This window comes from Microbacterium sp. NPDC064942, assembly GCF_049545525.1.
Lineage (GTDB): Bacteria > Actinomycetota > Actinomycetes > Actinomycetales > Microbacteriaceae > Microbacterium > Microbacterium gawkjiense.
Window position 1 is genome coordinate 113,185 of the sequence record NZ_JBMWDR010000006.1, and the last position, 57,671, is coordinate 170,855.

The 57,671-nt window shown below is 70.7% G+C and carries 49 protein-coding genes (2 of these 49 only partly in view); 13 read left to right on the plus strand and 36 right to left on the minus strand.

Features of this window, described 5'->3' with window-relative positions; translation table 11 throughout:
* The 4 genes in view from ACPEH2_RS11290 to ACPEH2_RS11305 are tightly spaced (at most 55 nt apart) and all read left to right on the plus strand, a layout consistent with a single transcriptional unit that may run on beyond the window.
* Positions 1-748, plus strand: partial view of a glycosyltransferase family 2 protein gene (locus ACPEH2_RS11290; protein WP_423718722.1) — the 3' portion only. 1,979 nt of this gene lie to the left of the window's left edge; the window shows 748 of its 2,727 coding nt (coding positions 1,980-2,727); the start codon falls outside the window, past its left edge; it ends in the stop codon at positions 746-748.
* A gap of 55 nt (positions 749-803) precedes the next feature.
* Positions 804-1,676, plus strand: a complete 873-nt coding sequence (locus ACPEH2_RS11295) for a hypothetical protein (RefSeq protein WP_423718723.1) — start codon at positions 804-806, stop codon at positions 1,674-1,676.
* Complete coding sequence (locus ACPEH2_RS11300; RefSeq protein WP_423718724.1) at positions 1,673-2,773, plus strand: hypothetical protein; 1,101 nt, start codon at positions 1,673-1,675, stop codon at positions 2,771-2,773. The genes ACPEH2_RS11295 and ACPEH2_RS11300 overlap by 4 nt, the downstream gene beginning before the upstream one ends.
* The gene (locus ACPEH2_RS11305) at positions 2,770-3,843 is read left to right on the plus strand and encodes a glycosyltransferase (RefSeq protein ID WP_423718725.1); all 1,074 of its coding nucleotides are present in this window, start codon (positions 2,770-2,772) and stop codon (positions 3,841-3,843) included. The genes ACPEH2_RS11300 and ACPEH2_RS11305 overlap by 4 nt, the downstream gene beginning before the upstream one ends.
* Before the next feature lie 6 nt (positions 3,844-3,849).
* On the opposite strand, the gene ACPEH2_RS11310 is transcribed toward ACPEH2_RS11305, so the two are convergent.
* The 11 genes from ACPEH2_RS11310 to ACPEH2_RS11360 all read right to left on the minus strand — a co-directional run bounded on the left by ACPEH2_RS11310 (position 3,850) and on the right by ACPEH2_RS11360 (position 14,846).
* Entirely contained in the window at positions 3,850-4,818 is a 969-nt protein-coding gene (locus ACPEH2_RS11310; protein WP_423718726.1) for a glycosyltransferase, read from the minus strand.
* Positions 4,815-5,906 (minus strand): glycosyltransferase, encoded by a 1,092-nt coding sequence (locus ACPEH2_RS11315; protein WP_423718727.1) that lies wholly within the window; start codon positions 5,904-5,906, stop codon positions 4,815-4,817. The genes ACPEH2_RS11310 and ACPEH2_RS11315 overlap by 4 nt, the downstream gene beginning before the upstream one ends.
* 125 nt (positions 5,907-6,031) lie before the next feature.
* Complete coding sequence (locus ACPEH2_RS11320; protein WP_359919730.1) at positions 6,032-6,247, minus strand: Rv0909 family putative TA system antitoxin; 216 nt, start codon at positions 6,245-6,247, stop codon at positions 6,032-6,034.
* A 137-nt stretch (positions 6,248-6,384) separates the two neighbouring features.
* Positions 6,385-7,578: an elongation factor Tu gene (gene tuf, locus ACPEH2_RS11325; protein ID WP_251581760.1), complete on the minus strand. Its 1,194-nt coding sequence runs from the start codon at positions 7,576-7,578 to the stop codon at positions 6,385-6,387.
* Positions 7,579-7,725: 147 nt separating this feature from the next.
* A complete protein-coding gene (fusA, locus tag ACPEH2_RS11330) occupies positions 7,726-9,840 on the minus strand; it encodes an elongation factor G (RefSeq protein ID WP_064003335.1) in 2,115 nt (704 codons plus the stop codon).
* A gap of 77 nt (positions 9,841-9,917) precedes the next feature.
* Entirely contained in the window at positions 9,918-10,388 is a 471-nt protein-coding gene (gene rpsG / locus ACPEH2_RS11335; RefSeq protein WP_018187368.1) for a 30S ribosomal protein S7, read from the minus strand.
* A gap of 5 nt (positions 10,389-10,393) precedes the next feature.
* Positions 10,394-10,762, minus strand: coding sequence for a 30S ribosomal protein S12 (gene rpsL / locus ACPEH2_RS11340; RefSeq protein WP_018171438.1), 369 nt, complete (start codon positions 10,760-10,762; stop codon positions 10,394-10,396).
* 305 nt (positions 10,763-11,067) lie between these two features.
* Positions 11,068-12,468 (minus strand): DUF5684 domain-containing protein, encoded by a 1,401-nt coding sequence (locus ACPEH2_RS11345; RefSeq protein WP_423718728.1) that lies wholly within the window; start codon positions 12,466-12,468, stop codon positions 11,068-11,070.
* 53 nt (positions 12,469-12,521) lie between these two features.
* A complete protein-coding gene (locus tag ACPEH2_RS11350; RefSeq protein ID WP_064003465.1) occupies positions 12,522-13,181 on the minus strand; it encodes a hypothetical protein in 660 nt (219 codons plus the stop codon).
* Between the two features lie 65 nt (positions 13,182-13,246).
* A complete protein-coding gene (locus ACPEH2_RS11355; protein WP_423718729.1) occupies positions 13,247-13,714 on the minus strand; it encodes a hypothetical protein in 468 nt (155 codons plus the stop codon).
* Positions 13,715-13,730: 16 nt separating this feature from the next.
* Positions 13,731-14,846: an ABC transporter gene (locus ACPEH2_RS11360; RefSeq protein ID WP_423718730.1), complete on the minus strand. Its 1,116-nt coding sequence runs from the start codon at positions 14,844-14,846 to the stop codon at positions 13,731-13,733.
* A 131-nt stretch (positions 14,847-14,977) separates the two neighbouring features.
* Here ACPEH2_RS11360 and ACPEH2_RS11365 point away from each other — a divergent pair, with 131 nt between their 5' ends.
* Positions 14,978-15,586: a hypothetical protein gene (locus tag ACPEH2_RS11365; protein WP_423718731.1), complete on the plus strand. Its 609-nt coding sequence runs from the start codon at positions 14,978-14,980 to the stop codon at positions 15,584-15,586.
* 4 nt (positions 15,587-15,590) lie between these two features.
* Here the strand turns inward: ACPEH2_RS11365 and ACPEH2_RS11370 are convergent, their stop codons facing one another.
* The 6 genes from ACPEH2_RS11370 to pxpA all read right to left on the minus strand — a co-directional run bounded on the left by ACPEH2_RS11370 (position 15,591) and on the right by pxpA (position 26,969).
* Positions 15,591-16,184, minus strand: coding sequence for a hypothetical protein (locus ACPEH2_RS11370; protein ID WP_311861464.1), 594 nt, complete (start codon positions 16,182-16,184; stop codon positions 15,591-15,593).
* Positions 16,185-16,353: 169 nt separating this feature from the next.
* Positions 16,354-20,229, minus strand: a complete 3,876-nt coding sequence (gene rpoC / locus ACPEH2_RS11375) for a DNA-directed RNA polymerase subunit beta' (protein ID WP_423718732.1) — start codon at positions 20,227-20,229, stop codon at positions 16,354-16,356.
* A gap of 41 nt (positions 20,230-20,270) precedes the next feature.
* Entirely contained in the window at positions 20,271-23,768 is a 3,498-nt protein-coding gene (locus tag ACPEH2_RS11380; protein WP_064003342.1) for a DNA-directed RNA polymerase subunit beta, read from the minus strand.
* Positions 23,769-24,036: 268 nt separating this feature from the next.
* Positions 24,037-24,642 carry a hypothetical protein gene (locus ACPEH2_RS11385; protein ID WP_217528422.1) on the minus strand — a complete coding sequence of 202 codons (606 nt, stop codon included), beginning with the start codon at positions 24,640-24,642 and terminating at the stop codon, positions 24,037-24,039.
* 27 nt (positions 24,643-24,669) lie between these two features.
* Positions 24,670-26,220, minus strand: a complete 1,551-nt coding sequence (locus ACPEH2_RS11390; RefSeq protein WP_423718733.1) for a 5-oxoprolinase/urea amidolyase family protein — start codon at positions 26,218-26,220, stop codon at positions 24,670-24,672.
* Positions 26,214-26,969 carry a 5-oxoprolinase subunit PxpA gene (gene pxpA / locus ACPEH2_RS11395; protein ID WP_423718734.1) on the minus strand — a complete coding sequence of 252 codons (756 nt, stop codon included), beginning with the start codon at positions 26,967-26,969 and terminating at the stop codon, positions 26,214-26,216. The genes ACPEH2_RS11390 and pxpA overlap by 7 nt, the downstream gene beginning before the upstream one ends.
* A 130-nt stretch (positions 26,970-27,099) precedes the next feature.
* Between pxpA and ACPEH2_RS11400 the strand changes: the two genes are divergently transcribed.
* Complete coding sequence (locus tag ACPEH2_RS11400; RefSeq protein ID WP_359919713.1) at positions 27,100-27,936, plus strand: alpha/beta fold hydrolase; 837 nt, start codon at positions 27,100-27,102, stop codon at positions 27,934-27,936.
* 113 nt (positions 27,937-28,049) lie between these two features.
* Entirely contained in the window at positions 28,050-28,571 is a 522-nt protein-coding gene (locus tag ACPEH2_RS11405) for a hypothetical protein (protein ID WP_423718735.1), read from the plus strand.
* 23 nt (positions 28,572-28,594) lie between these two features.
* Here ACPEH2_RS11405 and ACPEH2_RS11410 read toward each other — a convergent pair whose 3' ends face one another.
* From ACPEH2_RS11410 to ACPEH2_RS11420, 3 genes are read right to left on the minus strand one after another with little or no spacing between them, the layout of a single operon-like run.
* Positions 28,595-29,542 carry a DNA-methyltransferase gene (locus ACPEH2_RS11410; protein ID WP_423718736.1) on the minus strand — a complete coding sequence of 316 codons (948 nt, stop codon included), beginning with the start codon at positions 29,540-29,542 and terminating at the stop codon, positions 28,595-28,597.
* Positions 29,539-30,588, minus strand: a complete 1,050-nt coding sequence (locus ACPEH2_RS11415; protein WP_423718737.1) for a lipoate--protein ligase family protein — start codon at positions 30,586-30,588, stop codon at positions 29,539-29,541. Before ACPEH2_RS11415 ends, ACPEH2_RS11410 begins: the two co-directional genes overlap by 4 nt.
* Positions 30,589-30,592: 4 nt before the next feature.
* The gene (locus tag ACPEH2_RS11420) at positions 30,593-31,498 is read right to left on the minus strand and encodes an alpha/beta fold hydrolase (RefSeq protein WP_423718738.1); all 906 of its coding nucleotides are present in this window, start codon (positions 31,496-31,498) and stop codon (positions 30,593-30,595) included.
* 74 nt (positions 31,499-31,572) lie between these two features.
* Here ACPEH2_RS11420 and ACPEH2_RS11425 point away from each other — a divergent pair, with 74 nt between their 5' ends.
* The 3 genes from ACPEH2_RS11425 (at position 31,573) to ACPEH2_RS11435 (ending at position 34,040) form a co-directional block, all read left to right on the plus strand.
* The gene (locus tag ACPEH2_RS11425) at positions 31,573-32,019 is read left to right on the plus strand and encodes a MarR family transcriptional regulator (RefSeq protein ID WP_311861453.1); all 447 of its coding nucleotides are present in this window, start codon (positions 31,573-31,575) and stop codon (positions 32,017-32,019) included.
* Between the two features lie 8 nt (positions 32,020-32,027).
* Complete coding sequence (locus ACPEH2_RS11430; protein WP_423718739.1) at positions 32,028-33,389, plus strand: MFS transporter; 1,362 nt, start codon at positions 32,028-32,030, stop codon at positions 33,387-33,389.
* A 513-nt stretch (positions 33,390-33,902) separates the two neighbouring features.
* On the plus strand, positions 33,903-34,040 hold the full coding sequence (locus ACPEH2_RS11435) for a hypothetical protein (protein WP_197471649.1): 138 nt from the start codon (positions 33,903-33,905) through the stop codon (positions 34,038-34,040).
* Positions 34,041-34,048: 8 nt separating this feature from the next.
* On the opposite strand, the gene ACPEH2_RS11440 is transcribed toward ACPEH2_RS11435, so the two are convergent.
* From ACPEH2_RS11440 to ddaH, 5 genes are read right to left on the minus strand one after another with little or no spacing between them, the layout of a single operon-like run.
* On the minus strand, positions 34,049-34,894 hold the full coding sequence (locus tag ACPEH2_RS11440) for a transglutaminase family protein (protein WP_064003371.1): 846 nt from the start codon (positions 34,892-34,894) through the stop codon (positions 34,049-34,051).
* A complete protein-coding gene (locus tag ACPEH2_RS11445; RefSeq protein WP_423718740.1) occupies positions 34,891-35,823 on the minus strand; it encodes an alpha-E domain-containing protein in 933 nt (310 codons plus the stop codon). The genes ACPEH2_RS11440 and ACPEH2_RS11445 overlap by 4 nt, the downstream gene beginning before the upstream one ends.
* Positions 35,817-37,502 carry a circularly permuted type 2 ATP-grasp protein gene (locus tag ACPEH2_RS11450; RefSeq protein WP_253035939.1) on the minus strand — a complete coding sequence of 562 codons (1,686 nt, stop codon included), beginning with the start codon at positions 37,500-37,502 and terminating at the stop codon, positions 35,817-35,819. The genes ACPEH2_RS11445 and ACPEH2_RS11450 overlap by 7 nt, the downstream gene beginning before the upstream one ends.
* A gap of 49 nt (positions 37,503-37,551) precedes the next feature.
* Positions 37,552-38,775: an ornithine--oxo-acid transaminase gene (gene rocD, locus ACPEH2_RS11455; protein ID WP_423718741.1), complete on the minus strand. Its 1,224-nt coding sequence runs from the start codon at positions 38,773-38,775 to the stop codon at positions 37,552-37,554.
* Entirely contained in the window at positions 38,772-39,638 is an 867-nt protein-coding gene (gene ddaH, locus ACPEH2_RS11460) for a dimethylargininase (RefSeq protein WP_423718742.1), read from the minus strand. The genes rocD and ddaH overlap by 4 nt, the downstream gene beginning before the upstream one ends.
* A 165-nt stretch (positions 39,639-39,803) precedes the next feature.
* Between ddaH and ACPEH2_RS11465 the strand changes: the two genes are divergently transcribed.
* The gene (locus tag ACPEH2_RS11465; protein ID WP_423718743.1) at positions 39,804-40,553 is read left to right on the plus strand and encodes a hypothetical protein; all 750 of its coding nucleotides are present in this window, start codon (positions 39,804-39,806) and stop codon (positions 40,551-40,553) included.
* Positions 40,554-40,751: 198 nt separating this feature from the next.
* Here ACPEH2_RS11465 and ACPEH2_RS11470 read toward each other — a convergent pair whose 3' ends face one another.
* Positions 40,752-44,462 carry a proline dehydrogenase family protein gene (locus ACPEH2_RS11470; protein WP_423718744.1) on the minus strand — a complete coding sequence of 1,237 codons (3,711 nt, stop codon included), beginning with the start codon at positions 44,460-44,462 and terminating at the stop codon, positions 40,752-40,754.
* 44 nt (positions 44,463-44,506) lie between these two features.
* Positions 44,507-45,067 (minus strand): acyl-CoA thioesterase, encoded by a 561-nt coding sequence (locus ACPEH2_RS11475; protein ID WP_217528454.1) that lies wholly within the window; start codon positions 45,065-45,067, stop codon positions 44,507-44,509.
* A gap of 132 nt (positions 45,068-45,199) precedes the next feature.
* On the opposite strand from ACPEH2_RS11475, the gene ACPEH2_RS11480 reads away from it, so the two are divergent.
* A complete protein-coding gene (locus ACPEH2_RS11480; RefSeq protein WP_253036223.1) occupies positions 45,200-45,709 on the plus strand; it encodes a GNAT family N-acetyltransferase in 510 nt (169 codons plus the stop codon).
* Between the two features lie 216 nt (positions 45,710-45,925).
* On the opposite strand, the gene ACPEH2_RS11485 is transcribed toward ACPEH2_RS11480, so the two are convergent.
* From ACPEH2_RS11485 to ACPEH2_RS11495, 3 genes are read right to left on the minus strand one after another with little or no spacing between them, the layout of a single operon-like run.
* On the minus strand, positions 45,926-47,647 hold the full coding sequence (locus ACPEH2_RS11485) for a cytochrome b/b6 domain-containing protein (RefSeq protein ID WP_423718745.1): 1,722 nt from the start codon (positions 47,645-47,647) through the stop codon (positions 45,926-45,928).
* Positions 47,648-47,653: 6 nt separating this feature from the next.
* Complete coding sequence (locus tag ACPEH2_RS11490) at positions 47,654-48,643, minus strand: electron transfer flavoprotein subunit alpha/FixB family protein (protein WP_423718746.1); 990 nt, start codon at positions 48,641-48,643, stop codon at positions 47,654-47,656.
* A 17-nt stretch (positions 48,644-48,660) separates the two neighbouring features.
* A complete protein-coding gene (locus ACPEH2_RS11495; protein WP_363379580.1) occupies positions 48,661-49,437 on the minus strand; it encodes an electron transfer flavoprotein subunit beta/FixA family protein in 777 nt (258 codons plus the stop codon).
* A 416-nt stretch (positions 49,438-49,853) separates the two neighbouring features.
* Between ACPEH2_RS11495 and ACPEH2_RS11500 the strand changes: the two genes are divergently transcribed.
* Complete coding sequence (locus ACPEH2_RS11500) at positions 49,854-51,269, plus strand: DUF222 domain-containing protein (protein WP_423718747.1); 1,416 nt, start codon at positions 49,854-49,856, stop codon at positions 51,267-51,269.
* Between the two features lie 190 nt (positions 51,270-51,459).
* On the opposite strand, the gene ACPEH2_RS11505 is transcribed toward ACPEH2_RS11500, so the two are convergent.
* The 6 genes from ACPEH2_RS11505 to ACPEH2_RS11530 form a co-directional block, all read right to left on the minus strand.
* Complete coding sequence (locus ACPEH2_RS11505; RefSeq protein WP_423718748.1) at positions 51,460-51,864, minus strand: RidA family protein; 405 nt, start codon at positions 51,862-51,864, stop codon at positions 51,460-51,462.
* The gene (locus ACPEH2_RS11510; protein WP_423718749.1) at positions 51,861-52,637 is read right to left on the minus strand and encodes an enoyl-CoA hydratase-related protein; all 777 of its coding nucleotides are present in this window, start codon (positions 52,635-52,637) and stop codon (positions 51,861-51,863) included. Before ACPEH2_RS11510 ends, ACPEH2_RS11505 begins: the two co-directional genes overlap by 4 nt.
* Positions 52,638-52,942: 305 nt before the next feature.
* Entirely contained in the window at positions 52,943-54,130 is a 1,188-nt protein-coding gene (locus tag ACPEH2_RS11515) for a thiolase family protein (protein WP_423718750.1), read from the minus strand.
* A complete protein-coding gene (locus ACPEH2_RS11520) occupies positions 54,127-55,317 on the minus strand; it encodes a bifunctional 2-methylcitrate synthase/citrate synthase (RefSeq protein WP_217532483.1) in 1,191 nt (396 codons plus the stop codon). Before ACPEH2_RS11520 ends, ACPEH2_RS11515 begins: the two co-directional genes overlap by 4 nt.
* Positions 55,318-55,339: 22 nt before the next feature.
* Positions 55,340-56,239 carry a methylisocitrate lyase gene (prpB, locus tag ACPEH2_RS11525; protein WP_423718751.1) on the minus strand — a complete coding sequence of 300 codons (900 nt, stop codon included), beginning with the start codon at positions 56,237-56,239 and terminating at the stop codon, positions 55,340-55,342.
* Positions 56,240-56,399: 160 nt separating this feature from the next.
* On the minus strand, positions 56,400-57,671 hold the 3' portion of the coding sequence (locus tag ACPEH2_RS11530; RefSeq protein WP_423718752.1) for an MmgE/PrpD family protein. Its footprint extends 255 nt past the window's final position; 1,272 of the gene's 1,527 nt are visible here — the last part of the coding sequence; its start codon lies off the right edge, out of view; the stop codon is at positions 56,400-56,402.

Below are 57,671 nucleotides of genomic sequence, written 5' to 3' on the forward strand. Positions count from 1 at the left end.
CCCACGACCTCTTCCGCCGAAAGTCGAGTCGATTCAGCTGGAAGGCTCACAGATCAAGGTCGCAGTGAGCCAATCCGGCTCGGCCAAGCCGCTCTCACTTGAACTGCGAGGAGTCGACGGAACCGTCGTCGCGTTCACAAGCGATTCTGAGACGGCGCCCCAGGCGGATGGCACCTCCGACCTCGCCATCTATCGCGCACCGATCGGGAAGTTGGGAGAGTCTCCGTTCATCATCGCAGCCCGGCTGGGCTCCTATTTCTACCCGCTGGATGTCGATGCGACACGGGTACTAACGACACCGGGCGACCGGATCCTGGTTCGACAGCCCAAGGAACGCCTCAAGCTCATGAGCGCCAAGCCCCCGGTCCGGGACGGGGAGGATTCCGCATCGTTCCCGTGGCTTCGAGGTGCGGTGAGTGCCCTCCGGCTCAGCAACGATCGATTCACTATCGACATCGACACCGACTCGTCCTCGAAGATCACAGAGGTCGTGATCGTGAGAGAGGTCAACGGCGCGCTTCGGCGACGCGAGTTTGCGCTCGATCAACGCACCGAAGACAGCATCAGCGCGAGCCGATCATTCAGGGACATAGTCGGCGGACGGTGGCAGCTGTTCGGCGTCTTCCAAACTCCCGTCGGCCGAATCCAGTACGAGCTCCCCGTTGGTGACGGCGTGGCGACGGCGGATCAGAACGAGTGGCGAATCGCGGTTCGCGCGGGCAGGCTCTCTGTCGTTCCGAAGATGTGAGCCGCCCACCGGGCGAGACGGCTACCCGAAGACGCGACACGAAGGCGAGGACTGAATGACGACCGCTGAACCACCTGCCACAGGCGAATTCGCCGATGTGCGAATCGACCGCATGGACCGTCTCGCCGAGAATGTGACGAGCCTCCTGCCGGGTGAGAAGCTGCGACTGCGCGATGATCTCGGCCCGGGAGGTGTCCTCGACGGAGCACTCCTCCGTCAGGACTCCGACACGCTCATCGTCACCTTCCATGGCTTGTTGGACCGACAGCGGTTCCAGATTCCGCGATTCGAAAGAGCCAGGTCGACGGAACCGTTCGGCACCTCCTGTCTGTACTGGGCGGACCCGAGCCTATGGTTGGATCCGAAGCTCAAGTTGGCGTGGTTCACGGGCATTCGCGAAATCGATCTCTTCCAAAGACTCGCAGACTTGTCGACGGTGATCGCAGCGCAGGTTGGGGCGAGCCGGGTCATCTTCACCGGCTCCTCGGGTGGCGGCTTCGCCGCGTTGCAGGTATCCGCGCTCGTACCTGGGTCCACCGCCTTGGTCTTCAATCCTCAGACGGCAATCTATCGATACCTCACGTCGACGCAGCGACGCTACCTCGCGAACTGCCTACCGGAAGTGCTTAACGACTCATCGCCGGAATCGTTCGACTTTTCGGATGATTGGAGTGCCGCTTTCGATGACAGGTATTCGGCGGTGCGCCGCTACGCGGAGCCAACCGGTACGCGTGTCTTCTACCACTCCAACACCCTGGACTGGCATGACCAGGAACACCGCCAGCCGTTCGAGTCGGTTGCCAACGCGAGCGAAACGGCACGGGTAACGCTTTTCACCTATGAGCAGGGCGGCGGGCATCAGCCACCTTCGCCCGGGCGCTTCCGCGACGCGATGCAGCATGTGCTGAACGAGACAGCGGCCCGGTGACGCGTCCGAGAGCGTCACGAAAGGCGGTTCCCCCCACCCGCACCCTCGTCTCCGCCACCGGCCCGGCCGGCAATATCGGCGACGCGCTCATCCGGCGCGAGGCGGTCCGCTGGGCCGTGGGCACATCCGACGAGCTCGTCGTCTACGTCGGTGAGGCGCCGGACGTGTGGCTGCGCCAGCTCGGCCTGCCCACGGGCACCCGTGTCCTCCGCTCCAAGCGGAGTATCGCACGGTGGCTGTGGCTGATCGCGACGGCGCCGCGCCGCCCGGTCCTCGTCTTCGAATCGGGCGAGATCCCGCTCGACCGCGGCAACGTCCTGCGTGAGCTCGTCTTCCTCGCCGAGACGCTCCTCATCCGCCTCAAGGGCGGCGTCGTGATCCGGCCGCCCCGCGGCATCCGTGCCCCCACCCAACCGGCCACCGCCATCCATGCGTTCGCCGCCCGCCTGTCGCAGTTCGCCCTCTGGCGGGATGCCGCCAGTTCAGCCCTCGCCGGCGGCAGCCGCGTCGTCCCCGACATCGGGTTCGGCGCCGGCATCCGTCCCGGCGTCCCGTGGGAGAACCGCCGCGACCTCGTCGTCAGCCTGCGCGGGACGCGACCGATGCCGAACGGGGACTGGATCGAGGCGGTGCGCGGGTTCGCGGCATCCGAGGGTCTCCGCATCCGCACCGTCGTCCAGGTGCGCGAAGACGAGGAACGCTCCCGCGACCTCGCCGACGCCCTCGGCGGAACGTTCGAGCCGTGGGGCGACACCGACCCCGTCACGCATGAAGCCCGTCTGCGCGAGCGCTACGACGACGCGCGCCTGGTGATCAGCGATCGCATGCACGTCCTCGTCCTGGCCGCACTCTCGGGCGCGGCTCCGCTGGAGCTCGTCCCCTCGCCGACGCACAAGATCACGGCCGCCTTCGCGACGATCGGGCTCGCCGACACCACCGCGGACGCCGCGACGATGACGGCGACCGAGATGCTGGAGCGGATGCGGCGGCAGACCGACCGCATCGACGAGATCACCAGGCGCATCGCGGCCGCCTCCGCCGACCTCACCCGCATCGAAGACGAGATCCGCACCGCGATCCGGACGGCACGGGCGTGACCGGCGCCCGCGTCCTGTTCCTCTCGCACACGCACGTCTTCGGCGACTTCCGCGTCGGCAGCCACCACTACGCCCGCGAACTCGCCCGCCTCGGCGCCGAGGTCGTCCACCTCTCCACCCCGATCTCGCTCGCCCACCGCCTCACCGGACGCATCCCCCGCGCCGTCTCGTCGGCCGTCCCGCGCCACGCGCACCGCGACGACGACGGCGTCACGCACCTCGTCCCCCGCACGGCCCTCCCCCGCCCATGGGGAACCTTCCGCGTCGCGCGGGCTTTGACCCGCGCCGGGATCGAGCCACGGTTCGACGCGGTCCTCATCGACCAGCCGCTGCTCTGGGACGACAGCGTGCGCGGACTCAGCGACACCCTCGTCTACCGCCCCACCGACCTCTACCCCGACGGACTCAAGCACACCCTGCAGGACCGCATCCTCGCGTCCGCGGACGCCGTCGTCGCGACCTCTGGCGCCGTCCTGCGCGGCCTCGGCCACCTCACCCTCCCCTCGCTCGTCATCGAGAACGGCGTGGACCTCGCGGCGTTCGCCGATCCGCCGACGGATGCCGACACCCGTCCGGCGACCTGCGTGTACGTCGGCGCGCTCGACGCCCGCTTCGATTGGCGGCAGCTGCACGCCTGGGCGAGCGCCCACCCCGAGGTGCGCTTCGTCATCGCCGGACCCCGCCCGACCCCACCGGCGCCCCTGCCTGCGAACGTCGAGCTCGCCGGCCCCGTCCCCTACGCGGACCTCCCCGCGCTCCTGCGCGGCGCCCGGGTGGGCCTCCTCCCCCTCTCCGACGACCCGTCGAACGCCGGCCGTAGCCCCATGAAGCTGCACGAGTACCTCGCCGCCGGTCTCGCCGTGGTCTCCCGCGAGACCCCCGGCATCCGCAACGACACCGACGCCGGCGTCCACACCTACACCTCGCCCGCGACGGCCGACGCGGCGCTCGCGGCCGCGCTGCGGCATCCCTCCCCCAACCTCGCGGGTCGCCGCACGGCGGAGAACCACACCTGGGCGGCGAAGGCCGGCGAGCTCGCGACGTTCCTGAGCGGCCTCGTCGCGGACTGATCGCCCTCAGCGGAGCGCGTCGCTCAGGGTCTCGGACACGACCCGCGCCGTCCGATCCCAGTCGTACGCGTCGACCGGTGCCGCCACGGTCCGCGGAGAGCGGGCCGCCTCGGTCATCGCCGCCGCCCACTCGTGCGCGTCGTGCACATCGGACACAGCCCACCCCCGCCCCGCCACGATCTCGGCGACAGCACGGCATCCGCTCCAGTGGATCACCGGCGTCCCGGTGGCCACCGACTCGAGCGCGGGCAGCCCGAAACCCTCGAGCAGCGAGGGCATGACGGTCGCCACCGCGCCGCGGTACAGCTCGGCCAGGCGCGCGTCATCGACGTCCGTCGACACCTCCACCCGCTCGGCCACACCCCGCTCCGCCGCGAGCCGACGCACCTCGGCCTCCTCGTCCGCGGGAACGACCGACCGGACCCGGATGCCGGGGGCCACCGCCGCCGCACGCAGCACGACGTCGAGGTTCTTGTGCGCCCGCGTGTTCCCGACGAACAGGACGTACGGATCGGATGCCGCTTCCCGCGGCCCGTCGGGCGTGAACGCCGCCGAGCACCCGTTGCCGGCGTTCACGACGCGCACGCTGTCGTCCCGGAGCCAGGCCCGGATCGCCTCGGCCGACGTCTCGGAGACCGTGAGGACGACCCGCGCACGGCGGATCACCCGACGCACCGGACCGTTGTAGTAGGCGAGGAACTTCGCCCGACCCGGCCAGGCCGTCTGCAACTGGATGAGGTCGTGCACGGTGAGCACCTGACGCGGGGCGCGCAGGAGCGCGCCGTACCCGGGCGAATAGACGACGTCCGCCGGGGCAGGTCCGGGGACGCGCCGGAAGGCGTCGAGCGGCGCGTAGGGCGTCCCGTCGAGGCCCAGGTCCCGCCACGGCACGTCGAGACGCCCGAGCACCTCGCGCGCGTACCGGCCGATCCCGTGCGCGCCCCGGTAGCGGTCGTCGACGAAGAGCGCGGTCATCCGACCTCCCGGGCGACCCACGCGGCGATCTCGGCCTCGAACACCGGCCGATCGAACTCGTATGCCCGGTGGACGCAGGCGTCGCGGTCGACCGCCGCGGCCCGCTCGACGGCTGCGGCGAGCTCCGTCGCCGACCACTCGTGCACCAGCGCCCCGGTGACGCCGTCGACGACGCTCTCCGCCACTCCCCCGACCGCGTTGCCGACGACGGGGGTCCCGGTCGCCATCGCCTCGACCGGCATGATGCCGAAGTCCTCGACGGCGGGGAACACGAGCGCGACGGCGGCGCGGTACAGCGCCGCCAGCAGGGTCGACGACGGATCCCGGACGATCGTCACCGGGTGCCCGCGGTCCTCCGCGTACGCACGCAGTCGGGCCTCGTCGGCTCCGCCGCCCGCGAGGACCACCGGAAGCCCTGACGCCACCCCGGCGTCGATGACGAGCTCGAGCCGCTTGTACGGCACGAACCGGGACACACCCAGCAGGTAGTCCGCCGGCAGCATCGCCAGCACGCCCTCGGTCTCATCCGTGGCACGCGCCTCGGCGAACCTCGCCACGTCGATTGGCGGGTGGATCACGGTCGCCTCGCGGTCCCACGCCCAGCCGACGCGCTCCGCGATGAACGCGCTGTTCGCGGCGATCGCGACGGGCTCGGCCGCCCGCCGCCGGTCGAGCGGCTTGAGCATCGCCGACGCCGCGCGCGCGAGCGGCCCCTGCCCGCGCCCGTCGAGCTCGGGCACCCAGATGTACCGCGCCGGCGTATGCGCGTACACGAGCTTCGGCGCCTCGGCGGCGCGCCCGCCGAAACGGGCATGGTGGGAGAAGAGGTGGCTGCTGCAGAGCACCCAGTCCGCATCCCGCTGCGGCAGCATCCGCCACGCGAACGGCATGAGCGGCAGAGCGGCCGCCTTGCGTCCGCGCAACGGCGTACGAGCCAGCAGCGTCTCCTCGACGCCCTCGAAACGCCCGCCGCTCTCGTCCCACAGGCACCAGCGCTCCGCGTCGGGGAACACCTCGCCCAGCACGGCGAAGACGTTCTCGGACCCGCCCCGCGGCGACAGCCACTCGTGGACCAGGATGCCGCTCACGATGCGACCCGCTTCACCTGCGTCATCCGATCCTCACCGTCCGACGTTCATTCTGTCAGACGCGCCACCCCCGGCCGGGCACAGCAGAGGGGCCGGATGCCGCGGCATCCGACCCCTCGCAGGGATCACTCGTTCCCGATACGCCGATCCACGTTGTCGCGGACCTCGTCGACCTTCGCGTCGACCGAGTCGGGAGCGACCTTCTTCACGAAATCGGCCGCGGCGTCGAGGACCTTGTCGCTGACGTCCTCGGCCTTGTCCGACTTCAGGTTCCGGTCGATCTCCTCCTTGTGCTGCTCGAGGAACTGCTTGCCCTTGTTGACCACATCGTCGATACCCATGGGATCCCTTCCGTCTCGGACCGCGGATGCCGCGGCGCGGTCAGTCTAAGACCGTCCCCACCCGATCACACACCCTTGCAGGAACGACGAAGGGGCCGGGCCCGAAGGCCCGACCCCTGTCGGTGAGTCCGAAGGACTTACTTGAGGATCTTGGTGACGGTACCGGCACCGACGGTGCGGCCACCCTCACGGATCGCGAAGCCGAGGCCGTCCTCCATGGCGATGGGCTGGATGAGCTCCACCGTCATGTCCGTGGTGTCACCGGGCATGACCATCTCGGTGCCCTCGGGCAGCGTGATGACGCCGGTCACGTCCGTGGTACGGAAGTAGAACTGCGGGCGGTAGTTCGTGTAGAAGGGGTTGTGACGGCCACCCTCCTCCTTCGAGAGGATGTAGGCAGTGCCCTCGAAGTTGGTGTGCGGCGTAACCGAACCCGGCTTCACGACGACCTGGCCACGCTCGACGTCGTCACGCTTGAGACCACGGAGGAGCAGACCACAGTTCTCGCCGGCCCAGGCCTCGTCGAGCTGCTTGTGGAACATCTCGATACCCGTGACCGTGGTCTTCTGCGTCGGGCGGATGCCGACGATCTCGACCTCGGAGTTGATGGCGAGGGTGCCACGCTCGGCGCGACCGGTGACGACCGTGCCACGACCGGTGATCGTGAAGACGTCCTCGATCGGCATGAGGAAGGGCTTGTCCTTGTCGCGGACCGGGTCGGGGATCGACTCGTCAGCGGCGTCCATCAGGTCGAGGATCGACTGGACCCACTGCTCGTCGCCCTCGAGAGCCTTGAGGCCCGAGACGCGGACGACCGGAGCGTCGTCGCCGGGGAAGCCCTGGCTGGACAGCAGCTCGCGGACCTCGAGCTCGACGAGCTCCAGGATCTCCTCGTCGTCGACCATGTCCGACTTGTTCAGCGCGACCATCAGGTAGGGAACGCCGACCTGCTTGGCGAGCAGAACGTGCTCACGCGTCTGAGCCATCGGGCCGTCGGTGGCGGCGACCACGAGGATCGCGCCGTCCATCTGAGCGGCACCGGTGATCATGTTCTTGATGTAGTCAGCGTGACCCGGGGCGTCGACGTGTGCGTAGTGACGCTTCGGGGTCTCGTACTCGACGTGCGAGATGTTGATCGTGATACCACGCTGGCGCTCTTCGGGAGCGGAGTCGATCGACGCGAAGTCACGCTGCACGTTGGTGGCCGACGGGAACTTGTCGGCGAGCACCTTCGAGATGGCAGCGGTGAGCGTGGTCTTGCCGTGGTCGACGTGACCGATCGTTCCGATGTTGACGTGCGGCTTGGTCCGCTCGAACTTGGCCTTGGCCACTGGGTCCTCCTCAGGACTGTCGTGTAGTCATCCGGGCGCTGGATTGCGACCGGGTTTCTACGGGGATGTTGTCAGTGTAGTTGACGTGACGATATTCAGTTTGGGCGGATGCCGGGGGCCGGGCCCCCGGCATCCGAAGAACGAGTGTTACTCGCCCTTGGTCTTCTGGACGATCTCGTCGGCCACCGCGCGCGGGACCTCGGAGTAGCTGTCGAACTCCATCGCGTAGACCGCGCGGCCCGAAGTCTTCGAGCGCAGGTCACCGATGTAGCCGAACATCTCCGACAGGGGGACGAGGGCGCGGACGATCTTGATGCCCGCTCCGTCCTCCATCGACTGGATCTGGCCACGACGCGAGTTCAGGTCGCCGATGACGTCGCCCATGTACTCCTCGGGAGTACGGACCTCGACGGCCATCAGCGGCTCGAGCAGCACGGGGCTGGCCTTGCGGACAGCCTCCTTGAAGCCCATCGAACCCGCGATCTTGAACGCCATCTCGGACGAGTCGACGTCGTGCGACGCGCCGTCCATGAGGATCGCCTTCACGCCCACCATGGGGAAGCCGGCGAGCACACCGACCTGCATGGCGTCCTGGAAGCCCTGGTTGGTCGGCTCGATGTACTCGCGCGGGATGCGGCCACCGGTGACCTTGTTCTCGAACTCGTACGTCTTGTCGGCCGTGACCTCGAGGGGCTCGAGCGCGAACTGGATCTTCGCGAACTGACCCGACCCACCGGTCTGCTTCTTGTGCGTGTAGTCGTAACGCTCGACGGTCTTCTTGATCGTCTCGCGGTACGCGACCTGCGGCTTGCCGACGTTCGCCTCGACGCGGAACTCGCGCTTCATGCGGTCGACGAGGATGTCGAGGTGCAGCTCGCCCATGCCCTTGATGACCGTCTGACCGGTCTCGGGGTTGAGCTCGGTGCGGAAGGTCGGGTCCTCTTCGGCGAGCTTCTGGATGGCGACACCCAGCTTCTCCTGGTCGGCCTTGGTCTTCGGCTCGATCGCGACCTCGATGACGGGCTCGGGGAACGTCATCGACTCGAGGACGACGGGCTCGCTCGGGTCGGCGAGGGTGTCACCGGTGGTGGTGTCCTTCAGGCCGATGACCGCGTAGATGTTGCCCGCGGTGACCGCGTCGACCGGGTTCTCCTTGTTGGCGTGCATCTGGAAGATCTTCCCGATGCGCTCCTTCTTGCCCTTGGTCGAGTTGATGACCTGCGCACCCGAGTCGAGCTGACCCGAGTAGACGCGGATGTAGGTCAGGCGACCGAAGAACGGGTGCACGGCGACCTTGAAGGCCAGCGCGGCGAACGGGTCGTTGGCATCGGGGTGACGCTCGATGACCTTCTCCTCGTCCTTCGGGTCGTGCGCCTCGATGGCGGGCACGTCGAGGGGCGACGGCAGGTAGTCGACGACCGCGTCGAGCATCGGCTGGACACCGCGGTTCTTGAACGCGGAGCCGCAGAGCACGGGGTAGAGCTCGCCGGCGACGGTCATCTTGCGGATGGCGCCCTTGATCTCGGCGATCGTGAGCTCCTCACCGCCGAAGAACTTCTCGAGGAGCTCCTCGTCGCTCTCGGCGACGGTCTCCAGCAGCTGCTGGCGGTACTCCTCGGCGCGGTCCTTGAGGTCGGCGGGGATCTCCTGCACCTCGTACTTGGCGCCCATGGTCACGTCACCCTTGGCGTCGCCGGGCCACACCAGTGCGCGCATCTCGACGAGGTCGATGACGCCGACGAAGTCGTTCTCGGCACCGATGGGCAGCTGCAGCACGAGCGGCTTGGCGCCGAGGCGCTTCACGATCGTGTCGACGGTGAAGTAGAAGTCCGCGCCCAGCTTGTCCATCTTGTTGACGAAGCAGATACGGGGGACGTCGTACTTGTCGGCCTGACGCCACACGGTCTCGGACTGGGGCTCGACGCCCTCCTTGCCGTCGAAGACGGCGACGGCACCGTCGAGGACGCGGAGCGAGCGCTCCACCTCGACCGTGAAGTCCACGTGACCCGGGGTGTCGATGATGTTGATCTGGTTCTTGTTCCAGAAGCAGGTGACGGCGGCCGACGTGATCGTGATGCCGCGCTCCTTCTCCTGCTCCATCCAGTCGGTGGTCGAGGCGCCGTCGTGGGTTTCGCCCAGCTTGTGGTTGACACCCGTGTAGAAGAGGATGCGCTCGGTCGTCGTCGTCTTGCCGGCATCGATGTGCGCCATGATGCCGATGTTGCGGACCTTGTTGAGGTCGGTGAGCACTTCTTGTGCCACGGGGTGTCCTTACGTGTAGTGACGGATGTCGCGGGGCGACCGGCCGGGGGTGACCCGGCCGGTCGCCGAGGTGCTGATTACCAGCGGTAGTGCGCGAAGGCGCGGTTCGACTCGGCCATCTTGTGGGTGTCCTCGCGGCGCTTCACCGCGGCACCGAGGCCGTTCGAGGCATCCAGGATCTCGTTCTGGAGGCGCTCGGTCATGGTCTTCTCACGGCGACCCTTCGCGTACGAGACGAGCCAGCGCAGCGCGAGCGTGTTCGCGCGGTGCGGCTTGACCTCGACGGGAACCTGGTAGGTCGAGCCACCGACGCGGCGGCTCTTGACCTCGAGGGTGGGGCGGACGTTGTCGAGCGCCTTCTTGAGCGTCGCGACGGCGTCCTGGCCGTTCTTCGCCTCGACGCCCTTGAGGGCGTTGTAGACGATGGCCTCGGCGATGGACTTCTTGCCGTCGACGAGGATCTTGTTCACCAGCTGGGTGACGATCGGAGCACCGTAGACCGGGTCGTTGACGACGACGCGGCGGGGTGCGGGTCCCTTACGAGGCATCTAGCTCAACCCTTCTTGGCGCCGTAGCGGCTGCGAGCCTGCTTACGGTTCTTGACAGCCTGGGTGTCCAGGGCGCCGCGGACGATCTTGTAACGCACACCGGGGAGGTCCTTCACACGACCACCGCGGACGAGCACGAGCGAGTGCTCCTGCAGGTTGTGGCCCTCACCGGGGATGTAGGCGGTGACCTCGGTCCCGTTGCGGAGCTTCACACGGGCGACCTTGCGCATCGCCGAGTTCGGCTTCTTGGGCGTGGTCGTGTACACGCGGGTGCAGACACCCGCCTGCTGCGGGTTCGCCTTCAGGGCGGGCGCCTTGGTCTTCGAGACCTTGGGCGAGCGACCCTTGCGAACCAACTGCTGAATGGTTGGCACGTTCTCTCCTTGTCGATCTGCGCGCGGCTCGCGCCGGGCACAGGTGCTGCACGGTGACAGCGTTCGTGGTTTCACCACAGATCCATCTGCACGCCGCGACCGCGACGAACGGGAGTGATGGATATGCCGTGGGGGTGGCCTGTTCGCAGGCCCTGTCCCTGGTGCGCTCGCCTCGCCTGTCCCGTGCCGAGGCACGTCGCATGGCGCGCGTGTGCGCACACCCGATCAATGATACGCGGGATGACGAAGTCGGGTCAAACGAGGGCGGACTTCACCGCGAGTGCTCAGGTGCGGATCGCCGTCGGTCAGGAACCGGCATCCGTCCGCTGCAGCCGGAGCGCCGCATCGCCGAGGAGGAACCGCTCGGCGACCTCCGCCGCCCCGCCCGGCTCGACCTCGACGTCCGTGCCGAGGGGACTGGGCAGCAGGATGCCGTTGGTCGACCCCAGATCGACGATGCGCCACACCTCGCCGCGCCGCTCGAGGCGGGCATGGGTCTTCGACACGGTCCGCGTCGGGTCGGCGATCGCAAGGAGCTGGGCACGCGGATGCGCGGGATCGGCGACGGGGTTGCGCCCCAGGATGACGACGTCGCCCGACAGGTCGGCGGTCGAGCCGTCGGGGAGCACGAGCTCCCACCGCGGGTGCCCGCGACGCACGACGACGGTGCGCTCGAGGTCCTCGCCCCACGGCGCGGGGTCCGATTCCTGTTGCTCGCGCTCCTGCGCCGAGACCGAGGAACTCGCCGACACGGGAGCGCCCGCGGCCGGCGAGCCGGGGATGGCGGAGACCTCGCCGGTCAGCTCGGGGAAGACGTCGCGTTCGGCGCGGTCGGCGCCGAACGCCGGCGGGCGCAGACGCGTGACGGGCGCCTCGTCGCGCCCCGGCACCGACGAGATGATGCCCGGCGCGGCGGCGACGGGAGGGCTCGCGTCGCGGGGCGCGTGAGGTGCGGCCTGCGGCGGGAGCGGCGCCTGCGGCGCGGTCGTGGACGTGTCGGCGATTTCCGGCAGCGCGCTGCCGGAACGCATCGTCGGCGTCGGAGCGGTCGGGTCGGGCTGCTCCCCCGTCGCCCCGGGCTCGGCGGCGAGCGTCGACGTATCGGCGGGAGCCGCCGCGGAGGTCTGCGGCGCCCAGGGCTGGGGCGCGACCGGTGACGCCGGGGCGGCCGCAGGACCCGGCCGCGCATCGTCACCTGGCGCAGGGGCGGGCGCCGGGAAGGGCGGCGGCGGCAACGGCGCGCCGAAGTCCGTCCCGAGGGATCCGAACGGCGCGTAGGGAGGCGACGCGGGCCGCGCCGCCGGATCGGGATGCAGATGGGCGGGGCGCGCGCCGCGCCACTCGGCAGGACCGAACCCCACGATCGTCGCCCAGACCGGGAACAGGAGCGCCCCGACGACGGTCATCCCGCCGCCGTAACCGAACCCGGGGTTCAGCCGGTGCACGGTCAGGATCAGGAGGATCCAGACGGCGATCGGGCCGACACCCGGCACGAGGACGAGGAGGGCGAGCCACATCGAGAATCCGCCCCAGCGCAGCAGCACGCCGATGTTGAGGAGGGGCACCCATGCGCGCCAGGGCTCCTCGCCCATCTTCCGGAAGGCGGCCGAGAGCGCCAGGGCGACCCACACGTACACTGCCGCACCGAGGACGAAGGCGAGCAGTCCCAGGACGACACCCGCACCGCTGTCGACACCCGTGATCATCCCCCCACCCTAAGTGAGCAGGATCGGCCCCCGCGGAAGGGAGCGGAGCCGCGTCAGACCCCGGGAAGACCGTCGCCCGAATCGAACGGGGCGTCGAGCGACCGGGTCAACTCGTCGAGCAGTGCCGCGATCTGGGGCTCGACGTACTGGGCCACGGCCGTCTGGATCCGGAGGCGATGCCGCAGCAGGATCGTGCATACCTCGCGCCCCACCATGCTCGCGTACTCGTCGGCGAGGCGGACCTCCTGACGGAGCGCCGCCTTCGCGTCCTCGGTGAGCGGAGGGAGCGCGGGCACCGCGGCATCCGCTTCATCCGCCAGACCCGCGATCGTGAACAGGAAGGGGGCGCCGGGGACGGGATCCGGGTCCATCGGCAGGCCGTCGAATTCCGGCTCGAGCCCCTCGGCGGGCCGGTAGGTGCGGGACCGGTTGCGGTCGGCCTGCTGGTCGAGCTCGGCCTGCAGCATCGGGAGGTTGCGTGCGGTGTAGTGCGCGACGGCGTTGTCGACGATCGTCTTGATCCGGGTCGACAGACCGTGCTGCACCCCGTGCGGCACGTCGGACCCGAGACCCGCCGCCGAGAGGACAGGAGAGCCGAGGCACCGCCGGCAGGGCGCGACCCGGCCGCGGTGCGTGGCCGGCTCCCAGCGCGGCAACCAGCGCAGCCAGGCCTCGACGGCCTGGTCCACTTGCGTCTCGAGCGAGCGCTCCACGGCTCCATTGTCGCGGAGATCCGCGCCGATCGGGGCATTTGCGCCGTGCCGGATGACGTCGCCCGTCACTCCTCGTCGTCGTCGCGCTCCCACGGCCACTGCGGTCTGCTCGCCCGCGTGCGCCCGAGCGCGATCCCGGCCCACGCCGCGACGGCCGCGGTCACCGCCAGGACGAGGAGGTACCACGACACCGCGACGTCGCCGACGGCACCGACCGCCACCGCGGGATCCGCCCCCGTCAGGGTGCCGCCGGCCGCGATCCCGACGAGATAGGCGGCGACCGCCGCGGCCGCCACCCAGAGCGCCCCGACGTAGCGGCCGCGGCGAATCGCTCCGTACCCGGTGGCCGCGAAGACGAGGGCCGCGAGCAGCATCGCCGTGATCCCGGCGCCCTGGCCGAGCGCCGGCTCGGCGAGGACGTCGGTGTCGGTCAGCAGGCTCGTGAAGCCGAAGCCGAAGATCGCGAGCGCCGCGAATCCGATCGTCGCGAAGAACGCGGCGATCGGCGGCGCGACACCGGCGGACGGCGACACCTGCCGCGGCCGCCTGTCAGTACTGCTGGAGCTGCGGGCCGGCCTCGAGGGTGCGCTCGTACTCGCGCTGGGCCTCGTCGTTGAGCTCGGTCACCCGACGACCGCGACGCGCGACCCAGGCACCGAACCACACCGTGATCTCACGACCGAGGACGAACGCGATGACGGCGAGCGGGGCGAGGAGCTGCTCCCCCATGAGCTGGGCAGCCTGAGACGGCGCGATCGACCAGAACGGTGCCTGGAACAGCTGGCCGAGCAGGTGACCGCCGTAGGCTGCGGCGCCCACGAGCAGCCCGAAGACCACCCACAGACCCCAACGACCGCGGTTGATGAAGGCGCCCAGGATCCAGAAGCCCAGGAAGAAGACCGCCACCGGCACCCAGAACGCCCAGGTGGTGAGGATCTCGAGGGTGCGGCTGCCGAGGTCCGCGACCGCGATCGGCTCGTCGAGCGCTGCGAGGCCGAGCGTGGCGGCCAGGTAGAGGAGCGCGAACACCAGCGCGGCGACCAGACCGATGGCGCCGGCGCCACCGCGATTGCCGCGTGCGCGCGGTGCCTCGGGGGCCTGCACGAAGATCGGCTGCTGCGAGTAGACAGCTGTGGGCGCGCCTGTGGCGGCGGGCTCGCTCGAGGTCACCGTCGTCGGGGTCTGGTCGGCGTGCGAGTAGGCCGCCGTGGCGACGGCCGGGGCCGCCGCGCCAGCAGCGGGAGCCGCGGTCGTCGCGGGCTCCGGGGCGTCGTCGTGGCGCGCGGGCGCGTCGACGACGTCGGTGTGGGCGGTGGATGCCTCGGAGTCGGTCTCCGCTTCGGAGTCGCTCTCCGTCGCCGCCGGACGGTACAGCGGCTCGCTCTCGACGGCAGAGGCCGTCACGGGTGCGTCGGGCTCGCTGTACTTGCCGTAGTCGATCGACAGGTCCGAACCGCGGTCGGTCGCGGTGAAATCCGCGTCACCGCGCGGGCGGTCCTCGGTGGTGCGCGAGGCGGCCTCGGCCTCGGCGAGACTGTCGTTGGCGCTGCCGACGACGTGGTCGACGTCGCGGGGCTCGCCGGTGGACGTGGACTCCTCGACGGGCTCGCCGTAGGCAGGCTCGCGCGTCGGTTCGTTCCGCTCGCCGAACTGGGGGTCGCTCATGGCGGTGTCACTCCTCACGCGGAGGCGTGCGCCACCGCTGCAGCGAGCGTATCGTCGGCGCCCCCACCCGCCGCGGAGGCGCCCCGACGTGTCTCGACGCCGCGTCCGGGTCGAGACGTATCGTGGACCCCATGTCGAGCCGACGCCCCCGCATCCGCCGTGCGCTCGTCGGCGCCCTCGCCGCCCTCACCCTCGCGGGCGCCGTGACGGCCTGTGCCCCCGAGCCCGACGCGGTGCTGCCCGCGCCGACGGATGCGGCATCCGGAACCCCCAGCCCGACCGTCACCCCCGTCGCCATCGCGGAGTTCCCGTTCGGCCCGTCGACCTCGACCACGCCGCTGCCGAAGGACTGCGAGAGCATCCTGACCCCCGGCATCCTGGACACCCTGCAGGGCATCCCGCTCAACGCACCGGGTATGGGCGGCGGCATCCGACCCGACAGCAGCCGCGTGTGCGTGTGGGCCGACCCCGGCGCGAGCCGCACGAGCCTCGTCACCGTCGTGGGCTACTCCCCCGAACGCGAGGCGCGCGATGCGCTCTACCTGCTCGGCGTCGACGAGGGCTACACCTGCTACGAGCCGGACGAGGGACTGCGGTGCGAGAAGAGCGGCACCGACGAGCTCGGGCTCCCGGTCGGGCGCACCGTCTACTGGCGCGACGGCGTGGCGATCGACACGCAGTACTCCAACCTCGCACCCCAGGGGTACACGGCGGCGATCGTCCGGTCGATCTGGGGCTGAGCGCTCAGCCTGCGCGCGACCAGACCGCGGCGGCGACGCCGTCCGCGTACTGGGTCGGATGCCACGCCTGCTGCGACGTCGACACCCACTGCCCGCCGCCGGCCTCGATCGTCTCGAGCAGGTCGCCCTCGGTGCGCGAGCAGCGCACGCGGTCACCCTCGGGGGCGCACTCGAACCCGAGCGGCGGCAACGCAGCCGTTGCGATGGCCCCGGCATCCGGCGGCACCGTCGCGACCGTCGTGGAGATCTCGCCCCGCCCGGAGGTCCAGGTGCACGTGACGAGCACCTGCGGCTCGAGAGCGGCGACGAGGTCGGCGGCCGTCGACACCGGCGCATCCGTCGAAGCGACCATCTCGGCACCCTCCGTCCACCGGAGACCGGCCCACGCCGCTTCGTTGTAGAGATCGCGGCAGCCGACGGGGGCCGAGGTCGCCGCAGCGGATGCCGTGGGTTGCGGCACCCCCGCGGCCTCGGAGATCCATCGCGAGGCGGCGGGGAACATCGGCACGGCGAGCACCAGCAGCGTCACGACGATCGCCGCGCTCACGACGCCGACGAACCACGCGAAGCCGGCGTTGCGCCCTCCCACCCCTGCCATGCGTCCCAGGGTAGCCGTCCCCCGCGCCGACGACGCCGAAGGCCCCCGGGAGATCCCGGGGGCCTTCGGTCAGACGATCACGCCTCGATCAGTTGTTCTCGCGACTTCGTCGCTCGACAACTTCAATCGGCTCGGCCGAGCGAGCAAGCTCGCTCGTCTCTCACCTCAATCAGTTGTAGCTGCCGGGGGTGAAGTCGTCGGTCGAGAAGCTGTCGAAGTCGACGTAGCTCAGGTCGGCGTCGCTGTACGCGCCGTCCGAGGCGAAGATGCGGTTCGGGTACCGCTCGCTCTTGGCCTCCTCCGTCGCCTCGACCACGACGTTGCGGTACTTCGCAAGGCCGGTGCCGGCGGGGATGAGCTTTCCGATGATGACGTTCTCCTTGAGGCCGACGAGCGGGTCGCTCTTGCCCTCCATGGCCGCCTGCGTGAGGACGCGGGTGGTCTCCTGGAACGACGCGGCCGACAGCCACGACTCCGTCGCGAGCGACGCCTTCGTGATACCCATCAGCTCGGGGCGACCCGAGGCGGGACGCTTGCCCGCCGCGACAGCCTCGCGGTTCATCTGCTGGTAGCGCTTGAAGTCCACCAGCTCACCGGGCAGCAGGTCCGTCTCGCCGTGGTCGACGACCGTGACCTTGCGCAGCATCTGGCGCACGATGACCTCGATGTGCTTGTCGTGGATCGGCACACCCTGCGAGCGGTACACGCCCTGCACGCCGCCGACGAGGTACTTCTGCACCTCGCGGGCACCCTGCACGCGCATGACCTCCTTGGGGTCGAGCGTTCCGACCTGCAGCGGCTGACCGACCACGACGCGCTGGCCGTCCTCGACGAGGAGGGTGGCGCGCTTGAGGACCGGGTAGACGTGCGGCTCGTCGCCGTTGTCCGGGGTCAGGATGACCTTCTTGGCCTTCTCGGTCTCATCGATCTTGATGACACCGTCGGCCTCGGCGATCGGGGACGCACCCTTGGGGGTACGCGCCTCGAACAGCTCCTGGACACGGGGCAGACCCTGGGTGATGTCGTCCGCCGATGCCGAACCACCGGTGTGGAACGTACGCATCGTCAGCTGGGTACCGGGCTCACCGATCGACTGGGCGGCGATGATGCCGACGGCCTCGCCGATGTCGACGAGCTTGCCGCTGGCCAGCGAACGGCCGTAGCACTTGGCGCACACACCGACGGCGGAGTCACAGGTGAGGACCGAGCGCACCTTGATGCTCTCGATGCCACCGGCGACCAGCTTGTCGATGAGGACGTCACCCACGTCGTCGCCGGCCTCGGCCAGGACGGCGCCCTGCGCGTCGACGACGTCAGCGGCGAGGGTACGGGCGAACACCGAGTTCTCGACGTTGGCGTCACGCACGAGCGTGCCGTCGGTGCCGGGAGCGGCGATCGTGAACTCGAGACCCTTGGTCGTGCCGCAGTCCTCCTCGCGGATGATGACATCCTGCGAGACGTCGACGAGACGACGCGTGAGGTACCCCGAGTCGGCGGTACGGAGGGCCGTGTCGGCCAGACCCTTACGGGCACCGTGCGTCGCGATGAAGTACTCCGCCACCGACAGACCCTCGCGGTACGAGGAGATGATCGGACGGGGGATGATCTCACCCTTGGGGTTGTTCACCAGGCCTCGCATACCCGCGATGTTGCGGATCTGCAGCCAGTTACCACGGGCACCCGAGCTCACCATGCGGTTGATGGTGTTGTCGGACGGGAAGTTGTCCCGCATCGCCTTCTGGACCTCGTCGGTCGCCTCGGTCCAGATCTTGATGAGCTCCTGACGACGCTCGGCGTCGGTGGTGAGACCCTTCTCGAACTGGCCCTGGACCTTCGCGGCCTGCTTCTCGTAGGCGGCGACGATCTCCTTCTTGTTCGGCGGCGTGAGGACGTCGCTGAGGGCGACGGTCACACCCGAACGGGTGGCCCAGTAGAAGCCGGCGTCCTTGATCCGGTCGAGGGATGCCGCGACCTCGGTCTTCGGGTACTCCTCGGCCAGCTTGTTGACGATCTGCGACAGCTTGCCCTTGTCGGCCTGCTCGCGGACGAACGGGTAGCCCTTGGGGAGCGTGTCGTTGAAGATCGCCTGACCCAGCGAGGCATCCACCAGACCGTGGCGCTCGTAGCCCTCGGGCGCTTCGCCCTCGAGGAACGTCAGACCCGGGACGCGGATGCGGACCTTGGCCTGCAGGTCGAGGGTGCCCTCGTCCTTGGCCAGGATCGCCTCGCCGACGGAGCCGAACACACGGCCCTCACCCGCAGCACCCTCCTTGATGGTCGTCAGGTGGTGCAGACCGATGATCATGTCCTGCGAGGGCAGGGTCACCGGGCGGCCGTCCGACGGCTTGAGGATGTTGTTCGAGGCGAGCATCAGCACGCGGGCCTCGGCCTGAGCCTCGACCGACAGCGGCAGGTGCACGGCCATCTGGTCACCGTCGAAGTCCGCGTTGAAGGCGGCGCAGACGAGCGGGTGGAGCTGGATGGCCTTGCCCTCGACGAGCTGCGGCTCGAACGCCTGGATGCCGAGACGGTGCAGCGTGGGCGCACGGTTCAGCAGCACGGGACGCTCGCGGATGATCTCCTCGAGCACGTCCCAGACCTCGGGACGGGTGCGCTCGACGGCACGCTTGGCGGCCTTGATGTTCTGCGAGTGACCGAGGTCGATGAGGCGCTTGATCACGAACGGCTTGAAGAGCTCGAGCGCCATCTGCTTGGGCAGACCGCACTGGTGCAGCTTCAGCTGCGGGCCGACGATGATGACCGAACGGCCCGAGTAGTCGACGCGCTTGCCGAGCAGGTTCTGGCGGAAGCGACCCTGCTTACCCTTCAGCATGTCGCTGAGGGACTTGAGGGCGCGGTTGCCGGTACCCGTGACGGGACGACCGCGGCGGCCGTTGTCGAACAGGGCGTCGACGGCCTCCTGCAGCATCCGCTTCTCGTTGTTGACGATGATCTCGGGAGCACCGAGGTCGATCAGGCGACGGAGACGGTTGTTGCGGTTGATCACGCGACGGTACAGGTCGTTCAGGTCGCTGGTGGCGAAACGGCCACCGTCGAGCTGGACCATGGGACGCAGCTCCGGCGGGATCACCGGGACGACGTCGAGCACCATCGAGGCCGGGCTCATGCCGGTCGACAGGAACGAGTTGACGACCTTGAGGCGCTTGATCGCACGGATCTTGCGCTGGCCCTTGCCCTCGGAGATCTGCAGGTGCAGCGACTCGGCCTCGGCGGCCAGGTCGAACGCCTCGAGGCGACGCTTGATCGACTCGGCGCCCATGTAGGCCTCGAAGTACTGACCGAAGCGGTCCTGGAGCTCCTGGAAGATGTCGTCTTCCTGCTTGAGCTGACCGACCTCGAGGCCCCGGAACTCGTCCCACATCCGCTCGAGCTTGGCGACCTGCTCGTCGCCGCGCTTGCGGATGGTGGCCATCTCCTTCTCGGCGGCGTCCTTGGCCTTCTTCTTCTGGTCGGCCTTGGCGCCCTCCGCCTCGAGGACGGCGAGCTCGTCTTCCAGCTTCTGCAGACGGTCGGCGACGCGGGCGTCCCGACGGTCGGCGATGTTCTTGATCTCGAGGCGGAGGTTCGCCTCGTGGGTCGGCAGGTCGCGGTGGCGTGCGTCCTCGTCGACCGAGATCACCATGTAGGCGGCGAAGTAGATGACCTTCTCGAGGTCCTTCGGCGCCATGTCCAGCAGGTAGCCCAGGCGCGAGGGGACGCCCTTGAAGTACCAGATGTGGGTGACGGGGGCGGCGAGCTCGATGTGGCCCATGCGCTCACGACGGACGGAGGACTTGGTGACCTCCACGCCGCAGCGCTCGCAGACGATGCCCTTGAAGCGGACGCGCTTGTACTTGCCGCAGGCGCACTCCCAGTCGCGGGACGGTCCGAAGATCTGCTCTCCGAAGAGGCCGTCCTTCTCGGGCTTCAGCGTGCGGTAGTTGATGGTCTCGGGCTTCTTGACCTCGCCGAAGGACCAACGACGGATGTCGTCGGCGGTGGCGAGACCGATACGAAGCTGATCGAAGGTGTGTGACTCGAGCACTGATTCTCCTGTGTCGGAATTCTGTTCGTTGCCGGTGCGGGTCAGATCTCGTCGATCGACGTCGACTCGAACCGGGTGGAGATGTTGATGCCGAGCTCCTCCGCTGCGCGGAAGGCCTCGTCGTCACTGTCGCGCAGGTTGACCTCGGTGCCGTCGGCCGAGAGGACCTCGACGTTCAGGCAGAGGGACTGCATCTCCTTCATGAGGACCTTGAACGACTCCGGGATGCCGGGCTCCTGGATGTTCTCGCCCTTGACGATGGCTTCGTAGACCTTGACGCGTCCCACGATGTCGTCGGACTTGATCGTCAGCAGCTCCTGCAGTGCGTATGCGGCACCGTAAGCCTCGAGCGCCCAGACCTCCATCTCACCGAAGCGCTGGCCACCGAACTGGGCCTTACCGCCGAGCGGCTGCTGGGTGATCATCGAGTAGGGGCCCGTCGAGCGTGCGTGGATCTTGTCGTCGACGAGGTGGTGCAGCTTCAGGATGTACATGTAGCCGACCGAGATCGGAGCCGGGAACGGCTCGCCGGAGCGACCGTCGAACAGCTTCGCCTTGCCCGAGCTGTCGATGAGACGCTCGCCGTCACGCGTGGGGTTCGTCGAGTCGAGCAGACCCGCGATCTCCTCCTCGAACGCACCGTCGAACACCGGGGTCGCGACCTTCGTGCCGGGCGCGGCCTCGCGGGCCTGCTCGGGCAGCTTCGCGGCCCACTCGGGCGAACCGTCGACCTTCCAGCCCTGCTTGGCGACCCAGCCGAGGTGGGTCTCGAGGACCTGACCGAAGTTCATTCGACCGGGGATGCCGAGGGGGTTCAGGACGACGTCGACCGGGGTGCCGTCCGCGAGGAAGGGCATGTCCTCGACGGGCAGGATCTTCGCGATGACACCCTTGTTGCCGTGGCGGCCGGCGAGCTTGTCACCGGCGGTGATCTTGCGCTTCTGGGCGATGTAGACCACGACGCGGCGGTTGACGCCCGAGCCGAGCTCGTCGTCGCCGTCCTCGGCGTTGAACTCCTTGACGGCGATGATCGTGCCCTGCTCACCGTGGGGCACCTTCAGCGAGGTGTCACGGACTTCGCGGCTCTTCTCGTTGAAGATCGCGCGGAGCAGGCGCTCCTCGGCCGACAGCTCGGTCTCACCCTTGGGCGTGACCTTGCCGACGAGGATGTCGCCGGGACGCACCTCGGCGCCGATGCGGATGATGCCGCGCTCGTCGAGGTCCTTCAGCAGGTCGGGGCTGACGTTGGGGAGGTCACGGGTGATCTCCTCCTTGCCGAGCTTGGTGTCGCGCGCGTCGACCTCGTACTCCTCGATGTGGATCGAGGAGAGCGTGTCGTTCTTCACGAGCTCCTGGCTGAGGATGATGGCGTCCTCGAAGTTGTGACCCTCCCACGTCATGAAGGCGACGAGGAGGTTCTTGCCGAGGGCGAGCTCGCCGTTCTCCGTGGCGGGGCCGTCGGCGATGACCTCGCCGACCTCGACGCGGTCGCCGGCCGAGACCACGACGCGCTGGTTGTACGAGGTGCCCTGGTTGGAGCGGTCGAACTTGCGCAGGAAGTAGTCCTGCGTGCCGCCCTCGTCGAGCTGGACGGTGACGACATCGGCCGAGACCTCGGAGACGACACCGGCCTTCTCGGCGGTGAGGACGTCACCGGCGTCGATGGCCGCGTAGCCCTCCATACCCGTACCGACGATCGGCGACTCGCTGCGCAGCAGCGGGACGGCCTGACGCTGCATGTTCGCACCCATGAGGGCGCGGTTCGCGTCGTCGTGCTCGAGGAAGGGGATGAGCGAGGTCGCGACCGACACCATCTGGCGCGGCGAGACATCCATGTAGCCGATCTCGTCGACCGGGAACAGGTCGACCTCGCCACCCTGACCGCGACGGGCGAGGATGCGGTCGTTGACGAACGTGCCGTCGGCGTTGAGCTCGACACCGGCCTGCGCGACGACGTAGTCCGCTTCTTCGGCGGCCGTCAGGTAGTCGATCTGGTCGGTGACCTTGTTGCCCACGACACGGCGGTACGGCGTCTCGATGAAGCCGAACGCGTTGATGCGCGCGAACGAGGCGAGCGAGCCGATGAGGCCGATGTTCGGGCCTTCCGGGGTCTCGATCGGGCACATGCGGCCGTAGTGCGAGGGGTGGACGTCACGGACCTCGACGCCGGCACGCTCACGCGAGAGACCACCAGGGCCGAGCGCCGAGAGGCGACGCTTGTGGGTCAGACCCGCGAGCGGGTTGTTCTGGTCCATGAACTGCGACAGCTGAGAGGTTCCGAAGAACTCCTTGATCGCGGCCACGACGGGACGGACGTTGATCAGGGTCTGCGGCGTGATCGCCTCGATGTCCTGCGTGGTCATGCGCTCGCGGACGACGCGCTCCATGCGGGACAGACCGGTGCGGACCTGGTTCTGGATGAGCTCGCCGACGGCGCGGATGCGACGGTTGCCGAAGTTGTCGATGTCGTCGACGTCGAGGCGGATCTCGGCGGGCTTGCCGGCGCGGACGCCGTCGTAGCTGACGTCACCGCGGTGCAGGCGGACGAGGTACTTGATCGTCGCGACGATGTCCTCGACGGTCAGGACCGAGTCGCTGAGCGGCTTGTCGATGCCGAGCTTCTGGTTGATCTTGTACCGACCGACCTTGGCGAGGTCGTAGCGCTTCGGGTTGAAGTAGAAGTTGTCCAGCAGCGCGCGGGCGGCCTCGGCGGCGACCTGCTCGCCCGGACGGAGCTTGCGGTAGATGTCGCGGAGCGCGTCCTCCTTGGTGAGGATCGTGTCCTTCTCGAGGGTCTCCTCGATCGAGCTGAAGCCCGCGAACTCCTGCATGATGTCCTCGCTCGACAGGCCCAGGGCCTTGAGGAAGACGGTGACGGACTGCTTGCGCTTGCGGTCGATGCGCACGCCCACCTGGTCGCGCTTGTCGATCTCGAACTCGAGCCAGGCGCCGCGGCTCGGGATGACGCGCGCCGAGACGATGTCCTTGTCGGAGGTCTTGTCGGGCGTCTTGTCGAAGTAGACACCCGGCGAACGCACGAGCTGCGAGACGACGACGCGCTCGGTGCCGTTGATGATGAAGGTGCCCTTGGCGGTCTGGAGCGGGAAGTCGCCCATGAAGACCGTCTGCGTCTTGATCTCACCGGTGAGGTGGTTCATGAACTCGGCCTCGACGTAGAGCGGGGCGGCGTAGGTCTTGCCGCGCTCCTTGCACTCCTCGATGGAGTACTTCTCGGGCTCGAGGTAGGGGTTGGTGAACGAGAGCTGCATCGTCTCGCCGAGGTCCTCGATCGGCGAGATCTCCTCGAAGATCTCCTCGAGGCCGCTGATCTCGGGCACATCGGTGCGGCCGGCGGCCTGCGCCTCGGCGACGCGTGCCTTCCACGCCTCGTTGCCGACGAGCCAGTCGAACGACTCGGTCTGCAGCGCCAGAAGGTCGGGGACCGTCAGCGTGTCGGAGATCTTGGCGAACGAGAGGCGGGATGCCCCGCGGCCGTTCTTGGTGGTGGTGGTGGAAGTTGCGTTGCGCGCAGCAGCCAAGGGAATTACCTCCGTGAGCCCGGGGAGGGCTGGTTTTCCTTGTCGTCAGGTGGAGTACTCCCGCATCCGACACCTGCGGCGCGCGCCGACGGGAACCGTCGGGGGCGCAGGCACAAGCCGACCACCATATGAGGGCAAGTAGAGGGGAGCGCAACTACTCACTATAGGACGGACGACGCGCCGTGTCCAGTCGGATCGTTGACGACTTTCGGATGCTGCGGTATAACTCGCGCCCGGTCGGCGCCGCTCAAACCCCCGGCTCCGCCGCTCAGACCCACTGCCAGGTCGCGAGAACGGACATCGCGAGCGCGTCGCGATCCTCCTGCGGCACGTCGACGCTCGAGGAGAAGGTGACGATGTAGGTCTGCCCGGCGTCGACGAGGTAGTACTGGTCGATCACGTACGGGACCTCCCCGGTCGACACGGTCGCCGTGAGGTGCGCGGACTCGGAGCCCGCCGCGGTCACCCGGTCGAGGGTCTGCACGTCGGTGGCGCCGGCGCCCTCGAGTTCGTCGATGCCGCTCTGCTCGACCTGGTCGGAGGTGACCTCGCCGCCGGGCGAGACGAGGATGTTGACGTTGTCGGGGTAGTCGTCGTCGTCCTGGAGGTCGGCGGCGAACGTCGTGGGGTCGAATGCGTCGGGGGCGCCGTCGGGGAAGCCCCAGCCGTCGGGGAGGCGGAACGTGTACTCGTCGGTCGCGACCTCCGTTCCGGTGGCGGGGGCGAACTCGACGGCTTCCGTCTGCTGCGGCGAGACCTCCTGCGTTTCGGCGGGCGGCGCGGACTCGGTGGTGCATCCGGTCAATCCCACCGCGGCCGCCGACCCCAGGGCGGCGGCGAGCGCGAGGGCGACGGAGGCGCGACGGAACGACATGCGGCCGACCCTACGCGCCGGCGGCGATCACCGCCGAGGGCTTGCGCTGCGGAGCCGAAGGTGAGAACCGGGTCGGGCCTGGGCGAGCGCCGCGCGTCCCGCGGCGGTCACCACGCCGATCACGGGGTACCCGCCGGTCACCGGTCCGTCCGGCCCGAGGACGACCGGCAGACCGTCCGGCGGCACCTGGCCGGCGCCGGGCAGCATCCCCTCGCTCGCGAGCTCCCGGGAGGCGGCATCCGCCGTCCGCGCCAGCGGCGGACCGTCGAGACGGATGCCGACACGGTCGGCGCGGGCGCCGACGACCCACGTCGTCTCGAGGAACGCCTGCCGCGCCGCCGGGGTGAACCAGTCGGCGCGGGGACCGGCGACGACGGGGACGTCGATGACGGTCGGCGGCGGCGTCCACGGCCACAGGTCGACGGGTGGGACGGGATGCCGGGCGGCATCCGCCGTCGCGATGCCGTCGCCCGCGCGCAGCGGTGCGGGTCCGAGGCCCGCGAGCGTGTCGGTCGCGACCGATCCGAAGACGGGATGCCCCGCGACGCCGCCGCGGATCGCGAGCAGCGCGCGGACCCCGGCGCGGAAGCTGCCGATCGACAGGTCGGTGCCGGCGGGCCAGAGCACCGGGCGGTACGGGTCGACCTCGCGCCCGGCGACGTGGACGCTCCCCCACGCCCCGGTGACGGCGATCCAGAGATCACGGGTCGCGGTCGCGCGGAAGCCGCCCAGGGTCACCTCGATCGCGGCGGCGCCCGGTGCGTTGCCGACGAGCCGGTTCGCGGCGGCGAGCGCCGGGCGGTCGGCGGCGCCGGAGCGTGCGACGCCGTCGGCGAGCGCGTCGGGGCGACCGGCATCCTGCACCGTCGCGAACGGGCCGGGGTCCTGCACGACGGCGGCCGGGCGGCCGACCGGAAGGACGGCGGTGGCGGAGCCCGCGGTGACCGCAGCGGCGGCGACGCGTCGGAACCGCACGCGGGTGCCGGGGCGCAGGAGCACGGGGGTGTCGGCGAGCGGGTCGAACAGGGGCGCGGCGGTCGCCCCGATGAGCTGCCAACCGCCGGGGGTCTCGCGCGGGTAGGCGCCCGTGAACTCCCCCGCGAGGGCGACGGACCCCTGCGGCACCCGTGCGCGGGGGGTCGCGCGGCGGGGGACCTCGATGCGCCAGTCCGCGCTGACGAGGTACCCGAACCCGGGGGCGAACCCCGTGAAGGCGACCGTCCAGCGCGCCGCGAGGTGGCGCGCGACGAGCTCCCCGGCGCCGATGCCGAGCAGCGTCGCCGTCTCGTCGAGGTCGGGGCCGTCGTAGACGACGGGGATCTCGATCTCCTCCGCAGGCGCCGGTTCACCGGGCGCGGCGGGTGCGCCGGCGGCATCCACTCCCTCGATCCACCGGCGCGCGGCCGCGAGCGGGAGGACGGCCGGGTCGACGTGGATGAGCACCGTCCGCGCGGCGGGGACGAGATCGCGCACCCCGCGGGGCCGGCTCGCCACCAGGGCGGTGTGGAGCCCGAGCACCTCGGCGAGCGCGTCGACCTCGACGAGCAGCGCGCTGTCGCCGAACGGGCGGATCACCACGGCGCGCGCACCTCGACCCCCGCGGCGTCGAGCGCCGCGCGCACGGCCCGCGCCATCGCGACCGAACCCGTGGTGTCGCCGTGGAGGCAGAGGGATGCCGCGTCGACGGCGAGGACCGAGCCGTCCACGGCCTCGACCCCGCCGCCCGTCGCGAGGCGCACGGCGCGTGCGGCGACGACCTCGGCGTCGTGCAGCAGCGCGCCCGGGTCGGTGCGCGGCACGAGGGTGCCGTTCGGCAGATACCCGCGGTCGAGGAACGCCTCGAGGAGGAACGGGATGCCGCGCCTCGCGGCCGCGCCGGCGATCGCCCCCGGCATCCCGAGCAGCGGCAGCGCGCGGCCGAGGTCCGCGGCCACGTCGGCGACGGCGTCGGCGACCGCCTCCGCCGTCTGCGGATCGGCGGAGACCGCGTGGTAGAGCGCCCCGTGCGGCTTGACGTAGCGGAGGTCCGCACCGGCGGACACGAGGGCTGCGACCTGCGTCCGCACCTGGTCGCGGAGGACCTCGGTCGGGACGGCGAGCCGCACGCGCCCGAACCCGGCACGGTCGACGAAGGACGGGTGCGCCCCCACGGCGACGCCCCGCGCCGCCGCCCGGCGGACGGCATCCCGCATCGAATCGGCGTCGCCCGCGTGACCGCCGCACGCGACGGAAGCGCTGGAGACGACGGCGAACATCGCCTCGTCGTCGGCCGTCGGCACGCCGTCGACGGTCTCGCCGAGGTCCGCGTTGAGGTCGATCGCCGCCATGAGGCAACGCTAGCGGCGGGGGACGGTGAACGGCGGGCGAAGGATCCCGTCAAGCTCTGGCCGCGACCGGACCGGGGCCGTAGCGTCGGGATGTCGCCGGACGACCGTTCCGGCGGGAAGGAGGGCCGCTGTGGCGTACATCACCGTGGGGACCGAGAACTCGGTCGACGTCGACATCTTCTACACGGATCAGGGGTCGGGACAGCCCGTCGTGCTGATCCACGGCTTCCCCCTCAACGGGGAGTCGTGGGGCAAGCAGCAGGCCGCGCTGCTCGAGGCCGGCTACCGCGTCATCGCCTACGACCGGCGCGGGTTCGGCGCCTCGACGAAGACCGCGTCGGGCTCTGACTACGACACCTTCGCCGCCGACCTGCACGCCCTCATCGAGGAACTCGAGCTCACCGACGCCGTTCTCGTCGGCTTCTCGATGGGCACCGGGGAGATCGCGCGCTACCTGTCGCGCTACGGCGCCGACCGCATCGCGAAGGTCGCCTTCCTCGGCTCGCTCGAGCCGTGGCTGCTGAAGAACGACGAGAACCCCGACGGCGCGGGCGACCAGGCCTTCTTCGACGGCACCGCCGCAGCCGTCGCCGAGGACCGGTACGCCTTCCTGACCGGCTTCTTCCAGGACTTCTACAACCTCGACGACTACCTCGGGAACCGCATCTCGCAGGAGGCGCTCGACGCCTCGGTCGCCGTCGCGAACCAGGCCGGCAACGCCGCGATCGCCGCCGCCCCGCTCACGTGGGCGACCGACTTCCGCGGCGACATCCCCGCCGTCACCGTGCCGACGCTCATCCTGCACGGCACCGCCGACAACATCCTCCCGATCGACGTGACCGCTCGCCGGTTCCGGGAGCTGCTGCCCGACGCGACGTACGTCGAGATCGAGGGCGCCCCGCACGGCCTGCTCTGGACCCACGGCGCCGAGGTGAACGAGGCGCTGCTCGCCTTCCTGCAGGACTGAGCCCCGCACACGGCGTCCGGGACGGTGTTCCGTCCCGGACGCCGTGTCTCGATCCGATGGTGGAACCGGCGGACGGGTCGTGTCACGATGAGGGCACGAGCGAGGGGGTCGCGATGACGGATGCCGCAGTGCAGGAGACGTCGACGGGCAAGAGCATCGTCATCGATCACGGGATGAGGTGGCGCCTCGCCCGCGACCACCAGCGGACCAAGCAGACGGGGCTGTGGGTCGGCGGCATCCTGATCGTGCTGGTTTACGGCTTCGGGCTGTTCGCGCTCAACGGGAACGCCCGCTCCCTGGTCATGGCCGCGTTCTGGAGCCTGCTGATCGCGATCGGCTTCGTCGCGATCCGCCACCTGGGCACGCAGAAGCTCACCCGCGTCATCGAGGGGCTCTACCCCGCCGGCGACCGACTGACCGTCGCCGTCACCGAGTCCGGGCTGACCGTGACCACCTCTGCCACGAGCCTGACGGTCGCGGCATCCGCTCTGTGGCGCATTTCGACGGGGCCGCATTCGGTCAGGGTGCGGGTCCACGGACTGACCGGGCCGGCCATCATCCTGCCGCGCGAACTGCTGGACGACGCCGACATCGCGCGGCTGCGCGCGATGGCGCCCCGCATCCGTCGGGGCTGACGCGCCGGGGTCGTCTCGACGGATCAGCCGACGACGACCGCCTCGGGCAGGCGGATGCGCATGACGGCGAGCGCGTCGGCGCTGTGGTCGACGAGGACGGCGTCGCGGCCGAGCGCGTCGGCGACGGCGCCCGTCGTCCCCGAGCCCGCGAACAGGTCGAGCACGCGGTCGCCCGGACGGCTCGACGCCTGCACGATCCGCCGCAGGATCCCCTCGGGCTTCTGCGTCGGGTAGCCCGTTTTCTCGCGGCCCGACGTGGGAACGATCGTGTGCCACCAGACGTCCGTCGGCAGCTTGCCGCGCGCCGCCTTCTCGGGGGTCACGAGGCCCGGAGCCATGTAGGGCTCTCGGTCGACGGCATCCGAGTCGAAGAAGTAGGCGGACGGGTCCTTCACGTACACGAGGATCGTGTCGTGCTTGCTCGGCCAGCGCTTGCGGGACTTCGCGCCGTAGTCGTAGGCCCAGATGAGCTCGTTGAGGAAGCAGTCCCGGCCGAAGACGGCGTCGAGCATGACCTTCGCGTAGTGGGCCTCGCGGTAGTCGAGGTGCAGGTACAGGGTGCCGTCGTCCTGCAGCAGCCGCCACGCCTCGCGCAGCCGCGGCTCGAGGAAGCCCCAGTAGTCGTCGAACCGGTCGTCGTACAGCCGCAGCGCGCCGCGCGTGCGGGCGTAGGACGTGCCGCGGAACCCGCCCTTGACCGGGCCCGCCGGCGGGGCGGGGGCGTCCGGGTCGGGCACGAGGTGTGCGGTGTTCAGTCCCGACCGGGCAGGCCCTGCGCCCGGGGCGCGCGGATCCGGGGATGCCGACGCCGCGGCATCGGCTCGGGACTGAATACGGAGCGCGGACTCGATCGCCCGCTCCTGCGTCCGGCCGGTGTTGAACGGCGGGTCGAGGTAGACGAGCGCGAAGGAGGCGTGCGGCAGGCGCCGGGCGACCTCGAGGTTGTCGCCGAGATGGATCTCGACGGTCACGGGACGCGGCGCAGCCAGGCGTCCGTCGAGAACTTCGACTCGACGAGCGCCTCGGCCTCGGCGTACTCCTCCTCGGAGATCGAGCCCGGCTTCGCACCGTACAGCGACGTGAACGTCTCCTTGAAGCGCTCGATGATCTCGGCGCGCGGCAGCCCGGTCTGGCTGCGCAGCGGGTCGACGCGCTTCGCGGCAGACGCCGTGCCCTTGTCCGAGAGCTTCTCGCGACCGATGCGCAGGACCTCGGTCAGGACCTGACCGTCCATGTCGTAGCTGAGGGTGGCGTGGTGCAGCACTCCCCCGTTGGCGAGGCGCTTCTGCGCCGCACCGCCGATCTTGCCCTTCGACGAGGCGATGTCGTTGAGCGGCTGGTAGGTCGCGTCGATGCCGAGCGAGCGCAGCGCGTGCAGCACCCAGTCGTCGAGGAACGCGTACGAGTCCGCGAAGGTCATCCCCGCGACGAGGGATGCCGGCACGTACAGCGAATACGTGACGATCGAGTTCGCGGCCATGAGCATGGCGCCGCCGCCGGAGATGCGGCGGACGACCTGGAAACCGTGCTTCGCGGCCCCCTCGGGGTCGACCTCGTTGCGGTACGACTGGAACGAGCCGATGACGACGGCGGACTCGTCCCACTCCCAGATGCGCAGGGTCGGCGTGCGGCGGCCGTCGCCGACGCGCGTCGTGAGCACCTCGTCGAGGGCGAGGTTCATCGCCGGCGAGACCGCCTTCTCGTGGACGACCTCCCACTCGAACTCGTTCCAGCCGGGAGCGACGATGAGGGCGCGGCGCACCGCCGTGGCGACGGCCTCGGGCGTGAACCCGAGGAGTTGCGCCCCCTCGGGGAGCGCTCCCCGGACCGCGGCGGCGATGGTCGCGACGTCGGCTTCGGTCGGGAGGCCCGTCACGGCCGCATCGATGTCGGCGAGCGCGTCGTCGGGTTCGAGGAAGAAGTCGCCCGCCAGGTGGAAGTCCGCGATGCGGCCGTCGGCCACCTCGAGGTCGACCACGACCAGCTTGCCGCCAGGGACCTTGTACTCGCCGTGCATGGTCCTATTCTCCCGTGTCCGCGGCCGGCCCGGTCGCGTCGGCGCCGGAAGCGGATGCCGCGTCGCGCCGCGCGATGCGCGCGTCCAGCCACGCGAGCAGGTCGGCGCGCACTTCGGCGGCGCAGTGCTCGTTGAAGATCTCGTGCCGCGCGTCGGGGTAGACGAGGGTCGTGACGTCGGTGAGTCCCGACCGGGTGCGGTAGGCGTCGGCGAGGCGGTGGACGCTCCGCGGGCCGCCGACGGGGTCGTCGCGCCCGACCATGAGCAGGACGGGCAGATCCACCCCGAGGTCGCGCTTCGGCTTGCCGAGGAGACGCACGGTGTCGGCCGGGCCGAACAGCGTCGGCAGCGGGACCATCGTCGTGAGCGGGTCGTCGAGGAACGCGCGGCCGACCGCGGCATCCGTCGACAGCCATTCGACACCCGTCGCGTCGGCACCCGCCCAGCGCTTGTTGAGGGGCGCGGCGTTGAGGGCGCCCGGCCACAGGAGCGACGACCCGGAGAGCACCAGCGCGTCGTAGGCGCCCGGGTCGGCGTTCACGAGCTTCTGCGCGAGGAACGACCCCCACGAGTGCCCGAGGAGCACGAGCGGCAGGTCGGGGTGGCGACCCCGGATGATGCCGGTGAACTGCCGGCACGCAGCGATCGCGGCGCGGAGGCCCCCCGGCCCCAGGCGGCCGAGACGGGAGTGGTCGCCGTCGTGCTGACGCAGGCCGGTGCGGCCGTGGCCGCGGTGGTCGTCGGCGTAGACGGTGAACCCGTCGGCGGTGAGCGCCGCGATGAGGGCGGCGTAGCGGCCGGCGTGCTCGCCGACGCCGTGGAGCAGCTGGACGACGCCCCTCGGCGTTCCCTCGGCGGGGTGGACGTCGTAGACGATCGCGATGCCGTGTGCATCGATGAACTCAGGCATGGCTCGAATCCTAGGGCCGTTCGGATGCCGCACACCGAGCCGTTAGCCAGACTAATGAGCTATGCTAATGAAACATGAGCGACGCGACCGGTGACCAGACCCAGGACCTCGCTCACGCGGCATCCGATTTCCGCATGGCGACCTTCCGGCTCGCGCGGCGCCTGCGCTCGCAGCGCGCGGTCGACACGATGAGCGACGGCCAGTTCGCCGTGCTCGCGGCGCTCAAGGTGCACGGTCCGCACACGCTCGGCGAGCTCGCGGAGCGCGAGCGGGTGTCGGCGCCCTCGATGAACCGCACCGTCAACTGCCTCGAGGAACTCGGCTACCTGAGCCGAACGCCCGACGAGAACGATCGCCGCAAGGTGGTCATCGAACTCACCGACAGCGGACGGGAGGTCGTCGTCGAGACGGTCCGGCGGCGCGACTCCTGGCTGGAGCACGCCTTCGAGGACCTGACCGCGACCCAGCGCGCGACCCTGGTGAAGGCCGCCGCGATCATGCAGGAGGTGGCCGAGCGATGAGTTCCGCGATGTTCCGCTCCTTCTCCGTCTTCAACTACCGCGTCTGGTTCATCGGCGCCCTCGTGTCGAACGTGGGCGCGTGGATGCAGGCGACGGCGCTCAGCTGGGTCGTGCTGACGCAGCTCACCGACAACGACGCGACCGCCATGGGTGTCACGATGGCGCTGCAGTTCGCGCCACCCCTGCTGCTCGTGGGCGTGACCGGGCTCGTCGCCGACCGCTTCGACCGCCGCAAGCTGCTCTTCGTGACCCAGGGCTCGCTCATGGTGCTCGGGCTCACGATCGGCGTGCTGCTCCTGCTCGGCGCGATGAACCTGTGGACGATGTACGCCTTCGCGTTCGCGCTCGGCGTCGTCGCCGCCTTCGACAACCCGACTCGGCAGGCGTTCGTCTCCGACCTCGTCGCGCGCGAGAACGCCTCGAACGCGGTCGCCTTGAACGCGGCATCCTTCAACACCGCCCGCATGATCGGACCCGCCGTCGCCGGTCTCGTCATCGTCGCCGTCGGCACCGGCTGGGTGTTCCTCATCAACGCGCTGACGTTCCTCGCGATGCTCGTGGCCCTCGTGCTCATCCGCCCCGCGGAGCTCGCCCCGCGACCGAAGCTGCGCAGCGCCGCGCGGATGGCCGACGGGCTGCGCTACGTCGGCGGCCGACCCGACCTGGTCGTCACGTTCATCATGGTGTTCCTGCTCGGCGCGTTCGGCATGAACTTCCCCATCCTCGCCTCGACCATGGCTCTCGAGTTCGGCCAGAACGCCGACGGCTACGGCGTGCTCAGCTCGATCCTCGCGATCGGGTCGCTCGCCGGCGCCCTGCTCGCGGCGCGACGCGACCGCGCCCGGCTGCGCCTGGTCATCGGCGGACTCGGGCTGTTCGCGATCGCCTCGGTGCTCTCGGCCGCGATGCCCGTCTACGTCGCCTACGCCGCGACCCTCATGTTCATCGGGTTCGCGACGGTGACGACCCTCACCACGGCGAACGGTTACGTGCAGACGACGACCGAGCCGGCCCTGCGCGGACGCGTGCTCGCGCTCTACATGGCGATCCTCATGGGCGGCACCCCGTTCGGCGCCCCCATCGTCGGCTGGGTGGCCGACGCGTTCGGACCGCGCGCTGCGATCCTCCTCGGCGCCGCGGCGGCGCTGGTCGCCTTCTGCGTCGGCGGCGGCTGGCTGCTGTTCTCGGGACGCCTGCACCGCCACGAGACGCGCCGCTTCGCGATGACGATCGACGAGACCCGTCCGATCAGCGTCGTCGCGCCCGAGGAGTTCAGCGACGAGGTCGCCGCGACCACCCCCATCCGACTGCCCGAGGACGGCGACGTCGTCCCCGGGCGAGCGGATGCCGCGGCGCGACACGGACGCTGAGGTCGGGCGCGCGGAGTCAGGGCGCGGCGCTGGCGGCAGTTCCGGGGACGCGAAGTGTCGGGTCGGCGTGCGTGCGGCGACGAAACGGGTCCCCGGAGCGCGGAGCGCGGGGACTCCAGGGACGCGAAGTGTCGGGACGGCGTGCGCGAGGCGACAAAACGGGTCCCCGGAGCGGATGCCGCGGCCCGACGCGCGCGGTCGACCGCCCGGGTCGCGACGAGGGAGAGTGCGCCCGCGATGACGATGTGCATGCCCTGGACCCACGTCGGCACCCCCAGGCCCACCGCGAGTGCGAGGTGGACGGCGACGACGATCGCGACGGTCGTCCCCGGGGCGTGGCACCCGCCGCCGGCACCCTAGGTTGACGTGCGGGGGAACCGACGGGCCAGGCTCCGACTCGTCGGCTCGGGGCCCAGCGACTTCGGGGGAAGTCCGGGCCCCGACTCCCCCACCACTCGGAGGGCACTGTCAAGGGGTCGGATGCCGCCGGTCGCCGCGCGTACCGTCGCGGCCATGAGCGACGCATCCCCCACTCCCGAGCAGGACGACCCGACCGGCGGCGACGAGACGACCGAACAGCAGCTCGACGCCGACAACGCCGTCGAGGAGGACACCCTCAAGACGCTCGACCCCGACGACTCCCCGGCCTGACCCGGCGGTCAGGCTTCGCGGGTGATGAGCACCCGCACCTCGAGACGGCTCTTGAACGGTCCGGCGTAGACGCCGCGCAGCGGCGGCACGTCGTTGTAGTCGCGCCCGCGTCCCACCGTGACGTGTCGGTCGCCGATCTCGGCGTCGTTGGTCGGGTCGAAACCGTGCCACGAGCCGGCGTACCACTCGATCCAGGCGTGCGACTCGCCGACCACCGGCACACCCACCTCGGCGGTGGGGTTCGGGTGCAGGTACCCCGAGACGTACCGGGCCGGGATGCCGACCGAGCGCAGCGCGCCGAGCGCGATGTGCGCCATGTCCTGGCACACGCCCTTGCGCTCCGCCCACGCCTCCGCACCGGTGGACTGCACCTCGGTCGCGCCGGGCACGTACTCGACGGCCTCGCCGATGGCCGTCGCGATGGCGAGCGCCGCGTGCGACGGGTTCTCGTGCTGGGCCGCGATGCCCGACGCGAGCGCCGCGACCTCGGGATGCGGATCGGTGCGGCGCGTCTGCGACAGCATCTCGACCGTGCCGATCGACCGCTGCGCGTCGCGCGAGAGGGCCTCCCACGACATGTCGGGGTGCGTGAGGGGCCGCGCGCGCACCTCGACGAGCGAGCGCGCCGTGATGTGCAGCGCCGAGTGCTTCGCCAGCACGTCGAACGCCGCGACCCGCGTGCCGAAGTAGTCGACGTAGTAGTTCACGTTCGTCGAGGGCTCGATGTCCAGCTGCGAGCTGAGGACGAACTGGCTGTCGCTTGTCGTCGGCAGCATCCGCGCCTCGTTGTACGACGCCCCGACCTCGCCCGGGTAGTCGAAGCCCGTCGTGTGCTCGATACGCAGCCGCTTCATGAGGTCTCTCCGATCCAGCTGGGTTCGGCCTGGGTGGGGAAGAAGCGCCCGCGGATCGCCTCGGACGCCTCCCGGGTGACCGATTGGACGCTCTGCATGTGGGCGGGGAGCTCGGCGAGGACCTCTTCGATCGGCCGGTACTCCAGCTCGTTGCGCATGCGACCGAGCGCGCGCAGCACCGAGTTGGAGTGCCCGACGCGGTCGGCGACGGGGTCGATCGCGCTCATGCACTGCTCGGCGGTGCGGATGGAGTGGATGATCGAGCGCGGGAACAGCCGGTCGAGCAGCAGGAACTCGGCCGCGTTCTGCGAGCTCGGCATGCCGCGGTAGGTGCGCACGTATGCCTCGTAGGCCCCGCATGAGCGCAGGATGGTGGTCCAGGACGGACCGGATGCCTCGGTCAGCGACCGCGTCGCCAGCATCCGCGCCGTCATGTCGGTGCGCTCGATGGCGCGGCCGAGCGTGAAGAACTGCCAGGCCTCGTCGTGGCTCGTGGAGCTGTCGGTCACGCCGACGGCGAGCGCGGCCCGTTCGCGCACCCACTGGAAGAACTCGTGCGTCTTCTCGTCGTTGAGCCGTCGCGGCATCCGCGAGTACGTCGTGTTCAGCGTCTCCCAGAGCTCCGTCGAGACGATCTCGCGGGCGCGCCGGGCGTTCTCGCGCGCCGCCTGCAGGCAGTAGGCGATCGACGACGGGTTGGTGCGGTCGACGGCGAGGTTCGTCAGCACGGCGGCGCGCGTCACGGGCTGATCGCCGGCGGGGGTCACCGTGCCCATGACGCCCATGAGCGAGCGGCACGCGGTGTCCTCGTCGATCCACGGGTCCTCGAGCAGGAGCTGCAGGTGGACGTCGAGGATGCGGGCGGTGCCGTCGGAGCGCTCGATGTAGCGCCCGATCCAGAACAGGCTCTCGGCGATGCGGCTCAGCATCCGTCCTCACCTCCCGCGGTCTCGCGTCCCTGCTGCTGCTGCTCCTGCTGCTCGGCCGTCGCGCGGGGCCGGTCCTGCGGCGAGTGGTCCGGCTCGTCCTGGGCGTCGTAGATGATCGGGATGGCGGAGGTCGCCGTCGCCTGCTCGGCGACGAGGCCGGCGAGGGACTGCGACTGCCCGTACTCGCCGCGGTTCGGCGCGTCGCCGCCGACGATCCACGTGTCCTTCGACCCGCCGCCCTGGCTGGAGTTGACGACGAGCTGCCCCTCGGGCAGCGCGACGCGGGTGAGGCCGCCCGGGAGCACCCAGACCTCGTCGCCGTTGTTGACGGCGAACGGTCGCAGGTCCGCGTGGCGCGGCCGCATCCCATCGTCGACCAGGGTCGGGATCGTCGAGAGCATGACGACCGGCTGCGCGATCCAGCCGCGGGGATCGGCGAGGAGCTTCGAGCGCAGGGCGTCGAGCTCGGCGGGGCTCGCATCGGGGCCGACGACGAGGCCCTTTCCGCCCGAGCCGTCGACGGGCTTCACGACGAGCTCGTCGAGGCGGTCGAGCACCTCTTCGAGGGCGCCCGGGTCCTCGAGCCGCCACGTGTCGACGTTCTTGAGGATGGGCTCCTCGGCGAGGTAGTACCGGATGAGATCGGGCACGTACGTGTAGAGCAGCTTGTCGTCGGCGACGCCGTTGCCGACCGCGTTCGCGATCGTGACGTTGCCCAGGCGCGCGGCCAGCATGAGCCCCGGGGCGCCGAGCATCGAGTCGGCGCGGAACTGCAGCGGATCGAGGAAGTCGTCGTCGACGCGGCGGTAGATGACGTCGACCCGGCGCGGACCGCGCGTGGTGCGCATGAAGACCTTGCCGCCCTGGCAGACGAGGTCGCGCCCCTCGACGAGTTCGACGCCCATGAGGCGGGCGAGCAGCGTGTGCTCGAAGTACGCGGAGTTGTAGACACCGGGGGTGAGGACGACGACGTTCGGATCGTCGACACCCGGAGGCGCGGAGTTGCGGAGCGCCTGCAGGAGCTTGTTCGGGTAGTCGCCGACGGGACGCACCCGCATCGAGACGAACAGCTCGGGCAGCGTTTGCGCCATGACCCGTCGGTTGGAGATGACGTAGCTCACACCCGAGGGCACTCGCACGTTGTCCTCGAGCACGCGCATCTCGCCGTGCTCGTCGCGGATGAGGTCGATGCCGGCGACCTGGATGCGGACGCCGTTGGCGGAGCGGATGCCGGCCGCCTGCCGGTAGAAGTACTGCGACGACGCGATCAGCTTCGCCGGCAGCACGCCGTCGCGGACGACGTGCTGGTGACCGTACGCGTCGTCGAGGAACGCCTCGAGCGCACGGACCCGCTGCTGCACGCCCTTCTCGATGCGCGACCACTCGTCGTAGGCGATGACCCGGGGCACGGCATCCAGCGGGAACGGTCGTTCCTCGCCCGCGAAGTCGAACGTGACGCCCTGTGCGAGGTACGAGCTCGCGAGCGATTCGGTGCGCCCCCGCAGCTCTTCCTGCGTCATCTGCGCGAGGGCCTGATAGAGCTCACGGTAGGTCGAACGCGACTGCGCCGCCTCCCCGGGATGCGCCACCTCGGCGAACATTTCGTCGAACGCGGGGACGCCGGAAGGGGTCTTGCGCGGCGCCAGCGTGGAGCCGTATCCGTCGAAGAGGTCACCCATGCGACGAGCCTAATCCGGGCGGTGTTGCCGGAGTGTTTCGCCCCGCGGGTCAGCCTTCCAGGGCGAGGCGCAACTGCTCGACGGCCCAGTCGATCTCGGTGGCACGGATGACCAGCGGCGGCGCCATGCGGATGGTCTGCCCGTGCGTGTCCTTGACGAGGACTCCCCGCGCGAGCAGCCGCTCGGCGACCTGGCGGCCGGTGCCGACGGCCGGGTCGATGTCGACGCCCGCCCAGAGGCCCGCGACGCGGATCGCGGTGACACCCGACCCGAGGAGAGGTTCGAGCCGCGCACGCAGGTGGTCGCCGAGCGACAGTGCTCGCTTCTGCAGGTCGCCGGCGCGGAGCAGGTCGACGACGGCGAGACCGACGGCCGCCGCGAGCGGGTTGCCGCCGAAGGTCGAGCCGTGCTCGCCGGGGTGGATGACCCCCAGCACGTCACGATCGCCCACGACGGCGGACACGGGGAGGATGCCGCCGCCCAGCGCCTTGCCGAGCAGGTACAGATCGGGGACGACACCCTCGCGCTCGCACGCGAACGTGGTGCCGACCCGCCCGAGGCCGGACTGGATCTCATCGGCGATGAACAGCACGTTCGTCGCGGTGCACGCCTCGCGGACGGCGCGAAGGTATCCGTCCGGCGGGATCACGACGCCCGCCTCGCCCTGGATCGGCTCGATGAGGACGGCGGCGGTGTTCTCGTCGATCGCGGCGGTCAGGGCCGCGGCATCCCCGTAGGGCACGATCTCGAACCCGGGCGCGAACGGCCCGAAGCCGTCGCGGGCCTGCGGGTCGTCGCTGAAACCCACGATGGTCGTCGTGCGGCCGTGGAAGTTGCCCGCCGCGACGACGATCTTCGCCGCCCCGTCGGGTACCCCCTTCACGCGGTACGCCCACGCCCGCGCCACCTTGATGCCGGTCTCGACGGCTTCGGCGCCCGTGTTCATCGGGAGGACCATGTCCTTGCCGGCGAGGGCGGCGAGCGCGTCGGCGAAGGCGCCGAGGCGGTCGTTGTGGAACGCCCGGCTGGTGAGGGTCAGTCGCCCGAGCTGCTCGGTCGCTGCGGCGACGAGGGCGGGATGCCGGTGCCCGAAGTTCAGGGCCGAGTACGCCGACAGCAGGTCGAGGTAGCGCCGCCCCTCGACGTCGGTGACCCACGACCCCTCACCCTCGGCGACCACGACGGGGAGGGGGTGGTAGTTGTGCGCCACGTGGGCTTCTTCGCCCGCGATGAGATCTGCGGACAGGGTCTTCTGGGGCCGGACGTCGGTCATCGCGCACCTCCGCGCAGTTCGAGCGTGCAGCACTTGATGCCGCCGCCGCCGAGCAGGAGCTCGGACAGATCGATGGGGACGGGGATGTAGCCGCGCTCCTCGAGCTGCGCGGCGAAGCCGGCGGCGCGGGGCGAGACGAAGACATGGAGGCCGTCGCTGGCCGCGTTCAGCCCGAAGACGGCACCGTCGGCATCCGACACGTGGATGGCGTCGGGGTAGCGCTCGGCGAGCACCCGCTGCGACGCCTCGTCGAACGCGGACGGCAGGTAGGCGATGTTCGCCCGCTCGACTCCCGTGGGGCCCTCGACGGGATCCAGGACGGTGATGGCCGTGTCGAGGTGGTAGAACCGCGGATCGACGAGGCGCAGTGAGACCACCTCGCGCCCGAAGACCTCGGCGAGTTCGCGGTGACTGTCCCCGACCGACCGGAATCCGGTGCCGGCGAGGATCGTGTCGCCGACGAGCAGGAAGTCACCCTCGCCCTCCTGCACCTCGACGGGCTCGACGACCTCGAAGCCGTGGGCGGCGAACCAGTCCATGAAGGGCCGCTCCTCGCCGCGGCGCTCGTCGACGCGGAAGCGGACGCCCAGCGCGCGGCCGTCGACGATGAATCCGCCGTTCGCCGTGTAGACCATGTCGGGCAGCCCCGGCACCGGATCGATGAGCTCGACCTCGTGCCCGAGCGCGACGTAGGCGTCGTGCAGCGCCTGCCACTGCCGCACGGCCTTCGCGGTGTCGGTGGGGTTCGCCGGATCCATCCAGGGGTTGATCCGGTACGACACCGTGAAGTGCTCGGGGCGGCACATGAGGTAACGGCGGCGCTGGGCGGTGCGCACCGGCGCGGTCTCGTGCTGCGTCGTCATTCTCGCTCCTCGTTCCCGGGGCGGCGGACGCTGTCCAGAGGCCCGACGGAGCTTGCAGAAGCCGACGAATCGGGCACGCCGGGACCCATCATGCCAGGTCGACCCGCACGGACGGCGGTGGACGGGCGGCACCGCTACATGCCGATGAATGACAGGATGCAGAGCATGGCCAGACGCACGGGTGAACAGACGAAAGCCCTGCTGCTGCGCACCGGCATGCAGATGCTCCTCGAGCGCGGGGTGAGCGCCGGCGTCCAGCACATTCGGCTGCAGGACGTGCTGCGTCGCGCGGGCCTCACGACCGGTGCGGCGTACCGGCTCTGGAGCGACCAGGCCGACTACCACCGCGAGCTCGCCGTGGCGATGATGCGGATGCGGGTGGCCGGACCGGCCGACGCGATGCGTGCCCAGGTCGAGGAGCTCATCGGCGAAGAGGTCACCGGCGAGGAGATCATCCGCCAGGCGGCCCGGCAGCACGTCCTCGCCGCGGAGCTGTCCACCGAGGACCCGACCGATCTGCTCGAGGCGCAGTCGTTCCGGGTGGCTTTGGCGCTGCGGACGGCTGCGGACACCTGGCCGGAGCTCACCGAGGCCAGCCACGAGCGTCACCGCGAGTCCATCCGGGCATTCACCGAGCTCTACCAGTACCTCATCGACGCCTACGGGATGCGCATGCGCGAGGGGCTGACGATCGACGATTTCGCCGAGGCGATGGCGGCGATGGCGGAGGGCTTCGCCATCCGGTCCCTCGAACGGATCTCGCACCCGACGTTCCGTCTGTCGGGCGCGGACGGCACACCGACCGGCGAGTGGACGCTGCTGGGGCTCACGGTGCGCGCGCTCGTCGACTCGTTCATGGTGCCGCGGGAGGACGCCGACCCCGACGCCTCCGCCCGTCGTCCGCACTACTCCTGAGCCGCCGGGACGAAAGATGCCCCGGGCCGAGGACGCCAGGTCCTCGATCCGGGGCGACACTCCCCCCGGAGTGTTCTCGTGCGCCTCCCCCAGAGGCGCACGAGGACATTCAACAACGTCGGACGGCCGACGCACCAGAAAGATAAGTTGTTTTCTTCTTCGGGTGGATAAACTCTTCGTCGGCCGCCCCGCTCGGTCTCAGATGACGGATTCGCTCCACCGGTCGGGGTTGCCGAAACGGTGCGCCGTGATCGTGATCGACTGCTCGCGCAGGAACGGGAGCAGTTCGATCCGCCCGGCCTGCGTGACCTCGTCGGCGTAGACGGCCAGATCCGGATCGCCCGAGATCGCCGCGGCGAGCGCGGTGCGCACCTCGCCCGCCTGCGCCGGCGGCCCCACCAGGCGCACCCGGTCGGCCCGCGCGGGAACGCCCTCCGCGCGGGGCGCCGCCATCCGCGCGATCCAGTCCTCGTCCGATTCGACGAACACCGCCACCTCGAGCGCGCCGAGCGCCTGTCGCACGGTGGCGGGCAGTCCCGCGGGCGTGCTGACGGTGAACGTCGAGCGGGCGCGGACGGCGGCGATGATCGCGCGCACGAGGGTCTGCGGCGCGGCATCCGTCGTCGATCGGATCTCGACGCTCGCCGGACGGTAGCGGAAGAGATTGCGCTCGACGCCCAGGTGCGAGACGTCGACGACCTTGCCGAAGGTGCGGTCCCACGCGACGGCGTCGGACAACGCCGCACGGCGCAGCCACTCGAATGCCTCGTAGCCCAGGGCGGGCTGGGCCGCCTCGATGACGTCGGCGATCGACGAGTCGAGCCCCTTGAGGTGCAGCGTCGACGACGCCGCCACCCCCGCGGTCGGCCGCCAGGACCCGAGTCCGACGAGGTGGTTCGGACCGCCGGCCTTCGCGCCACCGCCGACGGAGGACCGCTTCCAGCCGCCGAACGGCTGACGCTGCACGATCGCACCCGTCGTGCCGCGGTTGACGTAGAGGTTGCCCGCTTCGACCCGGTCGAGCCACACGGCGAGGTCGTCGGGGTTCTGCGTGTAGAGCCCCGCGGTGAGGCCGTAGTCGACTGCGTTCTGCAGCTCGATCGCGTGCTCGAGCGACCGCGCGTGCATGACCCCCAGGACGGGGCCGAAGAACTCCTCGAGGTGCACCCGCGAGCCCGGCTTCACACCGGTGCGGATGCCGGGGGTCCAGAGCCGTCCGCCGTAGCGCTGGTGCGGCAGTTCGCGCGGCTCGACGAGCCACTCCTCGTCCTCGTCGAGGGTCGTCAGCGCCCAGGCGAGCTTGCCGGTCGGGGCCTCGACGAGGGGGCCGACCTCGGTCAGAGGGTCCTCGGGCGCGCCCACGCGGAGCGAGGTCGCGGCATCCACCAACTGACGGCGGAACCGCTGCGACCGGGCGACCGGACCGACGAGGATCGCGAGCGAGGCGGCGGAGCATTTCTGTCCCGCGTGGCCGAACGCCGAACGGACGAGATCGGATGCCGCCAGGTCGAGGTCGGCCGAGGGCATCACGATCATGGCGTTCTTGCCGCTCGTCTCGGCTTGCAGGGCGAGGTCCGGACGCCACGAGCGGAAGAGCGCGGCCGTCTCGAAGGACCCCGTGAGGATGACGCGGTCCACCGACGGGTGGGTGATGAGCTGCGCGCCGAGGCCGCCTTCGTCGAGATCGACGAGGGCGAGGATGTCGCGGCCGACGGCGGCGCCGTCCAGGGCCTCCCAGATCGCTTCGGCCACCACCGCCGCGCAGCGGCGCGCCTGGGGTGCGGGCTTGAAGACGACACCCGAGCCCGCCGCGAGGGCGGCGAGCGCGCCGCCGGCGGGGATCGCGACCGGGAAGTTCCACGGCGGTGTGACGACCGTCACCCGGTCGGGGACGAAGACGGCACCGCTCACCCGATCGAGCTCGCGCGCGGTCGCAGCGTAGTAGCGGGCGAAATCGACGGCTTCGCTCACCTCGACATCGGCCTCTGCGAGTGTCTTGCCGGTCTCGGATGCCGCGACCTCGATCAACTCGGCGCGGCGCCGTTCGAGCGCGCTCGCCGCACGGAGGAGGACCTCGGCGCGATCGGCGGCGGGCAGCGAGCCCCACGCGCCGGCCGCCGAACCCACGCGGCCGAGCAGGGCCTCGAGTTCGGACTCGGTGCCGATGCGGGCTGCGGCGATCGCGGCATCCCCCGCCGTCGACGACGGGACACGGCCGAGGATCTCGCGCGCCCACGCGCGGTTCGCGGGGAGGGCGGGGTCGGTGTCGGCGGCGTTGCGGAAGCCGGGGGCGCCCGCGGCGGCGGCGCTCTCGCGCGGCGAGAAGACGGCGGTCTCGACGAACGCGTCGCCGGCGAACCCACCGGGCAGGCCGGCCGGCTGCGTCTCGTCGGGGTCCGCCGGGCGCGCGTCCTTCGCGGCGATGCCGAGGACGACCTGCGTGAGGGCGGCGTCGTCGGAGGGCGCGAGGGCCGCGGCATCCGTCGTCACCGTCACCTCGTCGGCGGCTGCCGCCGTGCGGTCCTGGCGGCGCCGGGGTCCGGTCACCAGCGTGCGGTCGGCGGCGCGGTCGATGGATGCCGCGAACCGGTCGCGCTCGCGCACGAACATCGCCCGGTCGTAGGCGAGGTCGAAGGCGGCGGAGAGGAAATTCTCGCTCGAGGCGTTCTCCTCGAGCCGGCGGACGAGGTAGCTGATCGCGACGTCGAACTCGTCGGGCCGCACGACGGGGACGTAGAGCAGCACGTGCCCGACCTCGCGGGCGACGGCCTGCACCTGGCCCTGCGCCATGCCGAGGAGCATCTCGACCTCGACGTCGCGCTGCACCCCGCGCTCGCCGGCGAGCAGCCACGCGTACGCGATGTGGAAGAGGTTGTGTCCGGCGACGCCGATCCGCACCGCCTGGGTGTTCTCGGGGCGCAGCGCCTCGTCGAGGCAGCGCACGTAGTTCGCGTCGGTGTCGAGCTTGGAGTCGTAGGGGGCGGTGGGCCAGTCGTGCATGACCGCGTCGACGTGCTCCATCGCGAGGTTCGCACCCTTCACCAGGCGGATCTTGATGCGGGCGCCGCCGGCCGCGACACGCTCGCGCGCCCACGCGGTGAGCGTTCGAAGGGCGGGGAGGGCGTCGGGCAGGTAGGCCTGCAGCACGATGCCCGCCTCGAGGCCCTTCAGGCGCGGGTCGTCCAGCACCCGCATGAACACGGCCATCGTCAGGTCCAGGTCGCGGTACTCCTCCATGTCGAGGTTGAGGAACGTGCCGTCCTCGGCCGCCGACAGGTAGAGGGGGCGCAGCCGCTCGACGACGCGATCCACGATCTCGTCGAACGCCCACATCGAGAGGTGGCTCGCGATCGCCGAGACCTTCACCGAGACGTAGTCGACGTCGTCGCGCCGGACGAGCTCGTGGATCCCCTCGAGGCGTCGGAGGGCCTCGGCCTCGCCGAGCACCGCCTCGCCGAGGAGGTTGAGGTTGAGCCGCGCCCCCGACTCGCGCAGGGTCTGCAGCGCGGGACCGAGCTTGTCGGGCCGGGCGTCGACGATGAGGTGACCGACCATCTCGCGCAGCACGCGGCGGGCGATGGGGACGACGGGCGTCGGGAGGACGGGGGCGACGACGCCCCCCGTCCGCACGGCTGCCCGGAGGTACCAGGGCAGGAAGGCGGGGGCGAGCGGCGCGACACGCTGCAGGTTGGTGGCCGCGGCGGTGAGGGACTCCGGTCGCATCACCCCGTCGACGAAGCCGAGGGTGAACGGCAGGCCGTTCGGGTCCTTCAACACCCCCGCGAGACGCTCGGCCGACGGGTCGACGGTGACCTCGGCGGATTCGGCGACCCAGCGCTCTGCGAGGGCGATGGCCCGCTCGGCGAGGTCGGAGGAGGGCGCTTGTGGCGCGACAGAGCTGTCCGACATGACGCTCAGCCTATGTGCGCCTCCGGCCGCCGGGGCGGGACACGCTAGGGCCAGATACTGGGCGCCTCGGCACGGGTCGAGGGAAGAGCGGATGCCGCGGCCCAGTCGTGGATCCACTGCGGGATCTCGGGCAGGGTGTCCGGCCGGTGGAGCGCGTCGAACAGCTCCTCGAGCGGCACGATGCCGCCGGTCTTGCGCAGGAACCGGACACGCAGGACCATCTCGGCGTAGATCTCACCGTCGACGACGGCGCGGTGCATCTGGAAGACCGACTTGTCGTCGTGGCCGATGATCCGCGTCTCGACCGTGAAGCGCTGCCACAGCTGCAGGGACTTGCGGAACGTGACCGTCTCGCTCGCGACGACGCCGTACCAGCCGCGCTCGTCCATCGTCTGCCAGATGCCGGTGCGGGTGAGCAGGTCGAACCGGCCGAGGTCGAACAGCGAGGCGTAGCGCCCGTTGTTCATGTGGCCGAGCAGGTCGATGTCGGTCGGCAGGGTCCGCAGCCGGATCCGGCCCACCGCGTCGGGCGGGAGGGGCCCGCGGCGGCGGTACAGCACCCGCGCGCGCATCAGGGTCAGCAGGGTCCGCCACCACACGTTCACGAGCGGCGAGCCTAGTCAGGGTCACACGTACAGTGCGGCATCCGTTGTCGCTCTCCGACAGTCGACGGGCCGTGCGCGCGGGGGCGACCCTGTCGATTTCACGATCCGTCGGCCCGTGCGTAGAGTCTGGCCATGGACCCCGAACTCCAGACCGACATCGTCGTCCGTCCCGTTCGCGATGTGGATGCCGAAGCCCTCGGTCGCGTGCATGCGATGTGCTGGCACGAGACCTACGACCACCTCATCAGCAAGGCCGCGCTCGAGAACGTGTCGGCCCGCCGCCTCGCCGAGCTGTGGACACACTGGGCCCAGCAGGGTCCCGATTTCCGCATGGTCGCCGCTCTCGTCGGCGGCGAGATCGTGGGATTCGCCGGGTCCGGCCCCGCCCGCGACCGCGACGCGCCCCGCAACCGCGAGCTCTACTTCATCTACCTGCTCGACGCGTGGCACGGCACCGGCATCGGCCAGCGCCTGTTCGACGCCGTCGTCCCGGACGATGACACCGAGCTGTACCTGTGGGTCGCCGAGGACAACCCCCGCGCCCACCGCTTCTACACCCGCAACGGGTTCGCCCTCGACGGGGCGAGCCACACCGAACCCTTCCTCGGCGAGACGCTGACGGAAGTCCGCTTCGTGCGCTGACGCACGCTCGGAGACTCGACGGCGCGGCATCCCGTTTCGGATGCCGCGCCGTCGGCCGATTCGGGGGGGTGAGGGTCGGGGGCCGTGACGTCCCCGGGGGGTGGCCTGACGTCTGCACGATCGCCGGGGCTGGGGTGAACTCGCGCGCCGGTTCCGGGCCACACGCGCACCTCGCGTCGTGCATCCGTCACCGGTGCGACGCCGCGCGGCGCGGGCTCAGCGGCTCTTGACCTCGCCGAACAGGCGGGCGATCGGGGCGACGACGAGCGGGCGCATCGCGACGTAGGCCGCGACGATGACCGCGATCGACAGGGCGAAGAGCCAGAAGCCGGTCCAGTTGTCGGCGTAGGCGTCCGGATCGGTCGATCCCTGCGCCGCGTACATGTGGTTCAGGTTGCGCAGCGCCCCGGTCGAGAGCACCAGCAGAACATGGACGGCGATGAAGGCGACGAAGTAGAGCATCGTCGGGAAGTGCAGCTTGCGAGCCCACTCGACGGGGTAGACGCGGTTCAGCGTCGCCGCCTGCTTCGGCCACATCGCACTCATCCGGTATCCGGTGAGCGCGGCGACGGGTGCGGCGATGAAGATCGTCGTGAAGTAGGCGAGCTGCTGCAGCGCGTTGTAGTTGACCCACCCGTTCTCGGTCGGCCAGTCGAGGGAGACGTACTGCAGAGCGGCGGACAGCGCGTTCGGGAACACCTCCCACGACGTCGGGATCACCCGCATCCACTGACCGGTCGCGAAGAGCAGGACGACGAAGATCAGGCCGTTGGCCAGCCACAGGATGTCGAGGGCCTGGTGCAGCCAGAGCGTGAGGCTCATGCGGCGCTTGCGGTCCTTCTTGGAGATCCACATGGCGGCCGGGCGCTTCTCGGAGCGGACCTGCAGGCCGGTGCGGATGATCAGCACCATGAAGAACGCGTTGAGGAAGTGCGACCAGTTCAGCCAGGCGGGGAACCCGACGGGCGCACCCTCGGGCAGGTGGTACTCGCCGGGGTAAGTGGCGAGGAAGTCCTGCAACGGTTCGAGGCTGAGGATCCAGCGCACCGCGAGCACCGCCATCGCCGCGACGTAGAGGATCGCACCTCCCCCGAGGACGACGACTCCCGCCCACTGCCCCTTCGTGAACGGACCGATGCGCGCGGGTTCCGGCCGGGGCGCGGGACGGCGGGCGACGCCCGCGTGCGCGAGCGGACGTTCGTGGAGCGGGGGGCGCGGGGCGTCGGGGGTGGGCTCCGGCTCGGGCGCCGGCGCTGGCTCGGGTGCGGGGGCGCGCTCCAAGGACGCCGAGACTGCAGGCTCGCGCCGAGACTGCGGCGCGAGATCGCTGTCTCGGCCGCCACGTGCAGTCTCGCGGAAAGAGGGCGGGGCGGGCGTGGTCTCGGCGGGAGGCCAGGCATCGCCGCCGACGGCGCGCGGAAGGCCGCGGCGGACCGCGCCGGTCGCGGGGACGGATGCGGCGACGGGCGCGCTCTCGGGGGTCGCCGGCCGCGGGTCGTCGGCGGGGTGGGGCGCTGATGCCGCCGCGGATGCGGTTGCGTCCGAGTCCGGGCGACGCTCGGCCTGTGCTGCGCTTTCGGCCGGCGCCGGGCCGGTGGATGCGGGGGGCCAGGGCTCGCCGCCGGGGGTTCGCGGCAGTCCGCGTCGTGTCGCGGTCGCGGGGGTCGAGGCGTGGTGCGAGGCGACCGCATCCTCCGTTGTCGTCGACCCGGAAGCCCATGTCGCGGACTCAGCCGACGCTGTCGTCGCGGAGTCGGCGCGCGGCGCCACCTCGTCGGGGACCGAAGCCGTGCCCGCATCGGCGAGCTGAGCCGCGGCTGCATCGGCGACCGGTGCCGCGGCTGCGTCGGCGACCGGAGCCGACCCGGCGGGCGGCCAGGGGTCGCCGCCGGAGACGCGCGGGAGCCCCCGACGCACGGAACGCGCGTATGTCGCCATCCGCTCCTACTTCTTCCCCGCCTCGAGCGCCGCGATCAGCTGCGGCACGACGGTGAACAGGTCCCCGACGACACCGAAGTCGGCGATGTCGAAGATCGGTGCGTCTCCATCTTTGTTCACCGCGACGATCGTCTTCGCCGTCTGCATGCCCGCCTTGTGCTGGATGGCGCCCGAGATGCCGAGAGCGATATACAGCTGCGGCGACACCGAGACACCGGTCTGGCCGACCTGGTACGAGTAGGGGACGTAGCCCGCGTCGACCGCGGCGCGCGAAGCTCCGACCGCTGCGCCGAGCACGTCGGCGAGCTGTTCGACAAGGGCGAACTGCTCCGCCGAGCCGAGGCCGCGTCCGCCCGAGACGACCTTCGCGGCGCCGCGCAGCTCGGGACGGCTCGAGACGGCGACCGCCTCGTCGAATCCGGTGATGGTCGCGGCGGGAGCGCCCGAGGCGGCGACCTCGAGAGGCGCGACGGCCGGCGCGTCGACCGCGGTGCCCCGGGCGTCGACGGATCCCTGGCGCAGGGTGACGACGAGCGGGCCGTAGGTCGCGGCGGCGGTCACGTTGTAGGCGCCGCCGTAGACGGAGTGGTGCGCGAGCACGCCCTCGTCGTCGCGCGAGACGCCGACGGCGTCGGCGCAGAGGGCGGCCGAGGTGCGCGCCGCGAGGCGGCCCGCGACATCCCGACCCTCGATCGAGTTCGACACGAGGATCGCGTCGGGCTGCACGAGAGCGGATGCCGCGGCCACCGCGTCGACGACGGGCACGGTCAGTGCCGTGTCGGCGCCGCCGAGGCCCGCGGTGAGCACGGTGGTCGCGCCGAGGGCGCCGGCTGCGGAGGCCAGGTCGCCGTGGCGGGACTCGTCGGCGACGATCACGGCGACGGGGGTGCCGATCGAGGCGGCGGCGCCGAGGAGTCCGGCCGCCGAGGCGGCGAGGTCGCCGGCGGGGGTCACGTCGAGCCAGACGAGGACGGAGTCGGGGGCGAAGTCGGTCACGGTGGTCTCCTCGGTGCTCACGCCAGGCGGTTCTCGATGAGGAACGCCGCGAGCTTCTCGCCGGCATCCCCCTCGTCGATGATCTTCGTGCCTGCCTGGCGGGGCGGCTTCTGCGCGACGGCGGTCATGATCGACTGCGGAGCGGATGCCGGGTCGACGTCGACGTCGAGATCGGCGAGGGAGAGGGTCTCGAAGGGCTTCTTCTTCGCCGCCATGATGCCCTTGAAGTTGGCGAAGCGGGCGTCGGGGAGTGCTTCGGTGATCGAAATGACGGCGGGGAGCGCAGCCGTGACCGAGGCGGTGCCGAAGTCGGTGGCGCGGGTGCCGCTGACGGTGTCGGCGGAGATCTCGACGGCCGAGAGGGCGGTCGCCTGGGGCACACCGAGGTGCTCGGCGAGCATCGCCGGCAGGACGCCCCCGGAGCCGTCGGTCGACAGGTTGCCGGTGATGACGAGGTCGAATCCGGTGCGGCGGAGTGCGGCGGCGAGGACCCGCGCGGTCACGCCGAGGTCGGCGCCGCGCAGGGCGTCGTCGGTGATCTGGACGGCGGAGTGAGCCCCCATCGCGAGACCCTTGCGAAGGGAGGCGGCCGCGGCATCCGATGCCATCGTCATCACGACGACCTCCGTGCCCTCGTTCGCCTCGGAGTAGGTGAGGGCGGCTTCGAGCGCACGCTCCCCGATCTCGTCGAGCACGCGCTCGGACGCGTCGCGCGCAGCGAGCCCGGTCTCGAGGTCGAGCGTGCGATCACCCCAGGTGTCCGGCACTTCTTTCAGCAGGACGACGATCTTCATTGACTCCTCCTCGGCATCGTGTCGAGTCTACGGTCGGGGCCGGGGTGGATGCCGCGCGCGGGCGCGGTGCGGTGGGCGCGAGGGGGTGGGCGGGGGCGGTGGGCGCGGGGCGCGGTGCGGTGGGCGCGGGGGCGCGGTGCGGCGGGATGGGCGCGGGGGCGCGGTGCGGCGGGATGGGCGCGGGGGGGGCGCGGCGGGGTGGGCGCGAATTCGGAGATGTGCGTCGGATTCGGATCAGGTGCGAGGTGTCGATCCGAATCTGGCGACATTCTCCGATTCCGGTCGGGGCGAGGATCGGACGTCGGGTGGCGCCCTCGCCACGGATGAGAGGACTCTCATTTTCTGGGTGTGCATAACGTGTGTTCTGGGCCCGTTTTGCCGGGGTGGATGTCGGTGGCCAGTGGCAGAGTGCAGGTATGACGGATGCGGCGGAAACCCCCGGTGGCGAGGACTATCTCGCCACCTTGGCGGGGGTCGTTGCGGACGTCGATTCCGCGGCCCGGCGGATCGCTGCCGCGCAGATCGAGGAACTGCGCGCGCTGGCCGCGGCGGGGCGGTTGGCCGAAGCGCAGATCGCGCAACGCAACGCCCGCGTGCAGGTCCACGACATGGCGTTGCGGTCTATCGCGGCGGAGGTCGGCGGAGTCATGCGGGTCACCGATCGGACCGTGCAACGCCGGATCGGTGAGGCGCGGACGTTGATCGAAGGGTTCCCCGCGACCGTCGAGGCGTGGGAGCAGGGCCGGATTGTTCGGGGCCACGCGATCGCGATCGTCGAGACCGGGACGAGTCTGCCGGCAGAGATGTGGGCGGAGTTCGAACAGGTCGCGATCACCCGGTGCGAACGGGACACCCCCAACCGTGTGCGGGGAGAGTTGGAGATCCTCGCCCACCGGATGCACCCACGCTCGTTCGCGGAACGGCACGAGGAAGCCGCCGCGACGCGGTGCGTCCGGATCGTGCCCGGACGAGACGGGATGTCCGACGTCGTCGCAACCGTCCCGACGGTGATCGCCGAAGGGATTCACGACCGGCTCACGCAGCAAGCTAGGGCGATCATCGACACCCGCGACGAACGCATCGCTGGGCGCGGAGGTGTCGGCGTCGCATTCGGCGAAGCCGTCACGACGCACAGCGACAGCGACAGCGACAGCGACAGCGACAGCGAGGACGCTGGCGCAATCGTCGCCACCGACAACCGCTCCACCGACCAGGTCCGCGCGGACGTGTTCGCCGACCTCCTCCTCGCCGGGACACCCGCCCTCGACGACACCCGCGACACCACCGCCGGTCCCCTCGGTGCGATCCGCGCCCGCGTGCAGGTCCTCGTCCCCGCCGCCACCCTCGCCGGAGAAGACAACGGACCGTGCGACCTCGCCGGCCGGTCCGCCATCGATCCCGCGACCGCCCGCAGCCTCGCCGGCGCCACCCACATCTGGGAGCGCCTGTTCCACGACCCCACCACCGGGGTCACCGTCGCAACCGACTCCTACCGTGTCCCGTCCAGGATGCGACGGTTCCTGCAAGCCCGCGACCAGCACTGCCGGTTCCCCGGATGCCGCGTCGCGGCGATCCGGTGTGAGGTCGATCACACCCACGACCACGCCCTCGGCGGGCGCACGGAACTGTCGAACCTCGCCCACCTGTGCCAACGGCATCACTCCATGAAGCAGTTCACCGCCTGGAGAGTGCGACAACTGAAGGGTGGAGTCCTGGAATGGACCTCACCCCTCGGCAGGATCTATAGAGAAGACGCACCCATTCCGGCCGTCGCCTTCACCCCTGCCGCACCACCACCGCCACCCGCAGCGACAGAGCCCGCACCGTTCTGACCCGGGGCCAGACAGGCGCGACCCAGCGCACTCGAGTCCCGATGAACGCGGGCGCACCTCAGGTAATGATCAGTGCACCACCTCGCGCAGGCACGCACGCATGCACGACGGTCAGCCGCTCTCGACATCGCCGGTGACCACCGCGACGATGTGCCGCGCGGGAACCCACCCCGACCCCGGCATCCGCCGATCAGCCGCGACGCACCGCGGCGACGACCTCGACCTCTACCAACTGGTGCGCATACCCCAGGGCGGCCACCCCCATCAGGGTGCTCGGCACGTCGTGCTCACCGAACGCCGCGCGCACGACCTCCCAGGCCGCGACCAGATCCCGCCGCTCCGACGACGCGACGAGGACCCGCGTCGAGGCGACGTCCACGGTCCCGGCACCCGCGGCATCCAACGCGACGAGCATGTTCTCGACACAGCGCCGCGCCTGCCCCGCCACATCCCCCACCGCGACCGTCGACCCGTCGTCCGCCAGCGGACAGGCCCCCGCGAGGAAGATCAGCTCCGCCCCCGGTTCAACCCGCGACGCGTACGCGTACGGCACCGCCGCCAGCGCATCCGACCGCACGAGATGCACGGCGCTCATCGGTGCCGGAACTCCGGCGCCCGCTTCTCCCGGAAGGCCGCCATGCCCTCCTTCTGATCCGCCGTGTCGAACAGCCCCGCGAACGCCTGCCGCTCGAACCGCAACCCCTCGGCGAGCGTCGACTCCAGTGCGACGTCCAACGCCGCCGTCGCCGCGTACAGCGCCGGCAGCGGCTTCGACGCGATCGTCTCGGCCGTCCGCTGCGCCTCCTCGCGCAGCTGCGCCGCGGGGACCACACGCGACACGAGCCCCGCACGATCGGCCTCCTCGGCGGTCAGCTGCCGCCCCGTCAGCACCAGCTCCGCCGCCTTGAACGACCCGATCGCTCGCACGAGACGCTGCGTGCCACCCAGCCCCGGGATCACACCCAGGTTGATCTCGGGCTGACCGAACCGCGCCGAATCCGCCGCGAGGATGATGTCGCACATCATCGCCAGCTCGCACCCACCACCCAGCGCGTAACCCGCCACCGCGGCGATCGTCGGCGTCCGCACCGCCGCGAACCGCGACCACTTGCCGAAGTGGTCGGCGAGCAGCATCTCGCTGCCGCTGAGCGCCTCCATTTCCTTGATGTCCGCTCCCGCAGCGAACGCCCGCTCACTGCCGGTCACGACGATGGCGCCGATCCCGGCATCCGCGTCGAACGCCTCCGCGGCATCCACCAGGTCGTGCATCACCTGCGCGTTCAGCGCGTTCAGCGCGTCGGGCCGGTTGAGGGTGATCCACCCGACGCGTCCGCGCGTCTCGGTGACGATGGTCTCGTAATCGGTCATGTCGACATGCTCGCAGACGGATGCCTCCACCCGCGCGACACGCTCCGTTCACCCACCGGCCACTCGGCGACACGCCCCGGACACCAACGGCGGCCGTCGTGCCCGACCCCGTCCGCACCTCCGCCGAGGGTGCCGCCCTCAGCCTCACGCCCGTCGGATCGTACGAGACCGGCGTCTTCGACGCCTCCACGCGTCCGACCCCGCACAGCTCACCAAGCTTTTCTCGATCGCCTCCGACGGCGTCGCGAACCCCGTCGCGATCCGCGAGGCAGCGGGCCTGACCCCCGGTCAGGTGCTCGCCGCGCTCAGCCGTCCCAGCGACGCAGCAGCGCGGCGAGCGCCTGACCGCCGCCGATGCACATCGTGACCACGGCGTACTCCGCACCCGTGCGCTGCAGGGTCAGCGCCGCCCGGACCGTGAGGATCGTCCCGGTCGCCCCGACCGGGTGACCGAGCGCGATCGCACCGCCGTACGGGTTCGTCCGCTCGGGATCGAGCCCGGTGTCGCGCATGACGGCGATCACCTGGGACGCGAACGCCTCGTTCAGCTCGACGCTCGCGATGTCGGCCGAGGTCAGCCCCGTCTGCGCGAAGAGCTTCTTCAGCGCGAGCGTCGGGGCGTACCCCATGATCGCGGGGTCGAGCGCGGCGGTCGTGACCGCCTCGATCGTGGCGAGCGCCGACAGCCCCTCGGCCCGCACGTCGGACTCGCGCATGAGCACGGTCGCGGCGGCGCCGTCGTTGATGCCCGAGGCGTTCCCCGCGGTGACCGTCCCGTCCGTCGTGAACGCCGGTCGCAGCCGGGCGAGCGCCTCGAGGGTCGTGTCGGGTCGCGGATGCTCGTCGGCGGTCACCTCGACCGGCCGGCGTCCGGTGGTGGTCGTCGGGGCGATCTCCTGCGCGAACGCCGCGCGGGCGGCATCCGTCGCTGCGCGTCGTTGCGACTCGACCGCGTACGCGTCCTGCTCCTCGCGCGTCACACCGAACCGCTCGGCTACCGTCTCGGCCGTCGTCCCCATGTGCTTCCCGCTGAAGGGGTCGGTGAGCATGGCGAGCGTCCCGTCGAGCAGGCGCCGGTGGCCGAGCGTCGCCCCCGACCGGGCGTCCATGTCGTAGAACGGCATCCGCGTCATGTTCTCGGCGCCGCCCGCGACGGCGACGTCGATCCCGCCCCAGCGCAGCTCCTGCGCGGCCGACCAGATCGACTGCAGACCCGACCCGCACAGCCGGTTCACCGTGAACGCGGGGGTGTCGTCGGCGAGGCCCGCCGCCAGCGCGATGCGGCGCGCGATGTAGGCGTCGCCGGCGACCTGACCGATCGTGCCGATCACGACCTCGCCCACCCGCTGCGGGTCGACTCCCGACCGGCCGAGGGCCGCCGTCACCGCCTGCGCGCCCAGCTCGTGGGCCGGGGTGTCGCGGAACGCGCCGTCGAACCGGCCGACCGGGGTGCGCGCGCCGGCGACGATCGCGATGCGCTCGGCAGAGGTCACCCCGCGGCCTCCTCCGGCCGCTCCAGCGCCTCGACCTCGGCAGCATCCGGAACGTAGCCGTCGATGTGCCGCTCGGCCGCGCCGTCGTAGGCGGACAGGGGACGGATGAGGGCGTTGGATGCCTGCTGCTCCATGATGTGCGCCGTCCACCCCGTGATCCGCGCCGCGATGAACAGCGGCGTGAAGGTGAGGGTGTCGAAGCCGATCAGGCTGTACGCGGGACCCGACGGGTAGTCGAGGTTCGGGTAGATACCCTTGCGCGAGACGAACTCGGACTCGAGGGTCTCGTACAGCTCCGCGACGTCCCGGCGGTCGTAGTGCGCGACGAGCGCGTCGAGCGCGGCCTTCATCGTCGGCACACGGGAGTCGCCGCGCTTGTAGACGCGGTGCCCGAAGCCCATGATCTTGCGCTTGGCGGCGAGGGCCTCGTCGAGCCACGGCACGACCGCGTCGGCCGCGCCGATCTCGTCGAAGATGTGCATGACGGCCTCGTTCGCACCGCCGTGCAGCGGTCCCTTGAGGGCACCGATCGCACCCACGACCGAGGAGTACAGGTCGCTGAGGGTCGAGGCGATCACGCGCGCCGTGAAGGTCGAGGCGTTGAACGAGTGCTCGGCATAGAGGATCATCGAGCGGTTGAAAGCGTCGACGACGACCTCGTCGGGCTCCTCGCCGAATGTCATCCAGAGGAAGTTCGCAGCGTACCCGAGGTCCTCGCGCGGCTCGACGATCTCCTCGCCGCGGCGGCGTCGCTGGCCGTACGCGACGACCGCGGGCAGGATCGCGAAGAGGCGGATGCTGCGGTCCAGGTTCTCGGCCGGGGTGCCCGCGGCATCCAACACATTCGCGATCCCCGCGGTCTCGAACGCCCCGAGCACGCTCACGACCGTCCGGGCCTCGTCCATCGGATGCGCCGAGACCGGCATCGCGTCGATGAAGGAGCGGATGTCGGCGGGCAGCGCGCGGTTCGCGCGCTCGACCGCCTGCAGCTCGGCGAGCTGGTCGGCCGTCGGCAGCTCGCCGTGCCACAGCAGGTAGGCGACCGCCTCGAACGACTGCGTCGCGGCGAGCTCCTGCACGGGGTAGCCGCGGTAGAGCAGCGAGTTCGTCTCGGGGTTGACCTTGCTGATCGAGGTCGTGTCGGCGTAGACGCCGGCGAGACCCTTCTTGATGTCGGGGTCGGTCATGCTCGCTCCTGTTCCTCGACCGTCAGCGGTCGATCCGGAAGGTGAAGACGTTGGTGTCGAAGTGGTTGTACGACTCGTAGTCGATGAGGTCGTACAGGTCGGCGCGGTGCTGCATCTCGCCGAGCCGGGACGTGAGGTGCCCCTGGTCGATCAGCGTATCGAGCGCACGCTCGGCCGCGCCCATCGCCATCCGCAGGAGCGACACCGGCCAGATGACGATGTTCACCCCGACGTCCCGCAACTGGTCGACCGTGAACAGGTCGCTCTTGCCGAACTCGGTCATGTTCGCGAGGATCGGCACGTCGACCGCCTCGCGCACCGCCGCGAACTCCTCGAGGGTGCGCATGGCTTCGGGGAAGATCGCATCGGCGCCCGCGTCCACCAGCTTGCGCGCGCGGTCGGTCGCGGCATCCAGTCCTTCGACGGCGCGGATGTCGGTGCGCGCCATCACGAGGAAGTTCGGGTCGCGGCGCGCGTCGACCGCGGCGCGGATGCGCTTGAGCGCCGTGTCCTCGTCGACGACCGCCTTGCCGTCGAGGTGGCCGCAGCGCTTGGGGTTGACCTGGTCCTCGATGTGCGCGCCGGCGATGCCGGCGTCCTCGAGGGTCTGGATCGTCCGCGCCACGTTCATCGGCTCACCGAAGCCCGTGTCGGCGTCGATGATCGCGGGCAGCTCGGTCGTCCGGGCGATCTGCTGCCCGCGCGCGGCGACCTCGGTGAGCGTCGTCAGTCCGATGTCGGGGAGCCCAAGATCGGCCGAGAGCACGGCTCCCGAGATGTAGACGCCCTCGAACCCCTTCCGCTCGATCAGCCGCGCCGACAGCGGGTTGAAGGCGCCGGGGAACCGCAGCAGCTCCCCCGAGGCGAGCCGCTCCCGGAACAGGCGGCGCTTCTCGTGCGCCGGCGTCTGCGCGTACAGCATCAGCAGGTCCCTCTCTCGATGCGACCGCGTTCCGAATTCAGCCCCGACGGATGCCGGGGGTCGCCGCCCGCCCCGGATTCACGCGGCTCCGCTCCCCCACGCCGATCCTTCCCGGCCAGCAGGGACTGAATACCGAACGCCCGGCCGACGACACTCTCCATCAGAACAACCCCGTCGGCGCGGGTGCGCTCTCGAGGACGCCGGGCGCCGCGACGAAGTCGAGCTGCCGCACCTCCTCGGCGGTCAGCTCGGGCAGGCGCTGCACGAGCGCGAGGAACCGCTCGATCTCGGCGGGCTCGAGCACGGGCTCGGCCAGCAGGCGGAACTTGCGGATGTAGTCCTCGCGGGCGAACGGCCGGGCACCCAGCGGGTGGGCGTCGGCCACGGCGATCTCGTCGACGACGGTGGAGCCGTGGGCGAGGGTGATCTCGACGCGACCGCCGAACGCCTTCTCGGCGGGGTCCTCCGAGTGGTAGCGGCGCGTCCACTCGGCATCCTCGGCGGTCGTGACCTTGTGCCACAGGGCGACGGTGTCGGGGCGGCCGGCGCGCTCGGGCGTGTACGAGTCGACGTGGTGCCAGCCGCCGTCCTGCAGCGCGACCGCGAAGATGTACGGGATCGAGTGGTCGAGCGTCTCGCGGGATGCCGCGGGGTCGTACTTCTGCGGGTCGCCGGCGCCCGAGCCGATGACGTAGTGCGTGTGGTGGCTCGTGTGCAGGACGATCGAGGCGATGTTCGCGGGGTCGCGCAGCTCGGGCCGCTCGGTGCCGAGCCTGCGGGCGAGGTCGATCCACGCCTGCGCCTGGTACTCGGCCGAGTGCTCCTTCGTGTACGTGTCGAGGATGCCGCGCTTCGGCTCGCCGGCGGCGGGGAGCGGCACGTCGTAGGCGGCGTCCTTGCCGTCGAGGAGCCACGCGATGACGCCGTCCTCGCCTTCGTAGATCGGGGACGGCGAGGTCTCGCCGCGCATCGCGCGGTCGACGGCTTCGACCGCCATCTTTCCGGCGAAGGCGGGGGCGTGCGCCTTCCACGTCGAGATCTCGCCCTTCCGCGACTGCCGGGTCGCAGTGGTGGTGTGGAGCGCCTGGGCGACGGCCTGGGAGATCGTGTCGACATCGAGGCCGAGGAGGGTTCCGATGCCGGCTGCGGCCGACGGGCCGAGGTGCGCGACGTGATCGATCTTGTGCTTGTGCAGGCTGATCGCCCGGACGAGGTCGACCTGGATCTCGTACCCGGTCGCGAGCCCGCGGACCAGGGCTGCCCCGTCGGCGCCGACGTGCTGCGCGACCGCGAGGATCGCGGGGATGTTGTCGCCCGGGTGCGAATACTCCGCCGCCAGGAACGTGTCGTGGTAGTCGAGTTCGCGGACGGCGACGCCGTTGGCCCACGCCGCCCACTCCGGGCTCGTACGGGTCTCGTTCGACACGCCGAA

Bases quoted from the DNA above. Each gene is read 5' to 3' on its own strand.
- ACPEH2_RS11295 (WP_423718723.1), top strand. From the start codon at position 804: ATGACGACCGCTGAACCACCTGCCACAGGCGAATTCGCCGATGTGCGA.
- ACPEH2_RS11310 (WP_423718726.1), bottom strand. From the start codon at position 4,818: ATGACCGCGCTCTTCGTCGACGACCGCTACCGGGGCGCGCACGGGATC.
- ACPEH2_RS11320 (WP_359919730.1), bottom strand. From the start codon at position 6,247: ATGGGTATCGACGATGTGGTCAACAAGGGCAAGCAGTTCCTCGAGCAG.
- rpsG (WP_018187368.1), bottom strand. From the start codon at position 10,388: ATGCCTCGTAAGGGACCCGCACCCCGCCGCGTCGTCGTCAACGACCCG.
- ACPEH2_RS11345 (WP_423718728.1), bottom strand. From the start codon at position 12,468: ATGATCACGGGTGTCGACAGCGGTGCGGGTGTCGTCCTGGGACTGCTC.
- ACPEH2_RS11360 (WP_423718730.1), bottom strand. From the start codon at position 14,846: ATGAGCGACCCCCAGTTCGGCGAGCGGAACGAACCGACGCGCGAGCCT.
- ACPEH2_RS11365 (WP_423718731.1), top strand. From the start codon at position 14,978: ATGTCGAGCCGACGCCCCCGCATCCGCCGTGCGCTCGTCGGCGCCCTC.
- ACPEH2_RS11370 (WP_311861464.1), bottom strand. From the start codon at position 16,184: ATGGCAGGGGTGGGAGGGCGCAACGCCGGCTTCGCGTGGTTCGTCGGC.
- ACPEH2_RS11385 (WP_217528422.1), bottom strand. From the start codon at position 24,642: ATGTCGTTCCGTCGCGCCTCCGTCGCCCTCGCGCTCGCCGCCGCCCTG.
- pxpA (WP_423718734.1), bottom strand. From the start codon at position 26,969: ATGGCGGCGATCGACCTCAACGCGGACCTCGGCGAGACCGTCGACGGC.
- ACPEH2_RS11405 (WP_423718735.1), top strand. From the start codon at position 28,050: ATGACGGATGCCGCAGTGCAGGAGACGTCGACGGGCAAGAGCATCGTC.
- ACPEH2_RS11415 (WP_423718737.1), bottom strand. From the start codon at position 30,588: ATGCACGGCGAGTACAAGGTCCCTGGCGGCAAGCTGGTCGTGGTCGAC.
- ACPEH2_RS11420 (WP_423718738.1), bottom strand. From the start codon at position 31,498: ATGCCTGAGTTCATCGATGCACACGGCATCGCGATCGTCTACGACGTC.
- ACPEH2_RS11425 (WP_311861453.1), top strand. From the start codon at position 31,573: ATGAGCGACGCGACCGGTGACCAGACCCAGGACCTCGCTCACGCGGCA.
- ACPEH2_RS11430 (WP_423718739.1), top strand. From the start codon at position 32,028: ATGTTCCGCTCCTTCTCCGTCTTCAACTACCGCGTCTGGTTCATCGGC.
- ACPEH2_RS11435 (WP_197471649.1), top strand. From the start codon at position 33,903: ATGAGCGACGCATCCCCCACTCCCGAGCAGGACGACCCGACCGGCGGC.
- ACPEH2_RS11440 (WP_064003371.1), bottom strand. From the start codon at position 34,894: ATGAAGCGGCTGCGTATCGAGCACACGACGGGCTTCGACTACCCGGGC.
- ACPEH2_RS11445 (WP_423718740.1), bottom strand. From the start codon at position 35,823: ATGCTGAGCCGCATCGCCGAGAGCCTGTTCTGGATCGGGCGCTACATC.
- ACPEH2_RS11450 (WP_253035939.1), bottom strand. From the start codon at position 37,502: ATGGGTGACCTCTTCGACGGATACGGCTCCACGCTGGCGCCGCGCAAG.
- rocD (WP_423718741.1), bottom strand. From the start codon at position 38,775: ATGACCGACGTCCGGCCCCAGAAGACCCTGTCCGCAGATCTCATCGCG.
- ddaH (WP_423718742.1), bottom strand. From the start codon at position 39,638: ATGACGACGCAGCACGAGACCGCGCCGGTGCGCACCGCCCAGCGCCGC.
- ACPEH2_RS11465 (WP_423718743.1), top strand. From the start codon at position 39,804: ATGGCCAGACGCACGGGTGAACAGACGAAAGCCCTGCTGCTGCGCACC.
- ACPEH2_RS11470 (WP_423718744.1), bottom strand. From the start codon at position 44,462: ATGTCGGACAGCTCTGTCGCGCCACAAGCGCCCTCCTCCGACCTCGCC.
- ACPEH2_RS11480 (WP_253036223.1), top strand. From the start codon at position 45,200: ATGGACCCCGAACTCCAGACCGACATCGTCGTCCGTCCCGTTCGCGAT.
- ACPEH2_RS11485 (WP_423718745.1), bottom strand. From the start codon at position 47,647: ATGGCGACATACGCGCGTTCCGTGCGTCGGGGGCTCCCGCGCGTCTCC.
- ACPEH2_RS11495 (WP_363379580.1), bottom strand. From the start codon at position 49,437: ATGAAGATCGTCGTCCTGCTGAAAGAAGTGCCGGACACCTGGGGTGAT.
- ACPEH2_RS11500 (WP_423718747.1), top strand. From the start codon at position 49,854: ATGACGGATGCGGCGGAAACCCCCGGTGGCGAGGACTATCTCGCCACC.
- ACPEH2_RS11505 (WP_423718748.1), bottom strand. From the start codon at position 51,864: ATGAGCGCCGTGCATCTCGTGCGGTCGGATGCGCTGGCGGCGGTGCCG.
- ACPEH2_RS11510 (WP_423718749.1), bottom strand. From the start codon at position 52,637: ATGACCGATTACGAGACCATCGTCACCGAGACGCGCGGACGCGTCGGG.
- ACPEH2_RS11520 (WP_217532483.1), bottom strand. From the start codon at position 55,317: ATGACCGACCCCGACATCAAGAAGGGTCTCGCCGGCGTCTACGCCGAC.
- prpB (WP_423718751.1), bottom strand. From the start codon at position 56,239: ATGCTGTACGCGCAGACGCCGGCGCACGAGAAGCGCCGCCTGTTCCGG.